Origin of the sequence: Alteromonas ponticola (assembly GCF_012911815.1) — a bacterium.
GTDB classification, from domain to species: domain Bacteria; phylum Pseudomonadota; class Gammaproteobacteria; order Enterobacterales; family Alteromonadaceae; genus Alteromonas; species Alteromonas ponticola.
Map to the genome: position 1 here is coordinate 403701 of NZ_JAATNW010000004.1, position 57671 is coordinate 461371.

The 57671-nt window shown below is 42.5% G+C and carries 56 protein-coding genes (2 of these 56 cut by a window edge); 45 read left to right on the forward strand and 11 right to left on the reverse strand.

Annotated features, from left to right (window positions below):
* The 9 genes from HCJ96_RS08965 to ubiD form a co-directional block, all read right to left on the reverse strand.
* On the reverse strand, positions 1-67 hold the start of the coding sequence (locus HCJ96_RS08965) for an O-acetyl-ADP-ribose deacetylase (protein WP_169210698.1). Its footprint begins 455 nt before the window's first position; 67 of the gene's 522 nt are visible here — the first part of the coding sequence; the start codon lies at positions 65-67; its stop codon lies beyond the left edge, outside the window.
* A gap of 125 nt (positions 68-192) precedes the next feature.
* Complete coding sequence (locus HCJ96_RS08970) at positions 193-612, reverse strand: nuclear transport factor 2 family protein (RefSeq protein ID WP_169210699.1); 420 nt, start codon at positions 610-612, stop codon at positions 193-195.
* Between the two features lie 53 nt (positions 613-665).
* Positions 666-1673 (reverse strand): cytochrome d ubiquinol oxidase subunit II, encoded by a 1008-nt coding sequence (locus HCJ96_RS08975; protein ID WP_169210778.1) that lies wholly within the window; start codon positions 1671-1673, stop codon positions 666-668.
* A gap of 11 nt (positions 1674-1684) precedes the next feature.
* On the reverse strand, positions 1685-3046 hold the full coding sequence (locus tag HCJ96_RS08980) for a cytochrome ubiquinol oxidase subunit I (RefSeq protein ID WP_343034698.1): 1362 nt from the start codon (positions 3044-3046) through the stop codon (positions 1685-1687).
* A gap of 18 nt (positions 3047-3064) precedes the next feature.
* Positions 3065-3607, reverse strand: a complete 543-nt coding sequence (locus HCJ96_RS08985) for a GbsR/MarR family transcriptional regulator (RefSeq protein ID WP_169210700.1) — start codon at positions 3605-3607, stop codon at positions 3065-3067.
* A gap of 176 nt (positions 3608-3783) precedes the next feature.
* Positions 3784-4005 carry a hypothetical protein gene (locus HCJ96_RS08990; protein WP_169210701.1) on the reverse strand — a complete coding sequence of 74 codons (222 nt, stop codon included), beginning with the start codon at positions 4003-4005 and terminating at the stop codon, positions 3784-3786.
* Positions 4006-4066: 61 nt separating this feature from the next.
* Positions 4067-5086 carry a substrate-binding periplasmic protein gene (locus tag HCJ96_RS08995; RefSeq protein WP_169210702.1) on the reverse strand — a complete coding sequence of 340 codons (1020 nt, stop codon included), beginning with the start codon at positions 5084-5086 and terminating at the stop codon, positions 4067-4069.
* A 9-nt stretch (positions 5087-5095) separates the two neighbouring features.
* Complete coding sequence (gene fre, locus HCJ96_RS09000; RefSeq protein WP_169210703.1) at positions 5096-5791, reverse strand: NAD(P)H-flavin reductase; 696 nt, start codon at positions 5789-5791, stop codon at positions 5096-5098.
* A 60-nt stretch (positions 5792-5851) separates the two neighbouring features.
* A complete protein-coding gene (gene ubiD / locus HCJ96_RS09005) occupies positions 5852-7342 on the reverse strand; it encodes a 4-hydroxy-3-polyprenylbenzoate decarboxylase (protein WP_169210704.1) in 1491 nt (496 codons plus the stop codon).
* A gap of 77 nt (positions 7343-7419) precedes the next feature.
* On the opposite strand from ubiD, the gene HCJ96_RS09010 reads away from it, so the two are divergent.
* From HCJ96_RS09010 to HCJ96_RS09170, 33 genes are all read left to right on the forward strand, one after another.
* A complete protein-coding gene (locus tag HCJ96_RS09010) occupies positions 7420-7917 on the forward strand; it encodes a hypothetical protein (RefSeq protein WP_169210705.1) in 498 nt (165 codons plus the stop codon).
* A gap of 118 nt (positions 7918-8035) precedes the next feature.
* Positions 8036-8281, forward strand: a complete 246-nt coding sequence (locus HCJ96_RS09015; RefSeq protein WP_169210706.1) for a TIGR02647 family protein — start codon at positions 8036-8038, stop codon at positions 8279-8281.
* 104 nt (positions 8282-8385) lie between these two features.
* Entirely contained in the window at positions 8386-8991 is a 606-nt protein-coding gene (locus HCJ96_RS09020; protein WP_246261275.1) for a tetratricopeptide repeat protein, read from the forward strand.
* Positions 8992-9171: 180 nt separating this feature from the next.
* On the forward strand, positions 9172-11469 hold the full coding sequence (rnr, locus tag HCJ96_RS09025; protein WP_169210708.1) for a ribonuclease R: 2298 nt from the start codon (positions 9172-9174) through the stop codon (positions 11467-11469).
* The gene (gene rlmB, locus HCJ96_RS09030) at positions 11470-12213 is read left to right on the forward strand and encodes a 23S rRNA (guanosine(2251)-2'-O)-methyltransferase RlmB (protein WP_169210709.1); all 744 of its coding nucleotides are present in this window, start codon (positions 11470-11472) and stop codon (positions 12211-12213) included. It begins immediately after the preceding gene.
* Positions 12214-12758: 545 nt separating this feature from the next.
* Positions 12759-14396, forward strand: coding sequence for a S8 family serine peptidase (locus HCJ96_RS09035; protein WP_169210710.1), 1638 nt, complete (start codon positions 12759-12761; stop codon positions 14394-14396).
* Positions 14397-14538: 142 nt separating this feature from the next.
* A complete protein-coding gene (locus HCJ96_RS09040; protein ID WP_169210711.1) occupies positions 14539-16617 on the forward strand; it encodes a GAF domain-containing hybrid sensor histidine kinase/response regulator in 2079 nt (692 codons plus the stop codon).
* A 191-nt stretch (positions 16618-16808) separates the two neighbouring features.
* Positions 16809-17177, forward strand: a complete 369-nt coding sequence (gene rplN, locus HCJ96_RS09045) for a 50S ribosomal protein L14 (RefSeq protein WP_169210712.1) — start codon at positions 16809-16811, stop codon at positions 17175-17177.
* 12 nt (positions 17178-17189) lie between these two features.
* Positions 17190-17504 (forward strand): 50S ribosomal protein L24, encoded by a 315-nt coding sequence (gene rplX, locus HCJ96_RS09050; RefSeq protein ID WP_169210713.1) that lies wholly within the window; start codon positions 17190-17192, stop codon positions 17502-17504.
* Positions 17505-17520: 16 nt separating this feature from the next.
* Positions 17521-18060, forward strand: a complete 540-nt coding sequence (gene rplE, locus HCJ96_RS09055; RefSeq protein WP_169210714.1) for a 50S ribosomal protein L5 — start codon at positions 17521-17523, stop codon at positions 18058-18060.
* An 11-nt stretch (positions 18061-18071) separates the two neighbouring features.
* Entirely contained in the window at positions 18072-18377 is a 306-nt protein-coding gene (gene rpsN / locus HCJ96_RS09060; RefSeq protein ID WP_169210715.1) for a 30S ribosomal protein S14, read from the forward strand.
* A gap of 12 nt (positions 18378-18389) precedes the next feature.
* Positions 18390-18782: a 30S ribosomal protein S8 gene (gene rpsH / locus HCJ96_RS09065; protein ID WP_169210716.1), complete on the forward strand. Its 393-nt coding sequence runs from the start codon at positions 18390-18392 to the stop codon at positions 18780-18782.
* Positions 18783-18796: 14 nt separating this feature from the next.
* Positions 18797-19330 (forward strand): 50S ribosomal protein L6, encoded by a 534-nt coding sequence (gene rplF, locus HCJ96_RS09070; RefSeq protein WP_169210717.1) that lies wholly within the window; start codon positions 18797-18799, stop codon positions 19328-19330.
* 12 nt (positions 19331-19342) lie between these two features.
* Entirely contained in the window at positions 19343-19696 is a 354-nt protein-coding gene (gene rplR, locus HCJ96_RS09075; RefSeq protein ID WP_169210718.1) for a 50S ribosomal protein L18, read from the forward strand.
* A gap of 9 nt (positions 19697-19705) precedes the next feature.
* Positions 19706-20206, forward strand: coding sequence for a 30S ribosomal protein S5 (gene rpsE, locus HCJ96_RS09080; RefSeq protein ID WP_169210719.1), 501 nt, complete (start codon positions 19706-19708; stop codon positions 20204-20206).
* Between the two features lie 6 nt (positions 20207-20212).
* Positions 20213-20392 (forward strand): 50S ribosomal protein L30, encoded by a 180-nt coding sequence (gene rpmD / locus HCJ96_RS09085; protein WP_130638232.1) that lies wholly within the window; start codon positions 20213-20215, stop codon positions 20390-20392.
* Positions 20393-20395: 3 nt separating this feature from the next.
* A complete protein-coding gene (rplO, locus tag HCJ96_RS09090) occupies positions 20396-20830 on the forward strand; it encodes a 50S ribosomal protein L15 (RefSeq protein WP_169210720.1) in 435 nt (144 codons plus the stop codon).
* Between the two features lie 5 nt (positions 20831-20835).
* Positions 20836-22155 carry a preprotein translocase subunit SecY gene (secY, locus tag HCJ96_RS09095; protein ID WP_169210721.1) on the forward strand — a complete coding sequence of 440 codons (1320 nt, stop codon included), beginning with the start codon at positions 20836-20838 and terminating at the stop codon, positions 22153-22155.
* A 25-nt stretch (positions 22156-22180) separates the two neighbouring features.
* Positions 22181-22294 carry a 50S ribosomal protein L36 gene (gene rpmJ, locus HCJ96_RS09100; protein WP_005417265.1) on the forward strand — a complete coding sequence of 38 codons (114 nt, stop codon included), beginning with the start codon at positions 22181-22183 and terminating at the stop codon, positions 22292-22294.
* Between the two features lie 160 nt (positions 22295-22454).
* A complete protein-coding gene (gene rpsM, locus HCJ96_RS09105) occupies positions 22455-22811 on the forward strand; it encodes a 30S ribosomal protein S13 (protein ID WP_169210722.1) in 357 nt (118 codons plus the stop codon).
* Between the two features lie 15 nt (positions 22812-22826).
* Positions 22827-23219 carry a 30S ribosomal protein S11 gene (gene rpsK / locus HCJ96_RS09110; RefSeq protein ID WP_169210723.1) on the forward strand — a complete coding sequence of 131 codons (393 nt, stop codon included), beginning with the start codon at positions 22827-22829 and terminating at the stop codon, positions 23217-23219.
* Between the two features lie 24 nt (positions 23220-23243).
* A complete protein-coding gene (gene rpsD, locus HCJ96_RS09115) occupies positions 23244-23864 on the forward strand; it encodes a 30S ribosomal protein S4 (protein ID WP_169210724.1) in 621 nt (206 codons plus the stop codon).
* 19 nt (positions 23865-23883) lie between these two features.
* Positions 23884-24873 (forward strand): DNA-directed RNA polymerase subunit alpha, encoded by a 990-nt coding sequence (locus HCJ96_RS09120; RefSeq protein WP_169210780.1) that lies wholly within the window; start codon positions 23884-23886, stop codon positions 24871-24873.
* A 42-nt stretch (positions 24874-24915) separates the two neighbouring features.
* Positions 24916-25314, forward strand: a complete 399-nt coding sequence (gene rplQ, locus HCJ96_RS09125; protein ID WP_169210725.1) for a 50S ribosomal protein L17 — start codon at positions 24916-24918, stop codon at positions 25312-25314.
* A gap of 433 nt (positions 25315-25747) precedes the next feature.
* Positions 25748-26353 carry a hypothetical protein gene (locus tag HCJ96_RS09130; protein WP_169210726.1) on the forward strand — a complete coding sequence of 202 codons (606 nt, stop codon included), beginning with the start codon at positions 25748-25750 and terminating at the stop codon, positions 26351-26353.
* A 27-nt stretch (positions 26354-26380) separates the two neighbouring features.
* Positions 26381-31225 (forward strand): glycosyltransferase, encoded by a 4845-nt coding sequence (locus tag HCJ96_RS09135; protein ID WP_169210727.1) that lies wholly within the window; start codon positions 26381-26383, stop codon positions 31223-31225.
* Positions 31222-32106, forward strand: coding sequence for a GT-D fold domain-containing protein (locus tag HCJ96_RS09140; RefSeq protein ID WP_169210728.1), 885 nt, complete (start codon positions 31222-31224; stop codon positions 32104-32106). The genes HCJ96_RS09135 and HCJ96_RS09140 overlap by 4 nt, the downstream gene beginning before the upstream one ends.
* Before the next feature lie 13 nt (positions 32107-32119).
* Positions 32120-33187, forward strand: coding sequence for a hypothetical protein (locus tag HCJ96_RS09145; RefSeq protein WP_169210729.1), 1068 nt, complete (start codon positions 32120-32122; stop codon positions 33185-33187).
* 5 nt (positions 33188-33192) lie between these two features.
* The gene (gene gmd, locus HCJ96_RS09150) at positions 33193-34311 is read left to right on the forward strand and encodes a GDP-mannose 4,6-dehydratase (protein WP_169210730.1); all 1119 of its coding nucleotides are present in this window, start codon (positions 33193-33195) and stop codon (positions 34309-34311) included.
* Positions 34312-34355: 44 nt separating this feature from the next.
* On the forward strand, positions 34356-35315 hold the full coding sequence (fcl, locus tag HCJ96_RS09155; protein ID WP_169210731.1) for a GDP-L-fucose synthase: 960 nt from the start codon (positions 34356-34358) through the stop codon (positions 35313-35315).
* 6 nt (positions 35316-35321) lie between these two features.
* Complete coding sequence (locus tag HCJ96_RS09160; protein ID WP_169210732.1) at positions 35322-35768, forward strand: GDP-mannose mannosyl hydrolase; 447 nt, start codon at positions 35322-35324, stop codon at positions 35766-35768.
* 62 nt (positions 35769-35830) lie between these two features.
* Positions 35831-36988 (forward strand): hypothetical protein, encoded by a 1158-nt coding sequence (locus HCJ96_RS09165; RefSeq protein ID WP_169210733.1) that lies wholly within the window; start codon positions 35831-35833, stop codon positions 36986-36988.
* A complete protein-coding gene (locus HCJ96_RS09170) occupies positions 36981-38018 on the forward strand; it encodes a glycosyltransferase family 10 domain-containing protein (RefSeq protein ID WP_169210734.1) in 1038 nt (345 codons plus the stop codon). The genes HCJ96_RS09165 and HCJ96_RS09170 overlap by 8 nt, the downstream gene beginning before the upstream one ends.
* Before the next feature lie 59 nt (positions 38019-38077).
* Here HCJ96_RS09170 and HCJ96_RS09175 read toward each other — a convergent pair whose 3' ends face one another.
* Positions 38078-38683: a hypothetical protein gene (locus HCJ96_RS09175; protein ID WP_169210735.1), complete on the reverse strand. Its 606-nt coding sequence runs from the start codon at positions 38681-38683 to the stop codon at positions 38078-38080.
* Positions 38684-38730: 47 nt separating this feature from the next.
* Positions 38731-38985, reverse strand: a complete 255-nt coding sequence (locus tag HCJ96_RS09180; protein ID WP_169210736.1) for a hypothetical protein — start codon at positions 38983-38985, stop codon at positions 38731-38733.
* A gap of 279 nt (positions 38986-39264) precedes the next feature.
* Between HCJ96_RS09180 and HCJ96_RS09185 the strand changes: the two genes are divergently transcribed.
* From HCJ96_RS09185 to HCJ96_RS09240, 12 genes are all read left to right on the forward strand, one after another.
* Positions 39265-39873 (forward strand): hypothetical protein, encoded by a 609-nt coding sequence (locus HCJ96_RS09185; RefSeq protein WP_169210737.1) that lies wholly within the window; start codon positions 39265-39267, stop codon positions 39871-39873.
* Complete coding sequence (locus HCJ96_RS09190) at positions 39866-41956, forward strand: glycosyltransferase family 2 protein (RefSeq protein WP_169210738.1); 2091 nt, start codon at positions 39866-39868, stop codon at positions 41954-41956. Before HCJ96_RS09185 ends, HCJ96_RS09190 begins: the two co-directional genes overlap by 8 nt.
* A complete protein-coding gene (locus HCJ96_RS09195) occupies positions 41949-42806 on the forward strand; it encodes a glycosyltransferase (RefSeq protein WP_169210739.1) in 858 nt (285 codons plus the stop codon). Before HCJ96_RS09190 ends, HCJ96_RS09195 begins: the two co-directional genes overlap by 8 nt.
* Positions 42807-43000: 194 nt before the next feature.
* Positions 43001-44002, forward strand: a complete 1002-nt coding sequence (locus HCJ96_RS09200; RefSeq protein ID WP_169210740.1) for a polysaccharide pyruvyl transferase family protein — start codon at positions 43001-43003, stop codon at positions 44000-44002.
* Positions 44003-44007: 5 nt separating this feature from the next.
* Positions 44008-45003 (forward strand): hypothetical protein, encoded by a 996-nt coding sequence (locus tag HCJ96_RS09205; protein ID WP_169210741.1) that lies wholly within the window; start codon positions 44008-44010, stop codon positions 45001-45003.
* On the forward strand, positions 44966-46864 hold the full coding sequence (locus tag HCJ96_RS09210) for a glycosyltransferase family 2 protein (protein ID WP_169210742.1): 1899 nt from the start codon (positions 44966-44968) through the stop codon (positions 46862-46864). The genes HCJ96_RS09205 and HCJ96_RS09210 overlap by 38 nt, the downstream gene beginning before the upstream one ends.
* A gap of 71 nt (positions 46865-46935) precedes the next feature.
* Positions 46936-49806 carry a glycosyltransferase gene (locus tag HCJ96_RS09215; protein ID WP_169210743.1) on the forward strand — a complete coding sequence of 957 codons (2871 nt, stop codon included), beginning with the start codon at positions 46936-46938 and terminating at the stop codon, positions 49804-49806.
* Entirely contained in the window at positions 49803-50642 is an 840-nt protein-coding gene (locus tag HCJ96_RS09220; protein ID WP_169210744.1) for a heparin lyase I family protein, read from the forward strand. Before HCJ96_RS09215 ends, HCJ96_RS09220 begins: the two co-directional genes overlap by 4 nt.
* Positions 50643-50751: 109 nt before the next feature.
* Complete coding sequence (locus HCJ96_RS09225; RefSeq protein WP_169210745.1) at positions 50752-52665, forward strand: FG-GAP repeat protein; 1914 nt, start codon at positions 50752-50754, stop codon at positions 52663-52665.
* A 71-nt stretch (positions 52666-52736) separates the two neighbouring features.
* A complete protein-coding gene (locus HCJ96_RS09230) occupies positions 52737-54764 on the forward strand; it encodes a hypothetical protein (protein WP_169210746.1) in 2028 nt (675 codons plus the stop codon).
* A gap of 92 nt (positions 54765-54856) precedes the next feature.
* On the forward strand, positions 54857-55954 hold the full coding sequence (locus tag HCJ96_RS09235) for a hypothetical protein (protein WP_169210747.1): 1098 nt from the start codon (positions 54857-54859) through the stop codon (positions 55952-55954).
* A gap of 149 nt (positions 55955-56103) precedes the next feature.
* Positions 56104-57671: the 5' portion of an FG-GAP repeat protein gene (locus HCJ96_RS09240; protein WP_169210748.1), read on the forward strand. The gene runs 439 nt beyond the window's last position; only the first 1568 of its 2007 coding nucleotides appear in the window; the start codon lies at positions 56104-56106; its stop codon lies beyond the right edge, outside the window.

Consider the following 57671-nt stretch of genomic DNA (forward strand, 5'->3'; position numbering starts at 1 on the left):
CGGCATTCACGATAGCGTCGACTTTCAGTGTGGTTATATCACCCAGTACAAGTTCAATTTTTGCCATTTCCTAACCCCTTTGATGCGCCATTATTTGTCCATGAACTCCCCAGTCAGCTTGAGTAAAGTATAGGTTCGGATGTTTCGATAGGTTAGTCAATTGTGCCTCAAATTCAACTCAATAAAGCTTTTTCATTCACTGTAGTGCCGAATAACGGAAACTTTCCCCTCATCCAGCTCCAGTACGTCAACGGTTCGGTAAGTCAGCGCTGTGGCTTGCTGGGAGTCGGGATGAATGCCCGTTACTGTGGTGTGATACTGAATGACAATAACATTATGCCCTACCATCACCTTCTCCAGGTTAGCTGTGTATGACGAGGTGGAGCCTAAATAATATAACAAGCCTTTTTGCAATTCTGCTTTTCCGTCTGCAGTGCGCAGACCGCTGGTAACGTATGGCAGATGCTGGTAACCCACATCATCGGTGAGCAAGTTCAGGTAGGCATCAATGTCGGACTCATCGGCATCAGGAGCTTGGGTAGCCTGCCATGCGGTGAAATATTGCTGCGCAAATGCCATTCCAGCTTCTTCGTTGATTTCAGCCAGTGTCATTTGGGAACAGCATAATCCCATAAGTAATAGAAACACGCGCATGGCAGTTTTTCCTAATAATATGTAAGTGCTTCGGCTTTGCCCGCAAATATGCGATACACCAACAAGGTGTAAGCCAGGATACAGGGTACCACTATCACAATGCCAACTAATAAAAAGCGTAACGAACCCTCAGCACTAATCGCATCCAGAATCGTCATTTCACCTGGAACGACATAAGGGTAGTAGCTTACAGCAAATGCAGCAAAACATAAGGTGAACACTAACAGAGCAATGGCGAAAGGAAGCCAGTCGGCTTTGCCTTTGTAGTCAGGCAGCTTTTTAAGTGACACCGCGCACAAACTTAGCAGTATGAAACAGGATATCGGAATTGCCGCTAAATAATATCCGGTAGGTGCGGTCAGCCACATCTCTCTTACATCATCGTGCAGGGTAAGGTTGGCCAGACTAACTGCGCTGATACCAATTGCCAGGGCTAACAGCCCCCGTCGCGCCCAATGAAAAGCCTTTTCCTGCAGCTCCCCTTCACCCTTTAAGATTAACCAGCACGAACCAATAAAAGCATAGGCAGCTGATACCCCTACGGCTGAAAGCAGCGCAAACCCCTGGGCCCATAAATCGGTGCGCAAACCGGTGACATAAATGCCCAGCATATAACCCTGAGTGAGTGTGACTACCAACGAGCCATATTTAAACGATAAATCCCACTTGCGCTTTTTTACCTGAGCTACTTTGGCTCTGAAGTCGAAGGAAACCCCGCGCATGATCAGGCCCAGCAACATAAATGTGGCCGGCAAATACAGGGTTTGTAAAAACCGGTTGTGGGCATCGGGAAAGGCAAACAGCAAAATCCCCACTGCTAATACTAACCAGGTCTCGTTCGCATCCCAATAGGGGCCAATGGATGAGATCATAGTATCGCGAAACGCTTCGTGCCGGGGGGGCATTAAAATCCCTACGCCTAAGTCGTAGCCATCGAGAATGGCATAAAGAAGAACCGCTAGGCCAAAAACCCCGACGTAAATATCACCTAGTGTTTCTAATGACAAACTTTCAAACAACATAAAACCTCCTAGGTGTTGGCCGGTGACATGCGGCTGGCTTTCGCCATTTCACGTTCTTCTGATGTAATTTCTTCAATTTCTACCGCTCTGCGCGACATCAGGCCAAGCGTCGCAATATAAGAAACCAGCAAAAGCAGATATGTCAGAGCGTAAAGGGTGAAGGATAGACCCACGTTGGAAGCCGGAACGGTTGTTACTGCATCCTCGGTGAGCAGCAGACCATTCACCAGATAAGGTTGACGCCCTACTTCTGTCACATACCAGCCGGCCAGCGTAGCGATCCAGCCACTGAATGTCATACCGGCTAACACCCTATTACCCCAGCGCGGCAGTTTTGTACGTTTAAGTAATACGGCTGAACTGAGCCACGACACCAGTAACATCAGAATGCCGATGCCCACCATCACCCGGAAACTGTAAAATACCGGAGCAACGGGGGGATGCTTGTCAGCAAAATCATTCAATCCTTTTACTTCACCTTCTGTGTCATGGGTTAAAATAAAGCTGGCCAGCTTAGGGATTTCGATTGAAAAACGATTTTCTCTGCGTTCTTCATCAGGGTAAGCGAACAACACCAACGGAGCTCCGGTCTGTGTTTCCCACACTGCTTCCATGGCTGCCACTTTTTGCGGCTGATGCTTGATGGTATTTAAACCATGCAAATCACCGGCAAGTATTTGCAAAGGAATTAACACCGCTGCGGTATACATTCCCGTTCTCAAGGCAATCTTGGGTGCCAGTTTGTTATCTCCCTGTAGCTGGCGGTAGGCCGCTAACCCGGCAATCAGAAAGCTTGCTGTTAATCCTGATGCTAACAACATGTGCGTGAAGCGATAGGGAAATGACGGGGTAAATATAATGTCCCACCAATCTTTGGCGTATACCACTCCATCAATGATCTCATGCCCCTGTGGAGTATGCATCCAGCTGTTTAAGGCAATAATCCAGAACGCCGAGACGGTGGTTCCGAAGGCCACCAGTAGCGTGGAAAGGGTGTGCAGCCAGCCGGGTACTTTACGTATACCAAATAGCATTATGCCTAAAAATGTAGCTTCAAGAAAAAATGCGGTCAGCACCTCGTAGCCCAGTAACGGGCCCGCTACATTGCCGACCTTTTCCATAAATCCGGGCCAGTTGGTGCCAAACTGAAACGACATGGTAACGCCGCTGACCACACCCAGCGCGAACGTTAATGCAAAAACACGTACCCAAAAACGGTAAAGGCGCATCCATACGGGGTGGCGACTGAGGGTAAAACGCATTTTGAAATAGAAAAGAAACCAACCCAGTGCAATGGTGATGGTGGGAAAAAGAATATGAAAACTGATGTTTAAAGCAAATTGCAGACGAGACAGCAACAATGCGTCCACGATATCCTCCTGTTGAGATTACTGGTGACCTGGTTTTAGCTTGTCTTTGAATTCCAATACTTTACCTACGCTTGCGCCCAGCTTCATTAACGTGGCAAGTTTGTCTGGACCGAGACGTTGCAACTCTTCTGACCAACGCGTGACGGACTCGAGCAAATCGTGTATCTCGTTCAACTTTTTCTGCGCTTCCGTATCGGTCTTATTTGAAGGCGTGTCGAGTAAGAGATCACGGAGCAAACTTAAAGTTGGATCAATTTCACGTTTTTTTCTTTCTTCCAACACACGGTTTGCCAGCGTCCATATGTCACCGGCGGCGACAAAAAACTCTTTACGTTCACCCGGTACAATATGCTGCTTCACCAGTTGCCAGGATTGCAGTTCCTTTAACCCCATACTGGTATTTCCTCTCGAAATACTTAACGAATCAGCAATTTCTTGCGCGGAGATGGGTTTATCATTGAGAACGATAAGCGCAAGAATTTGGCCTACAGTGCGGTTAAAGCCCCAGCGGCTTCCCATTTCACCGAAATGTAAAACGGCAGACATGACGATTGATGACATAATTAAATACTGAAGTTTCAGAAGTTACTGAAAGTTTAGATCGCAAGCGCAGGCTTGTCAATGATTGGCCATTAAGGGCGGTTAGCAGGGTCAGCGTTACTATTAGCTTAAATCGGGTTCATTGAATAGCTAATAGTTGAACGCCAAAATTGTACCTTATAATTAGAAAACAACGCTTAAGGTGTTGCTGGTGTCTGCTCAATCATCTGCACAATGGTGGCGTTTCCTTTCGCTTTGGCAAACTCAATTAGGTGCCCTTTTTGCACCTCATCAAGAATCTCGTTGGTTAGCAATAATTTTACTTTTTGGGTATTGTGCCTCGAAATAGCGTCCTGCAATTCCGCTATTTCTTTTGGAATGTTGTCCTGGTATTCAGTTTGGTTGTTCTCGGTAGTCATGCTTCACTCCTGCGAATGGCTCTACCTTTATACTAGGACAATTAACGATAGGTTCGAAATATCACCATCGACGCATCATGCGTTCATAAATGGCTTCATCCAGCAGACTTTTTCGTGGGTCCATTGCATTTGAGGTTACACGCGACATCACCTCGTCCCATGAGGTGATTGGGGCACCATCAATGATGAAACTTGGGGTAGTTGCCGGAGGGGTGTTATCCAGCGAATAAGCGTCTTGTGGCTGCGGAACGACACTGCTGTTGCTCAGCATTGCAGTGGAACCAATATATTCCGCATCACCGTCGTTATCAATATCTTTGAGTAACCAGGTAAGCTGCAAAAGCCTGTTATAGGTGCCGTCACTTTGCATTTGTTGTATAGCGGAGTTGAATTTTCTCAGGATACTGTCTGCATTGGCAACGTTGGCTCTGATTGCTAGCCTGAATTGCGCAGTTACCAAGGGGTTTGGGGACGTGAAAAGCGGGGCTTCACCACTCTCGGTAAGTAAAAGATTAAATTCATTGACTAACAGACTGGATGTAATCAATGCGCGAGAGCGACCATCTGCCAACTGCCTGAAGGCATCGTAGGTGTCGGGATTGCGAGACCACTTGATCATTTTCTCCAAGCGCAATTGGTCGGTATTTACGAAGCGGTTTTCTATCGCTATACGGCTATCCTGAAGATGCGCCAGGGTTCGAACATCCTTCACGAAAGGACGTTTACTCGCGGCGACCAGATAAAGCGGTAAATAGGGGGATGAGTAGACAAAGCTGTCTTTGGTGTTATCAAGGGTAATAAAAGCAAAATCGCCATCCAATGACTCGTTGCTCAAGCCGCTGCCTAAAAAGGCAGGGCGCATGACTGATAAACTTGCTTCAATCTCACTACGCCTGAGGGCTTCTGCGACTAGATGGTTGAGTCGGTTAGCGCCATTCTGTTGATCGACATATGTGGAAAAGGGGACCGACGCGAGCTTCAATTCCGCGTGTGCGGTTAAACTTGCGCATACGCACAAAAAACAACCGAATAGTACGCTAACCCTTCGCATTCCGCTTGATGTTGTCTGTCGATTGTTCATTCATTCTACCTAAATAAATGCAAAAGCATCGCCGAAAAGATCACGCTCGTTTAATTGATGTTGTTTAAAATCATCCCGGGCAGCTTTTGCCATTTCAAATCGCCCGGCAATATATACGTGACACTGACTCATATCTGCAAAGTCTTTCATCACCGCGTGATGCACATATCCGGTATGGCCAGTCCAATTGTTGTCACCATCTTCGATAACAGGAACATAGGTAAAATGAGGATGCAGAGTAGCGAGCTGTTTCATTTTATTCGACATGTACAAGTCGCTTTGCGTTTTTCCACCCCAGTACAAATGGATCTGGTTGTCGTGCTGTTCATGTAGAAACTGTTGCAGGATAGAATGGGTATAGGAAAAGCCCGTTCCGCCCGCAATCAATATAATGTCTTTATGGGTGTTTCGCAAAAATGCATCACCGTGACCACCACTGATCTTGATGATGCCTTCATGGCGCATTTTTTCCAACACTTCAAATGCGTAGGTATTGGCTTTGTCTGCACCAATATGCAGTTCAATCTGCTCATGATCGTATGCGGGGCTGGCAATAGAGAATGGGCGTTTGTCGTCTTTGCCCATATGCACCAGAATATACTGGCCAGCTTTAAACTCGACATGCGCTTTAGGTCGTAACACCACTTTGAAGACGGATTCGGTAAGTGGCGTGATAGCGCTGACCTGACATTCAATTTCTGACATTAAATTCCAACTTTAACTAGCATTGTTCTGATGTTCCCCACATTGCTGGCGATTTATCTATTAATTCGCCGAGGGCTTTATGTCCTGCATGATACCAAGTTCATCCCAGATGTCATCCACCCTGGCTTTGACTTCTGCATCCATGACGATAGGCACGCCCCATTCACGGTCAGTCTCGCCGGGAAACTTGTTGGTGGCATCCATCCCCATTTTAGAACCTAATCCTGAAACAGGCGATGCAAAGTCAAGATAATCGATGGGTGTATTTTCTATCAGCAAGGTATCTCTGGCAGGGTCCATCCGCGTGGTAATTGCCCAGATAACGTCATTCCAGTCTCTGGCATTGACATCATCATCACATACAATAACAAATTTAGTGTACATAAATTGACGCAAAAACGACCATACCCCCATCATTACGCGTTTGGCATGACCCGGATACTGCTTTTTCATGGTGACAACGGCCAGGCGATAGGAGCAGCCCTCCGGGGGCAAGTAAAAATCGATAATCTCGGGAAACTGTTTACGCAAAATAGGAACAAAAACCTCATTCAGCGCTACACCTAATATTGCTGGTTCGTCGGGTGGACGACCTGTGTAGGTTGAATGATAAATCGGTGACTTGCGATGGGTGATATGGGTTACCGTAAAGACAGGAAAACTGTCGACCTCGTTATAGTAACCGGTATGGTCACCGTAAGGGCCTTCCGGCGCCGTTTCATCCTGAGCAATATATCCTTCAAGCACAATTTCGGCGCTCGCTGGTACTTGTAAGTCGTTACTCACTGACTTAACTACTTCAGTCTTTTCGCCACGTAGTAAGCCTGCAAACGCATATTCGGACAAGGTATCCGGAACCGGTGTTACGGCGCCTAAAATGGTTGCCGGGTCAGCTCCCAGCGCGACCGAAACAGGATAAGGTTCACCCGGGTGTGCTTCGCACCACTCACGAAAATCAAGCGCGCCGCCACGATGGGATAGCCAGCGCATGATAAGTTTATTTTTGCCAATCACCTGCTGGCGGTAAATACCCAGGTTCTGCCGTTTTTTATTAGGCCCACGGGTTACCGTTAAGCCCCAGGTTATAAGAGGCGCGACATCCCCTGGCCAGCAACGCTGGACAGGCAGCATTGACAAATCTACCTCATCACCTGATTTCACCACTTCCTGACAGGGTGCCTTTTTCAGTTCTTTCGCAGGCATATTAAGCACCTGCTTGAACACAGGGAGCTTATCCCAAAGATCTTTCATGCCTTTAGGTGGCTCGGGTTCTTTTAAATAGGCCAGCAATTCTCCGACCTCGCGCAATGCAGAGACCGAGTTTTTCCCCATTCCCATGGCCACACGTTCAGGGGTGCCAAATAAGTTGGCCAGAACGGGAATATCGCTCCCCTTCGGGTTTTCAAAAAGTAACGCTGGACCACCCGCTCGTAAGGTGCGATCGGCGATCTCGGTCATTTCCAGATCAGTATCAATTTCCTGTGTTATGCGCTTCAATTCGCCTTGCTTTTCAAGCTGTTGAATGAAATCTCGAAGATCTTTGTACTTCATTTGAACACTGTTGTCCTTACGACTACTCTTTATCAGGAGTATATCATTGAAAAAGCGCTTTATCAGAGACTTAAACTATGAATCACCCAAGCGTACCTACATTACTTACCATCATTTGTTTTTTGCTTACGGCTTTCTGCGCTGGTGCCTGCACCGACAAAGCCTACGCTGACTTTGATTTTTGGCTTGGTGAGTGGAAGGTAACAACGCCTGACGGCACGACCGCAGGCTATAATTCAATTAAGAAGGCGTTCAACAATTGTGTGGTAACGGAGCACTACCAAACAAAAGATGGCCTATATGGAACCAGTCTGAATATTTATGATCAAACCACTGGCAAGTGGCATCAGAGCTGGGTTGATAAAACCGGATTGCGCTTGCAGTTAACTGGGGGGGTGCACGATGGTGCGATGATTTTAACAGGAGAAGCAACAACTAAGAAGGGTGAGCGGGTGGAACACAAAATAAGCTGGACACCGCAGCAAAATGATAGTGTGATACAACATTGGGAGATGCGAAAAGTCGACACCGAGAATTGGCAAACCCTATTCAAAGGTATTTACACATTACACTAAGTTGCATTGGATGAATCACCAATTCACTTCAATGACGATGAGCTTTATATAAGGCAGTCTTAGCGGCGGCGATTTGCCAGATTACACCCACAAATTGCCGGTAAAAGAGGAATAAGCGATGAGCGTGTTTGATGCTGATATGACAGAAGAGTTAAATTTATTGTTAAAATTTCCTGATGATAGCCTGCACCAAGGCTTGAAAATTCATCACGATGCAAGCCAGTCGATGGTGAGTGCGGCATCGCGATTGTATGCCAAAGGGGTAATTACACAACCTGACGGTGGTTATTTAACCGATTTAGGCGTGGATATTGCAGAGCAACTTAGACGGATTCAGTCAGCGCTGTCGACCAAATTCAATTAACACTGCTGACTCGACATAATAAAATCTGGTTCGTTACTGCCAAGCGAACCAGACTCGTTTTAGATAAAGAGAATGGCATGGCATTGAAAACGTTGTTTGTAAGTATGATTACCATGCTCACGCTGGCTTCGTCCGGTGTGGCAGTTGCGCAAGAAATTAAAGCGGTACAGTTATATTCGCAGGACGAGTTACTCAAGATGATAGCGGAAAATTCTCATCTCACTCGCGTAATCGAAGATCGCTGTCAGCTTGTACAGGACATTGAGGCCCGCGCAGAAGTGCTAAGGGTGCCAGCTTACCAATACCTATGGGGCGATATGCTGGCTTGGGGAGTGTGCGTGGATGCCGAACCCACCCGGGGGATCGAGTTTATCGCTGCGGCTGCCAAACAGGGGTTGCCTGAGGCGCTGGAACAACTGGGCCGTTATTATGCTAAAGGAACATTAGTTCAGGAAGATAAAGAGCGCGCAGTGGTTTATCTAAGGGAAGCATCAGCCTTGGGTAATCTTAAGGCGCAAATTCAACTGGCTGAATTATTTATCGACGGGTATGGCAGCCCCTATGATTATGAAGAAGCCTATCATTGGTTGTACAATGCGGTGACGGATGATAAAAAAGTGCATGCCCGTATTGCCAGTTATTTGCAGGCGATGGAAAAACTGATGCACCCCAAAGCTGTCCGCGCTGCCCGGCGACCTGCTGACAGCTAATCCCCGTACAAAAAATGTGCACCCATTTAGCAGGGGGCGCAGCGGGTTCTACACCTCACTAAAACTAGCGGTATAAGATTGTCACTTGACGGATTGCGCGTGAGTGGCGATCATTAGCGCATAATACTTTTCTTTAATAGCTAAATCATCATTGAACAAACAAAAGGTAAACAAATATTCATGAGCGACGATCCGCATTTTGAACGTGAACAGGCAAAATACGAAAACCCGGTCGCCAGCCGTGAATTTTTACTTGAAGTGCTTAATGAAAGCGAACGGCCGTTGTCTTTCCTGGAAATTTGTAATCAGGTAAACGCACAAGACGAAGACAGCCGCATCGGCATTCAGCGTCGACTGCGTGCAATGGAACGTGAAGGGCAGGTTGAATTCACCAAGCATAAAAAGTATGCGCCAGGCGACCAATCTGCGCTGATCCGCGGCAGAATCATCGGTCATCGGGATGGCTTTGCCTTCTTACGCCCGCAAGATAATTCTGGCGATTTGTTTATTAGCAAAGGCCAGATGCAGCTTTTTTTACATGATGATGAAGTTGAAGCGAAACAAAGTGGGACCGATCGTAGAGGGCGCAGAGAAGCGTATATAACGCAGGTGATCACACCTCGACAGGAACCGATTGTTGGGCGTTATTTTACTGAGCAGGGTATTGGCGTAGTCATTCCTGACGACAGCCGAATTAATCATGAAATCATCATTCCACCCGAGCACGTTAATGGGGCGCGCATGGGACAAGTCGTTGTGGTTGAACTGACACAACGCCCCCGTCGGCGGGTTAATCCGGTGGGTAAAATCATTGAGGTCCTCGGCGAACATCTAGCCCCTGGTATGGAAATCGAGATGGCCCTGCGTACCTTCGATATACCACACGTGTGGCCCAAAGCCGTGGAAAAGCAGGTAGAAAACTTAGGCGAGCAGGTACCTGAAAAAGCCAAAGAAGGCCGCATCGACCTACGCCAATTGCCTTTAATTACCATCGACGGCGAAGATGCCCGTGACTTTGACGACGCTGTGTTCTGCGAGCCGCTGGACAATGGAGGCTGGCAACTTTGGGTCGCGATAGCGGATGTCAGTTACTATGTACGCCAGGGTAATGCTCTGGATACTGAAGCATTAAATCGCGGAAATTCTGTGTATTTTCCTGATCAGGTCATTCCAATGTTGCCTGAGGTTTTATCAAACGGCTTATGTTCGTTAAACCCGCAGGTTGACCGCTTGTGTATGGTTTGCGAAATGACCATCAGCAGTCAGGGAACCTTACAGTCTTATCAATTTTACGAAGCCGTAATGAATTCGCATGCCCGGCTGACCTACAATAAAGTTTGGAATATTCTTGAAGGAGATAAAGACCTTCATCAACGATACGCGCCGCATGTACCGCATTTACGCAATTTACATAATTTATATCGTGCGTTGAAAAAGTCCCGAGCTCAACGTGGCGCGATAGAGTTTGAAACGCAGGAAAGTAAGTTTGTTTTCAATGCTGATCGAAAAATTGAAAACATTGTGTCACTTTCGCGAAATGATGCGCATAAAATCATCGAAGAATGCATGATCATGGCAAATGTCAGCGCCGCCAGGTTTTTAGAAAAACATAAGGCGCCTGCACTGTATCGGGTGCATGATAAACCCGATGCCGACCGACTTACCGCGTTTATCGCTTATTTAGGGGAAGTTGGGATCCCGCATCAGATAAGAGAGGATGCCAAGCCTGCCGACTTTACTGATGTGGTGCTTAAAACTCAACAACGCCCCGATCAGGAGTTGATCCAGACGATGTTGTTGCGTTCAATGAAACAGGCTGTTTATGACGGTGATAATATTGGTCATTTCGGTCTTGCCTTAGATGCATACGCGCATTTCACCTCGCCTATACGCCGTTACCCTGACCTGGTGGTACACCGCGCAATTAAAGGCATTCTGGCCAAGCAAAAGCAAAAGGTAGCTGGCGCTAAAGCGTACACCCAAGAGGAAGTCGAGCAACTGGGCGAACAATGCTCTATGACAGAGCGCAGAGCGGATGATGCCACTCGCGACGTTGCAGATTGGCTCAAGTGTGAATTTATGCAGGATCATGTCGGCGCTACATTCGAAGGCGTGGTTAGTTCGGTGACCAATTTTGGGTTATTTGTCAGGTTAACCGAATATCATATAGACGGTCTGGTTCATATCACTTCGTTAGACAGTGAGTACTATCATTATGACGACGTTAAGCAGTGCTTGTTAGGAGAACAATCAGGTACACAATTCCGATTGGGTGACGAGCTGATGGTTAAGGTTGCTTCGGTCAACCTGGATGAGCGAAAAATCGATCTGGTACTGGATACCAAAGTACTTAAAGGTAAAAAAGGGCGCCAGGTCCCCGTCAAATCGACAAAGAAAAAGCCCCGTCGCAGCTCTGCTAAAGCGCAAGATAGAAAATCACCGCACAAACAATCTAAATCGAAAGGAAAAAAACGTTAAATGGCGCAACAAGAATGGTTATACGGTATTCATGCATTATCTGCTGTTGTTGCCAAAGAGCCGGAAAGGCTGATTGAAGTACTGGTGCTCAAAGGGCGCGATGATGAACGATTAAACGAGCTGGTTAATCAAATCCGTCGTTTTGGCGTCAGTGTGCAATTCTGTCACCGCAAAGTGCTGGATGACAAAGTCAGTGGTGAGCAGCACCAGGGCATTGTTGCCCGCGCAAAACCCGCCAAGATGCTCACTGAAAGTGATCTTGATGAAATTTTGCAAAAATATAAACAACCCTTCTTATTGATTCTTGATGGGATCACGGATCCACATAATCTTGGTGCATGTTTAAGAAGTGCTGATGCCGCTGGCGTACATGCGGTGGTCGCACCCAAGGATAAATCTGCAGCACTCACACCAACGGTCAGGAAAGTAGCCTGTGGTGCAGCGGAAAGCATTCCTTTTATTCAGGTTACTAATCTTGCCAGAACGCTGCAGGAAATTCAGTCGAAAGGAATCTGGGTAATTGGAACAGCAGGTGAAACTGACAAATCATTATACGATTGTAAGCTTGATGGCCCCTTAGCCGTTGTCATGGGAGCCGAAGGTAAAGGTATGCGTCGTTTGACCAAAGAACGCTGTGATGAACTCGTCAAGTTGCCAATGGCTGGCAGCGTTTCCAGTCTCAATGTGTCTGTGGCTACAGGTATATGTTTATATGAAGCGGTAAGGCAGCGACAAACCCATTAACAACACTCCCTGCATACTTTTGTACACCCAGCTTTACAAAATCATTTCAAATTTGTAATAAATTGTTAAAAAATGTTACTGCATTTTTAGAATTTATACGTTAGGCTAATTTATCATATTTATTTAATATCTTTTTAGCATACATTTAAACGTATGCATTATGGGCTGTGAAAATTGATGGCATTTATCTTTCGCCATTAATTTATACCCTATGCCATCTAACAAACATGGGTGGACAGACTGATATCTGTCATCCCGCAGTATTCCTGGCAAATCTTGTTGTATCAGGAAATTAATCACTATAACGAATTCGCGTTATACGCTTGATAGCGTGTATGCACCGATCTTCCGTAAAAGGAAGCTGCTGTCAGAATGCAGCAGTTAATTGGTCTGACGTACGTGGTTTTTTGCTTTTGAGACAACCAAGGAGTGGTTGTGGTATTCCCTGAGCTGATAAGTTGCCAGGCCACTCACTCAAGCCCTCAGCATAAGCACCATTTCTAGAGTGCGGGCAAATTACAACAAGTAACAAGTTAGGAACATCAATGAAGGAAATAAACCTTTTATCTAAAAAAGCAGCGTTAGCTGCAACTCTTACCCTGTTAAGTGTGTCAGTCGGCGCAGCCGTCAATGCACCGGTGCAGGTTGAAAATCAACCGCAGGATATGCGTACTCTACTTAAAGATCGTTTCGAAATGTCTCGCCAGGCAATGGCAGAAGAGCGTTACATCATCGAGTTTAAAAAAGATGCCGCAGCTGTATCGATAATGGAAGCAGGTTCGATTCAAAGCAACGGTAAAGGCAAAGGAAAAGGAGTTTTCAATGCCAACGCCGCCAAATCATTTGTTGACAGCATGGGTGCAAAAACCAAAAAAGTGCTGAACGAACAACGTATGGTTGCAGCAACCATGAATAGAAGCGTATTAAACAAGCTTCGTAACAACCCCAATGTTGCTTCAATTTCACTGGATGCGAAAAGAAAGCCATTAGCTCAGACCGTACCTTATGGCTACAACATGGTGCAGGCAAATCAACTATCGCAAAGCAATACCAGTGCACGTAAAGTGTGTGTGATTGACACAGGTTACAACCTGGGCCATCCCGACTTGCCAGATCAAAATAACGGCGTAACTGGCGATGCAAATAGCAGCGCCGTGGGCAACTGGTATAATGATGGGCATGGTCACGGTACCCACGTTGCTGGAACTATCGCTGCATACGATAATACTCAGGGCGTGATTGGTGTTTACCCGGGTGTAGATCTGCATATTGTTAAAATTTTTGACGATAATGGTAACTGGACGTTCTCATCTGATTTAATTGCTGCGATTAACCAGTGTAAGAGCGCTGGCGCGAATGTGGTTAATATGAGCTTAGGCGGTGGTTCATCGTCTACCGCCGAACGTAATGCAATGAACGGGTTTGAGTCAGACGGTATCTTACTGGTTGCTGCTGCAGGTAACGACGGTAACAGCTCGATGTCATATCCAGCATCGTACGATGCGGTAGTGTCAGTAGCGGCAGTAGGTTCTAACGAGAGCCGCGCGAGTTACTCACAGTACAACTCGCAGGTAGAAATTGCCGCACCGGGTAGTTCTGTTTATTCCACCTATCCCACTAATACCTATGCCACGCTTAACGGTACATCGATGGCGACACCTCATGTAGCCGGCGCTTCAGCATTGGTATGGAGCTTCTTCCCACAGTGTACTAATACGCAGATTCGCGCTGCAATCAATGCAACTGCTAAAGATAAAGGCAGTGCGGGTCGCGATAACTTCTATGGCCACGGTATTGTTCAGGTCGCCGATGCGTATGACTACCTGAACACGAATGGCTGTAGCGGAAGCGGCGGCGGCGGTGGTGGCGGCGGTGGTGTGGACCCCGTGTCTGGCCAGCTGACCAACCTGTCGGGCTCGCGTGGAGCATGGGATCGGTATACTTGGGATATTCCGTCAGGTGTAAGTTCAATGACCGTAACCATCTCAGGTGGGTCTGGTGATGCCGATTTATATATGCGCCTGGGTGCACAGCCAACTACCTCTAGCTGGGATTGTCGTCCTTACTTAAATGGTAACAATGAAACCTGTACCTTCAATAATCCTTCATCTGGTACATGGCATATAGGTATCCGTGCTTACTCTACCTATAGTGGCGTAACCATGGATTACTCTTACCAATAAATAGAATGCTAATCTATTTGCAAAGCCCGGTTCGCCGGGCTTTTTTTGTCAGAGGTCAATGTGAAAAAGTAATTTGTGTTAACAGTTTCATTTAAGCTACCCTTAGCTAACTGACACTCATAAGGTTATTGTTTTTCGCTGCATGAAAATACTGCGTACGCTACATACCATATCAGCCGATCCAAACCTTTCATTTGACGACAAGCTGAAGCGCCTGCTAAATGTGGGCTGCAGTGTGCTGGAAATGGAAGTGGGCATTGTCAGTAAAATAGAAAAACAGACATACACGGTGATTGCCGCCAACTCACCAGATGATGCACTGGAGCCAGGTACCACATTTAACCTGGGTGATACTTTCTGTGCAGACACCTTAAGTGAAAATGCGTTGGTCAGTTACTATGACGTAGGCTCGGTGTGTGGTAAGCACCCGGCAGCAGACTGTTTTCAATTGTATTGCTACATCGGCATTCCGCTGATGGTCAATGGCAAACTATTCGGAACGGTAAACTTTTCATCTCCTAATCCTAAGAAAAAGCCTTTCAAAGAAGTAGAGCTTGATTACGTCATTTTGTTGTCTGAATGGATCGCTACGGAATTAAGTCGCAAGCTGGCGTTTAAAAGTGTCAACCATAAGAACGAAGCGTTGTTACGCCAGAATAAAATGCTTAATCAGGTCAGTGAGCTTGCCGGGGTAGGTACCTGGGAAATTGACGTACGACGAAAGATCGTCCGCTGGTCAAAAGTCCTAAAGAAATTGTATGAATTTCCGCCCGACTTTGATGTGTCGCTCGAAGCAGGTCTTCAGGTTGTAAAGCATCAAAAAGATAGAGTCCGATTAGAAAAGCTTATTTATGACTGCATTGAAAATAGTAATCCGATCTCCACAGAACTGGAGGTGCTGACGTTTACCGGCAGGACTTTATGGGTTGCTATCAGGGCCCAAGCCGAGGTCGAGGAAGGCATTTGTACTCGCGTACTGGGAGCGACACAGGATATCACTCGACAAATTCTTACCAGCAGAGACTTAGAACATAAACGCCAGATTGCCGAACAGGCCCTGCAGGCAAGAAGTCAGTTCTTGGCCAACATGAGCCATGAAATTCGTACACCAATTAATGGGGTGCTGGGTATGCTCGAGTCCCTTGCCAAGACTTCGCTAACTGAAAAGCAACAGGAATTTTGTTCTATTGCTAACCAAAGTGCGGAATCACTACTAGGGCTTATTAACGATATTTTAGATTTTTCTAAAATTGACTCGGGTGAGATGACACTGGAGAACGTGCCGCTAAACTTAGGTAGCTTGGTTGAAAGACAGGTTAAAATCTTTGAATATGCCGCAAAGAAAAAGGACGTGAGCCTGATCACGGATGTGGATGCTGTAAAAGACCTTAAGCTACAAGGTGATCCTGTGCGTATCCAGCAAATTTTGACCAACCTCATCAGCAATGCAATCAAATTTACTCATCATGGCACCGTTACAGTAAAAACCCGGGCGCTGGAAAAGGCTGATGATACTTACTTGATACGGTTGGTTATTGAAGATACCGGTGTGGGTATTGCAAACGATCGCTTAAACCGAATTTTCTCGCCATTTCATCAGGGGGACAGTGCCACCACCAGAGAGTTTGGCGGAACCGGGTTAGGGCTCTCGATTGTTTCTCAAATTGCCGAAATGATGGGGGGAGGAATTCATGTTGCCAGCCAGCCTGACGTGGGCTCAACCTTCACCGTTACGCTGCAGCTTGCCAAATCAAGCGAAAGTGTTAGCGCTTCATCCCACGAAGAAGCCGAGCAGCACGGTTCTATTGCGGGAGCGCATATATTAGTAGTGGAAGACAACGCAATTAATCAGATTGTTATTTCAGAACAGTTAAAAGATCTACAGGTTAATATCGATATTGCTGATAATGGCGAAATTGCCGTTAATAAAATCGCTGATGCGCTAAATAATGAAAAACCGTATGATCTAATAATCATGGACTGCCAGATGCCCGTTATGGATGGTTACACCGCAGCAACCCAAATCAGAGCATTGGGTGGGCATGCGGCGTATGTTCCTATCATTGCATTAACGGCTAATGTGCTGGTGGGTGAACGAGAGAAATGTGCTGAAGCAGGTATGAATGATTACCTGACCAAACCCATTAACAGTGCGCGTCTCACGGCTTGCTTACACCGATTCCTGCGACGCAAAAACGCTGACGAAATAAGCGAAAAATGACGTTTTCGGCGCAATCGCCGGCGCTTTAATATCGCCTAAAATTAATTCAAATTTGACCTATCACTCACCTATCTTTTCTGTTATCATTTCGCGCCCTTTTTATGGGGGTATGGTTAAAAAATGGCTAATCTGGCCGTTTTTAGCAGCATGAACGACTCGGGAGAGTCTTAATTTAATAGCGGAGCACTAACATGATCCAAATGCAAACTAACCTGGATGTAGCCGATAACAGCGGCGCTCGCAGGGTTCAGTGTATTAAGGTTCTTGGTGGCTCGCATCGCCGTTATGCAGGTATCGGTGACATCATCAAAGTTACTGTTAAGGAAGCAATTCCTCGCGGTAAAGTTAAAAAAGGTGACGTACTGAACGCAGTGGTGGTGCGTACTAGAAAAGGCGTTCGTCGTGCAGATGGTTCAACCATCCGTTTCGATAATAACGCGGCTGTTTTGTTGAATAGCAACAAGCAACCAATTGGTACGCGTATCTTTGGCCCGGTTACACGTGAGCTTCGAAGTGATAACTTCATGAAGATTATCTCACTGGCCCCAGAGGTACTATAAGGAGTCACGATAATGGCTAGAAAAATTCGTCGTGATGATGAAGTAGTCGTATTAGCGGGTAAAGATAAAGGCAAACAAGGCAAAGTCCTGAAAGTGCTGGTAGCTGACAACCGCGTAGTTGTAGAAGGCGTAAACCTCGTCAAGAAACACCAGAAGCCTAACCCTCACGCGGGTGAAGCGGGCGGTATTATTGAAAAGGAAGCTTCTATTCACGTTTCTAATGTAGCGATTGTTAACCCGGCAACGGGCAAAGCGGATCGCGTTGGTTTCCGTATGGAAGACGAGAAGAAAGTTCGTTTCTTCAAGTCCAACGGTGAACTTGTTTAATTAATTGGAGAGTACGATGGCGAAACTGCATGATTTCTATAAAGAAACAGTAGTAGCTGAACTTGCTAAGCAGTTCGGGTACCAAAGCGTCATGCAAGTCCCTCGGATTGAAAAAATCACTCTAAACATGGGTTTAGGTGAAGCAGTTGCTGATAAGAAGGTGCTTGAGAATGCTCAAGCTGACATGGCGGCTATCGCTGGTCAAAAGCCAATTGTCACAGTTGCAAGAAAATCTGTAGCGGGTTTTAAAATCCGTGAAGGTTATCCGATTGGCTGTAAAGTAACCCTACGCGGTGAGCGTATGTGGGAATTCCTTGAGCGTTTGATTTCAATCGCTATTCCACGTATCCGTGACTTCCGCGGTTTAAACCCGAAGTCGTTTGACGGTCGTGGTAACTACAGCATGGGCGTGCGTGAGCAAATCATTTTCCCTGAAATCGATTTCGATAAAGTGGATAAAGTTCGTGGTATGGATATTACTATCACTACCAGCGCGAACTCGAATGAAGAAGCACGTGCTCTGTTGACTGCGTTCAACTTCCCATTCAAAAAATAAGGTGTAGGGTTATGGCAAAAGAATCAATGAAGGCTCGTGAAGCTAAGCGTGCAAAGCTAGTTGCTAAGTACGCTGAAAAGCGCGCCGAACTCAAAGCGATTATCAGCGATGTTAACGCCTCTGAAGAAGAGCGTTGGGATGCTGTGCTTAAGCTACAACAACTACCACGTGATTCAGCTAAGTCACGTCAGCAAAACCGCTGCCGTATTACTGGTCGTCCACATGGTTACCTACGCAAATTTGGTCTAAGCCGTATTAAGCTGCGCGAAGCGGCAATGCGCGGTGAAGTCCCTGGCCTTAAAAAAGCCAGCTGGTAAGGAGTAGCTGATATGAGCATGCAAGATCCTATCGCGGATATGTTTACCCGCATACGTAACGGCCAAATGGCACAGAAAGTGTCTGTTATTATGCCTTCTTCTAAACTTCGCAGCGCAATTTGCGAAGTGCTAAAAGCTGAAGGTTACATTACAGATTACGCCGTGTCTGGTGACGTTAAGCCTGCACTTGAAGTAACGTTAAAGTACTTCGAAGGCAAGCAAGTAATTGACACAATCGAACGTGTAAGCCGTCCTGGTCTGCGCATCTATAAGAAAAAAGATGAGCTTCCAAAAGTACTAGGTGGTTTAGGTGTGGCTATCGTGTCGACTTCTAAAGGTGTGATGACTGACCGTGCCGCGCGTAAAGCGGGTATGGGTGGTGAGATCATCGGTTATGTAGCGTAATCGGAGGAGTTGAAATGTCACGAGTAGCAAAAGCCCCGGTCGACTTGAAATCAGGTGTAGATGTAACCATCTCTGGTCAACAAGTCACTGTTAAAGGTTCGAAAGGTACACTGAGCCGCGTATTTAACGACGCAGTAGAAGTAGTTCAGGAAGAAAACCAGCTTAAAGCACTACCTCGCGAAGGTTATGCTGACGCTTGGGCACAGGCAGGTACTGCACGTGCGCTTCTGAATTCTATGGTTCAGGGTACGACAGAAGGTTTTGAGAAAAAGCTGCAGTTAAATGGTGTTGGTTACCGTGCGCAAGCACAGGGTGCCAAACTTAACCTGACGCTTGGTTTCTCTCATCCTGTTGTATACGAAATGCCTGAAGGCATTACAGTTGAAACTCCTAGCCAAACTGAAATCGTCGTTAAAGGCGCCGATAAGCAGGTGGTAGGACAGGTTGCGGCGAACATTCGCGCATATCGTCCACCAGAGCCTTACAAAGGTAAAGGTGTTCGTTACGCTGATGAACAAGTACGTCGTAAAGAAGCTAAGAAAAAGTAGGTGGGTGATACGATGGATAAGAAAACAGCTCGCATTCGTCGCGCGACTCGCGCACGAGCAAAAATACGTGAACTGGCCGCGCATCGCCTGGTAGTGAACCGCACACCTCGCCACATCTATGCTCAGTTAATCGCACCAAACGGTTCTGAGGTGTTGGCGGCAGCTTCTACCGTTGAAGCCGATCTTAAGAAAGATCTTAAATCAACTGGTAACGCTGAAGCAGCGGCGGCAGTCGGTAAGGCAATCGCAGAACGTGCAATCGAAAAAGGCGTGAAAGACGTCGCTTTTGATCGCAGTGGTTTTAAATACCACGGTCGTGTGAAAGCATTGGCTGATGCAGCTCGCGAAGCTGGTCTTCAGTTCTAGGAGTTTAAAATGGCTAAACAAGAAGTTCAAACAGGTGAACTGTTAGAGAAATTGATTGCTGTTAACCGCGTATCTAAAGTGGTTAAAGGTGGTCGAATCTTCAGTTTTACCGCATTGACAGTAGTGGGTGACGGCAGTGGCCGCGTTGGTTTTGGTTACGGTAAAGCACGTGAAGTGCCTGCTGCAATCCAAAAAGCAATGGAAAAGGCGCGCCGTAACATGGTGAACGTTGATTTAAACGGTCATACATTACAGCACCCAATCAAAGGTCGTCACTCTGGCTCTAAAGTTTACATGCAGCCTGCATCAGAAGGTACTGGTATTATCGCCGGTGGTGCAATGCGTGCGGTACTCGAAGTAGCTGGTGTGCAGAACGTACTTTCAAAATGTTACGGTTCTACTAACCCAATCAACGTTGTACGTGCAACAATCAACGCGCTGACAGAGATGAACTCTCCAGCCGGTGTTGCGGCTAAGCGTGGGTTGTCTGTAGAAGAAATTTTGGGGTAAGCAGACATGGCAACGATTAAAGTAAAGCAAACGAAAAGTGCAATTGGCCGCTTGCCAAAGCACAAAGCGACGCTGAAGGGCTTAGGCCTGCGTAAAATCAACCATGTCCGTGAACTGGAAGATACTCCAAGTGTCCGTGGCATGATCAACCGTGTAAATTACATGGTTGAAATTGTGGAGGAGTAAGACATGCGTTTAAATACGATTTCTCCTGCACCAGGAGCAAAACAATCTGGTAAGCGTGTTGGCCGTGGTATCGGTTCAGGGCTTGGCAAGACTGGTGGCCGTGGTCACAAAGGTCAAAAAAGTCGTTCTGGTGGAACGGTTAAGCCAGGCTTTGAAGGCGGTCAAATGCCAATTCAACGCCGTCTACCTAAGTTTGGTTTCACTTCGCGCGTAAGCAGAGTAACTGACCAAGTTACTTTGACTGAAATTGCGCAAGTTGAAGGCGATGTAGTTTCTCTGGAAACTTTAAAAGCTGCTGGTCTTGTAAAGAAAGAAATGCAGTTCGTTAAAGTTGTTAAGAGTGGCGAATTGTCACGCAAGGTAACGGTTAACGGGTTGAAGGTTACTAAAGGCGCGCGTGAAGCGATTGAAGCTGCCGGCGGTAAAGTAGAGGAATAAGCTAGATGGCTAAACCAGGATTGGATTCAGGCGCGAAAAGCGGCTTAAGTGAGCTTAAGGCAAGATTGTTGTTCGTCTTTGGCGCAATCGTAGTATTCCGGTTAGGTTCTTATGTACCTATTCCTGGTATTGACCCTGCGGTTTTAGCTGACTTGTTCGAACAGCAAAAAGGCACCATCGTAGAGATGTTCAACATGTTCTCCGGTGGCGCCCTTGAGCGTGCATCCGTTCTGGCTTTGGGCATTATGCCATACATTACTGCATCCATTATTATGCAGTTGCTCTCGGTGGTTCACCCGCCGATGATGGAGCTTAAAAAAGAAGGCGAAGCAGGTCGCCGTAAAATCAATCAGTACACGCGTTATTTAACGTTAGTGCTAGCGACGTTCCAGTCAATTGGTATTGCGACCGGTCTGCCCAACCTGATTAATGGATTGGTGATAAGTCCGGGCTTCGGATTCTACTTTACAGCGGTAGTGAGCTTAGTCACAGGAACTATGTTCCTTATGTGGTTAGGTGAGCAAATTACCGAAAGAGGTATTGGAAACGGTATCTCGATATTAATATTTGCTGGTATTGTTGCCGGTCTGCCAACAGCGATAGGTCAGACTGCGGAGCAAGCAAGGCAAGGTGATATCAACATGTTGTTCCTATTGTTAATTGGAGCAATTGTACTTGGCCTGACTTACCTGGTTGTGTTTGTAGAACGAGCACAACGTCGTATCGTGGTAAATTATGCAAAGCGTCAGCAAGGCCGTAAGGTGTTTGCCGCGCAAAGCACGCATTTACCATTGAAGGTGAACATGGCGGGTGTGATACCACCAATCTTTGCATCAAGTATCATTCTATTCCCTGGCACGATTGCGGGCTGGTTTGGAACGAATGAATCTACAGCATGGTTGCAGGATGTAGCATTAATGCTTTCGCCTGGTCAGCCGTTATATGTGATGTTGTATGCAGCTGCGATTATTTTCTTCTGCTTCTTCTACACGGCGTTGGTATTCAACCCGCGTGAAACAGCAGATAACCTGAAAAAATCCGGTGCGTTTATTCCGGGCATCCGCCCTGGAGAACAAACATCGCGTTATATTGATAAAGTAATGACTCGTCTGACTCTGGCTGGCGCACTGTACATAACCTTTATTTGTTTAGTGCCTGAATTTATGTTGATTGCCTGGAATGTACCGTTTTACTTCGGTGGAACGTCGCTTCTAATCATTGTGGTAGTCATCATGGACTTTATGGCACAGGTGCAGACACATTTGATGTCTACTCAATATGAGTCTGTTCTGAAGAAAGCTAATCTTAAAGGCTACGGCCGCTAAGATTGGTTCACTACGGAGTGATGTAATGAAAGTTCGTGCATCAGTTAAGAAAATTTGCCGTAACTGTAAAGTCATTAAGCGCAACGGTGTTGTGCGAGTGATTTGCGTTGAGCCTAAGCATAAGCAAAGGCAAGGCTAATTTACGCGGTGAGTAATCACTGAATAGTGTAAGCAGAACCTGACAAGGTTCTGCTTTGCCTGTTCCAGTATTACGAACCTAAATTTGCATTTTGTTCGACGGGTAAGTATCCTATCGGGCTTTTTAGGTCGTCGACAATTAAATTAGAGGAGTGCTGTTAATGGCCCGTATCGCTGGCATTAACATTCCTGAGCACAAGCATGCCGTTATCGCTATTCAAGCGATCTACGGTATCGGTCCTACACGTGCGAAAAGCATATGTGCAGGCGCTGGTGTTGCAGAATCTACAAAAATCAAAGAGCTTGACGAAGCAACTGTAGAGAAGCTTCGTGAAGAAGTAGCAAAATTCATGGTCGAAGGTGATCTTCGCCGTGAAGTATCGATGAGCATCAAACGTTTGATGGACCTGGGTTGCTTCCGTGGTATTCGCCACCGTCGTAGCTTGCCTCTACGTGGTCAGCGTACTAAAACTAATGCGCGTACCCGTAAAGGTCCTCGTAAGCCAATCAAGAAGTAAGCGGGGGATTTAGTTATGGCAAAAGCACCAGCTCGTACAACGCGTAAGCGCGCTAAACGTCAGGTTGCAGACGGTATGGCTCATATCCATGCGTCTTTCAATAACACAATTGTGACTATCACAGATCGTCAAGGCAATGCATTAGCATGGGCGACATCAGGTGGTTCAGGTTTCCGTGGTTCACGTAAATCTACCCCTTTTGCTGCACAGGTTGCTGCTGAGCGTGCAGGTGTTGCTGCACAAGATTACGGTCTGAAGAACCTAGAAGTGTTCGTTAAAGGTCCAGGTCCAGGCCGTGAGTCTGCGATCCGTGCGCTTAACGCCACTGGGTATAAGATCACAAACATTACCGATGTGACGCCTATCCCTCACAACGGTTGTCGTCCACCGAAAAAACGTCGCGTTTAATCGACGGACAGTTGGAGAAAGATCATGGCAAGATATTTGGGTCCAAAACTCAAACTAAGCCGTCGCGAAGGGACAGACCTGTTCCTTAAGAGCGGCGTTCGCGCAATCGATTCTAAGTGTAAGATCGATACAGCGCCTGGTCAGCACGGTGCCCGTCGTGGCCGTTTGTCTGACTACGGTGTACAGTTGCGTGAAAAGCAAAAAGTACGTCGTATGTATGGCGTATTAGAAAAGCAATTCCGTAACTACTATAAAGAAGCTGCTCGTTTGAAGGGCAACACGGGTGAAAACCTGTTGCAACTTCTTGAACAGCGTCTTGATAACGTAGTTTATCGTATGGGATTCGCCAGCACACGTGCTGAAGCACGTCAGTTGGTAAGCCACAAAGCAATCATGGTAAATGGTCGCGTTGTGAACATTCCATCGTTTAACGTTTCTGCCGAAGACGTGGTTTCTGTTCGTGAGAAAGCTAAAAAGCAATCGCGTATCAACGCGGCTTTAGAATTGGCTGACCAACGTGAGAAGCCAACCTGGATTGAAGTAGACAGCAGCAAACTTGAAGGCACGTTCAAACGTGTTCCTGAAAGAGAAGACTTGTCTGCGGATATTAACGAACAGTTGATCGTCGAACTTTACTCTAAGTAAAGCTAACTAAAGAGGAAGCATTGTGGGTTCTGTGACTGAATTCCTAAAACCGAGATTAGTTGAGATCGAAAACGTTTCTCCTACTCGTGCCAAAGTAACTTTGGAACCACTAGAGCGCGGTTTCGGCCATACTCTAGGTAACGCACTTCGTCGTATTTTATTGTCATCCATGCCTGGTTGCGCGGTGACAGAAGTTGAAATTGACGGCGTATTACACGAGTACAGCACCAAAGAAGGTGTGCAGGAAGATGTAATTGAAATTCTGCTTAATCTGAAAGGTTTAGCGGTTCGCCTTGAAGGTAAAAATGAGGCAACCCTGACACTAGTGAAGTCTGGCGCTGGCCCTGTTGTTGCTGGTGATATTCAGCACGACGGTGATGTAGAAATTGTAAACCCTGATCATCTAATTTGTACGCTTACTGGTGACACTGAAATCAGCATGCGTATTAAAATTGAGATGGGTCGCGGCTATGTGCCTGCGTCTACGCGCCGTTCCTCTGAAGAAGATGATCGTCCAATTGGTCGTTTATTAGTTGACGCATCTTACAGCCCAGTAGAACGTATTGCATACACTGTTGAGTCTGCGCGTGTTGAACAACGCACGGACTTAGACAAGTTAATCATCGATATGGAAACAAACGGTACCTTGGATCCTGAAGAAGCGATCCGCCGTTCAGCAACAATTCTTGCTGAACAGCTTGATGCCTTTGTTGATTTACGTGACGTTTCTGAACCTGTTCAGAAGGAAGAGAAGCCGGAATTCGATCCGATTCTTCTGCGTCCGGTTGATGATTTAGAGCTGACTGTACGTTCTGCTAACTGTCTGAAAGCTGAAGCTATCCAGTACATTGGTGACCTGGTACAGCGCACTGAGGTTGAGTTACTTAAAACGCCTAACCTTGGTAAGAAATCGCTAACTGAAATCAAAGACGTGTTAGCTTCACGTGGACTGTCTCTAGGCATGCGCCTGGAAAACTGGCCACCTGAAAGCATCGCTGAGAAAGATTAATCAGGTTTTTCACAAAACTGATTTGTAAAGAAGGATAAAACTATGCGCCATCGTAAGAGTGGTCGTCAGTTGAATCGCAACAGCAGCCATCGTCAAGCTATGTTCAAAAACATGGCCGGCTCTTTGGTCAAGCACGAAGTGATCAAAACGACGTTACCCAAAGCAAAAGAATTACGTCGCGTAATTGAGCCTCTAATCACATTGGCTAAACAAGACAGCGTTGCAAACCGCCGTCTGGTTATGGCTCGCACTGGTGATAAAGAGGTTGTAGGTAAACTGTTTAACGACTTAGGTCCTCGCTACGAGGCCCGCCCAGGCGGTTACACTCGCATTCTTAAATGCGGTTTCCGTGCAGGCGACAATGCCCCAATGGCATTCGTTGAACTAGTAGACCGCCCTGAAGTTGAAGCTGCTGAAGAAGTTGCAGAGACTGAAGAGTAATTTTAGCTTCATTGATTCGGTTTACACCGAATTTAAAATAAAAAAACCCAGCTTAAGCTGGGTTTTTTCATGTGAGGGAATTAATTTAATATAAAATATTCTGCTAGCTAAAACTTAAAATTTTTAAATTAACTAACAGTCATTTATGCGCTCTTACTTAAGAAAATCTCCAAACTTTGATAATGCTGGGGGGCAAAGACTCAATATAAAACTTGTTCCTCTCTATAAATTACAGCGTGTTTAGCCCAGTAAATGTTACCCAATGCTTAATAAAATTGCTAAAATAAAATATTCCCATTTTTGAATTTCTTAGTGTAGAAAGCTGAATAATGATTATTTTATCTGAACATCAGTATGTAAGCACTACATCACAAGTTAACTGTATTTGATTTGAACAAATATTTATTTTTTAAAAAGTTTACAGGTAAGGGCTATGTCGAGACGTTTTATGGGCAGTGCTAAAAATGAATTAAACATTAATAATCGTGATTTGTTAGTGCATCAGTTAGAGCAAACCCAGGATCAACTTGAATATTATTTTATCAAGTGTAACGAGGTTACTAAATCTTACGAACTAGCTTCTGACACAATTACAGCATTTAGAAAGAAAAATAAGGGATTGGAAGCACGTTATTCAGAATTAGTTATTGACTTTAACTGGACTCAATACTGGAAAGCCGTGTATTTTAATAACACTAAAAAAAGCTTAACTAAGCTTATCTATCATAGGATTAAATATCTTCTTAAAAAAGATGAAACTTGTCAATCGCCTGATGAAGACCTTTTAGCACTTCTAAATTCAGATCTTTTCAATTCACATTGGTATTTAAAAGAGTATCCGGATTTAGCCGAGCAAAAGGTCGAGCCAGCTTCTCACTTCTTAAATTTTGGTTTCAAAGAACTGCGGAATCCAAGTAAAAAATTTTGCACACACAAATACCTAGAGAAATATCCAGATGTTAAAGAATCAAACTTAAATCCTTTAGTTCATTATATTAATTATGGAAGAGAAGAAGGTAGAAGAAGATTTTCGGTCTAGGTAATTAAACTATATTATTGGTTTTGTATGACATATTTAAAAAGTATTAGAAAAAGCCATGAGGCAAACCGACATGAGGAAACAGTTCTTCTCTCTCAAGAAGCAATCAATAAACATCCAGGATTCATACTATATTATGAATTTTTATCGACCGCGCTAATCAAACTGAATAGATTTGAAGACGCTCTTGATTGTATATCTCGCGGATTATTAATTGATTCCAGTAATTCGACATTAAAAGCACTAAAGACAGCCTCAGCAAAATATAGTTCTAAAAACCTAAATGTATGTGGTCAGGTAGAACGATTACCAATAACTAAGTTACCTAGAACATTAGAACTTGGAAATAGAATTTCAAATTACCGGAGTGAAACTGAGTGTACCTGTCAAGACACGCCGCTAGTTACCGTTGTCACAGCTGTCTTTAATAATGATAAAACGCTAGAACGTTGTATACAATCTATCAGTTTGCAATCCTATCCCAATATTGAACATATAGTTATTGATGGCGGAAGCAATGATAAGACGACTGACATCCTCTTAAAAAATAAAGATTATCTTGAATATGTTGTGTCTGAACCTGACGCAGGGATATATGATGCCATGAACAAAGGTATCTCGGTCGCTAAAGGTTCGTTTGTTTGTTTACTGAACTCAGATGATACGTACGAACATGACTTTATAAGTAATTTAGTTCAGACAAGTAAGTCTTGTGATGCAGACGTAATATATAGCGACTTTAAAATTGATGGGAAACTAACACGATCAGTTGAAGAGTTTGGTGCTGGAATTTATTTCGGAAATCTTAACGCAAATCACGCTACCTTTTTGGTTAAAAAAGAGGTTTACAATAAAGTAGGGCTATATAAAACATCTTACAATATTATCTCAGACATTGTTTGGATAAAAGACGCACTGGAGCTAGGCATAAAATTTAAGAAAGCGAATTGTGAAGGTTTTAATTTTTATACTGGAGGAGCATCTAGTGGTAACGATTCCCACCGGAAAGAAAGAATATTTAGCGAAATAGCAAGGCTTTATCAATCAACATTCAGATTTCTTTCACCTAAAGAGTGTATTTCAATCTATACATTTAGATTCGCTCCAAAAAATGCAGAGACCCTACTTACGTTAATTCAGAAGCATGGTGAGAATCAGAGTTTTATAAACTGTTTAGCTTCATATGTAAGTGATTGTCTAACTTATCGAGATAATTTCAAACTTGCATCAGCAGCCTCCTCTTCCGATTTCGTATCATTAGTAAAACTAACGAAAACATTAGACTTGGATGTAAGCCTTATTCGCATTGATACCGCTATCGGATGTTTTTCTGAAATACTTAAACAAATTAAAAAGGTTTGTCATCTACTGTTGGAAACAAAGAATGATGCTGACGCAAAGGTTATTCTTCATTATGCATTTCAGTTTTCTACACCTTCAGAAACGTTCATATATGACTTTATTAATCGATTTAACGATGGCAATAAATATAAGTCGGTATTTTTATGCGATAAACGAGTGTTAGTCGATGAACGACCTTTCGAAAACCTTGTTCAAATAGATTGGGGTGTACTGAATGATAATATTAGAAATGAACTTTATGTGTATTTTTTTAAATTATTAAATCCAGATTTGATTGTGTCGCATTTCGCTCTTAATGATTGGAAACTATCCCAAAGGCTCACGAACCTTAACTTAAAATTTCCAACGATTGCGATGACACATGGTATAGATGTTTTTACGTTATCTGAGAAACCCGAATATAAATCTTATCTTCTCGAAAAATTTTCGGAGAAGACCAAACATAGACTGACAACAGTTTCTAAATTCCTAAGACAAAAGTTACTTTGGCATGGAATTCCGTTAAATAAGGTCGACTTAATCCATAATTGTCCGAATCCTAATTTTTACGAAAATAGAAAAATCAAAGTTGACGCATTCACTAATAAAACTGTTAGGATCCTATCAATAGGTCGCTGTATTGATTGGAAAGGCCACGATGACTTAATAAAGGCTGTTTCTAAGCTTAAGAAAACCACTGATTACAATTTTTCAATTACTATTGTCTATGGTGGCCAGACAAAAAACCTTAACGATTTAAATGATTTAAGAGAGAAGTTGGATGTAACGAAAAATTTTAATTTTATTGAATTCGTCGATTTCGCTCAACAGCCAGAATTTCACCATAAATTCGATATTTACGTGCAAGCTAGTAAAGAAAGTAACGATCGTGAGCCTAGAACTGAAACGTTTGGGGTGGCTGCGCTGGAAGCTATTTATTCCGGATTGCCAACGGTCCTCACTAAAGTAGGAGGTCTCGCTGAATTTGACCAAATCTTCCATCCATTGTTACAGTTCGCGGAGCCAAACAATCCTTCTGACCTGGCGGCCAAGCTTCTCAAACTTATAGAAAACATGTCAGGAAGTTGTGACAATTCGCGATTGGCTCAATTCCTATTTGATAAATACTCATCTGAAAAGCAAAGAGCTTTATTTGACAACACGGTGAGTAAAGTTCTAGCTAAAAACTTACGCGTAGCCTTGCTGACTTCCAATACTACTCAGGGAGCGGGTTATGCAGCTTATAGAGTGCATAAAAGCTTAAGGAAACATAGCTTGATTAACTCGACGTTGTTAACACCAGAAAAGACACATGCCGGGGCAATCGGTGTTCGCTGGATAAAACATCCCAAAAATAAGCGTGGTGATTGGCGCTTTTTCCAACAGCCAGATAACAGCCTACCTGGTATGACAATTTTTACATACAATGAGCAACAATTAGATAATCATACTCTATATAGTATGGTTGCTTCATCCGACGTGATTAATCTTCACTGGACCGCGCGTTTTCTAAGTGTTGAAAATATCGCATTTCTTTCATGGTTGGATAAACCTCTTGTAATCACTATTCGAGACATGTATCACTTGAGTGGGGGGTGTCACTTTTTTCACGGATGCGAAAAGTGGCAATCAAATTGCTCGAATTGTCCTCAATTAATAGATGATATCGGCGATTTATCAGCTTCAACCTTAAGTTACAAAAAAGAGAACTACAATTTTTCTAATATAACTATTGTTGTATTGAGTGACCATACTAGAGAAATCATCAAACAATCCATTTTTAAAGATTGTAATGTCGTTAAAATTCCCAATTCAATTGAAACCGACATTTTCTCTATTGATAATACAAACTCGGTACGTAATACCTATAATATTGACAAAAAAATAAAGGTAATTGGCTATGTCCCATCCTTTCGAAGCGATGTTAAAGGATTCAAAGAAGCAGTTGAGGTTTTAAATCGTCTATATGAGGATACTAGTTATAATTATGAAACTAAAGTTTTGCTATTAGGAAATTCAGAAACTGCGACTGATTTGATAAAATTTGATTGCATCCAAGGTGGGTATGTCTCTGATAATAGCCAATTGGCCGAATTTTATGGGGCGATGGACGTACTGCTTCTTCCATCATTGGAAGAAACATTTTCAAATACCACAGCGGAAGCCATAAGCTGTGGCATCCCGGTAGTAGGGTTCTCGACAGGCGCAATACCTGAGTTAGCTATAGATGGTGTTAGTGGCTATTCAGTTCCTGTTGGTGACACCAACGAATTATTCCTTAAATTAAGGCAATCTCTCATTACTGAAAAAGCTTCTCAGGATACGATAAGGGAATTTGCTCTACAACGCCTCACCATGGAGAAACAAGCGTTCGCCTATCAGGAATTATTTCATCAGCTCATTCACAAAGCCAAAAGCAATTTGCCTACTAGTCCACCCGTTTATTCAAAATACCCCTATGGTCCTATAAATGAATATATTCAAAAAAAGAAGCGTCATGAAAGTAAGGGGTTGAAATATGTTTTTTTTGGTGCGTCAGTATGTGAGCAAACTGAAAAGCACGACACTAAAGAAATTACTGGGTTTATTAACATATTAGAGGAAGTGGTTCGAACAGAAAATCTTAAATGTGAGATCGAGCGTGTTACTGCAGGTTCATGTACTCTAGGTGACGCTGGTCTGGCGTTGATAGATGATGTGCTTAAGCTTAAACCCGATGTTTGTTTTCTTGAATGGTGTACTCCAATAAGTGGTGATTGTAGGGGAGCTGATTGTCGCGCTATATTCGATAAGTTAGTTAAAAACAAAATTCTTCCAGTAGCATTAATATTGCCCCGCAAGGATAGACTGCAAGCGGATACCACAGTTTTTCAAGAAAGTTTAAAGTTATGCGAAGAATATGGTTTCCCTTTTATCGATCTAAGCAGCAAATTTAGTAAAAATTTACTTGACGAAATTCTCAGAGATGTTGTTCATACGACTCCGTTTGGTGCAAAGGTTTATGCTTATGAATTGCTTAATTTCATTAAAGGATTTAGTAGCAAGCCAAGTCTACGGGTTTCTACTCTTGCTGAAGATAAAAGTTATTGCAACTTTGAATTTCCCTGGAAAGAAGCAAAAAACAGGGTGAAAGAACTTAGTTTTGATTTGCTAGTTGAGGCACGTGACAGTGAACAAAAATTTTTACTTTTATTAGAGCAGAGAGTGGGTCCTTGGAGCAGAAAATGCCGAGTGAGAATTACATTCGACAATTATTGCACTGAAGAAGTTCTAGAACTTGCCGACAGCTGGTCGTGGCGTGAACGTCAATGTATCAAACCACTATCCAGTTGGGTAACAGTCCCACCAAATACAAAAATAGTAAAAGTGCATATAGAAAGCATCAACATGAGATTAACGGGTTACACAGAAGACCAAAAACAGCAAGCGAAATTTAATACTCATGGACACCAGATTAGACCAAAAGGCAGACTTTTCTGCATCACAACTGAAAGCCAAGCTTTAATAAAGAATATGAGCGTAATCAAATGATGAATAAGAAACCAGAGTTTGTTATCCCGCCAAATATACAGAGAAAAATGTTAAGTCCAAATAAAGTGGTAGAGTTAATTTCTGACTCATTGAAATCATCAGCCCCCTTTATGTTTTCTCGTTTTGGAAGTATTGAAGGTGAGGTAATCAACAGTGTCTTATTGCGAAACAGAAGTGAAGTAGGGCAAGAATTAAGAGCGAAAGCGAGAAATAATGCCGGAATTGCAAAACCTGATAATGCAACACTAAATAAATTTTCTGTCGAGTATATGGCTAGCATTTGCAACGCTGACCTTTTAGGTATATGGAATTTTCCAGATCAAATAAAGTTAGCGCAATTCACGCAAAACTCATTTTTCTGTCATTTAAATCATCTTGATCCAGTGTTTTTAGGCTCTAAGCATGGCATGAGCTGGACGCAAGCACTGCGTGGGAGCAAAGTATTAGTAATACATCCATTTGCAGAATCAATACGCAACCAAGTTCAGAACAAAGATAAAATTAATTTAATAAGAGATATTTTACCAACCTTTGAGCTTATCACACATGTTCCTCCGCAGACGACCCAAAGAACTGATGAGGTAGCCAGATCGTGGTATGAGGAACTGAAAAAGTTAAAGCTCGAAATTTTGCAGTATGACTTTGATGTAGCCATAATCGGAGCTGGGGCTTATGGTGCTCCAATCGCCTCTTTTATAAAATCACTCGGAGGAAAAGCTCTCCATCTTGGTGGTGTAACGCAATTAATGTTTGGAATAATAGGTAAGCGCTGGGAATCTAGACCCCATATGAAAGACGTGATGAAAGAGGGGTGGAATAGACCTTTAGAGAGCGAAAAACATGAGAATGCCGGTAAAATAGAGGGTGGGTGCTACTGGTGAAGGAAGCGCAACAATGAAGACTATTTTGCATATAGGAATGGGAAAAGCTGGAAGCTCTACGATTCAAAATGTTTTATTAAGAAATCGTGAAAAGCTAATAAGTTCAGGTTGCCTTTATCCTTTGGACTTACTACCAAACAAGAATCTAGGTGGTGACAACCAGAAGACACTAGCATTTGCTGCGAAAAATAACGCATTAAGCAGAGGCTATATGAGCCGCTATAAAGTAAGCAACCCGAATCAATTTGCTCAATTTAAAAAGGATGTTGTTTGCGCTTATCAAAAACAACTTAAAGCATGTAAACAAGGAAGTTACGCTATTTTATCTGCTGAGCAACTTTGGTCAGAGTTAGTAAACGTTAACGAAATTAGCAATCTTAAAGGCTTACTAGAGAAAATAGGGTTTAGTGTTGAAAAGATTGTCTTTTACGTTAGAGAGCAATCTGCTTGGGTAAATAGCTACTTACATCAAAAAATTAAGGAAGGTAGTCTCAAAAATTTTGAGCTCCCATTTAGCTTTAATTTTTTATTCGATAGGCTTAATTATTTGCACACATCGTCAATGTGGCAGTCAGTTTTTACTGAAGCTGAAATTGACTTGAGAGTTTTTGATAAAAACCTTTTTTTTAAATCAGACTTAATTTTTGATTTTTTACATGCGACGGGAAAACCCGATCTAATCCATTTGTTAAGTGATTATAAAATCTTACTTTCAAATAATGTAAATGAGTCGAATTACAATGAAAATATATGCAAGTCGATAGTTTACTTTAATCAGGTTTCTCAGAAAAGTGACTACTTGAAGAAGCAGAATTTGGCGGGAAGAAAGCTTGCTGAGCATCTTGTTGAATTAGACGAGGATAAATCGCAAAGAGGTTCTGTAAAATTAATTACTCAGGAAGAAGTAAGGAATATCAGGGTAATGTTTGAATCCAGTAACAAATTACTGTTTGAGCAATATAATCTGAATGCACAAGACTTTAACTTTGAAGGTCTAGAGTGTTTTCCAGAACAAAAAATAGTTCCGTTTAATCAGGAAACCTTTTTTGAATATTATTATAAATCAATAGTGAAGGCCTAAAGATAATGAGAAAAGTTGCTTTAATTTCAGGCGTTACTGGGCAGGATGGTTCGTATCTTGCTGAATTCCTTTTGGAAAAAGGGTATGAAGTTCATGGGATAAAACGCAGGGCATCTTCGTTTAACACTGAAAGGGTCGATCACATTTACGAAGACCCCCATAATGAAGACCCTCATTTCTTTTTACATTACGGTGACTTGACTGATACTTCTAATTTAACTCGAATTCTTCAAGAAGTTCAGCCGGACGAAGTGTACAACCTTGGCGCACAGTCACATGTGGCAGTTTCCTTTGAGTCTCCTGAGTATACCGCAGATGTTGATGCGATAGGCACGCTCAGACTGCTTGAGGCTATTCGGTTTCTAGGATTAGAAAAGAAGACTAAATTTTATCAGGCATCAACGTCAGAGCTTTATGGATTGGTCCAGGAAATACCTCAGAGTGAGTCAACGCCATTTCACCCACGCTCTCCATATGCAGTAGCAAAGATGTATGCTTATTGGATAACAGTCAATTATCGCGAATCTTACGGTATGTATGCTTGTAACGGGATATTATTTAACCACGAGTCTCCTAGAAGGGGAGAAACATTCGTAACAAGAAAGATTACTAGAGGAATAGCAAACATTGCATGCGGTTTAGAAACCTGCTTGTTTCTTGGAAATATGGATGCGTTGAGAGACTGGGGACATGCTAAAGACTACGTACGTATGCAGTGGATGATGTTACAACAAGATGTGCCCAGAGACTTCGTTATTGCGACAGGAAAACAAATCTCTGTTCGTGAATTCGTGAAATTGGCAGCCAACGAAGCAGGACTATCAATTGAATTTACCGGCGAAGGCATAGATGAAGTTGCAAAAATAACCAAGGTCAACAACAGCGAGATTACCAATGTCAATGTGGGAGATGTTATTGTTCGAGTGGATCCACGCTATTTCAGGCCAGCGGAAGTTGAAACATTGTTAGGTGACCCGTCGTTAGCCAAAGAGATGCTTGGGTGGGAGCCCGAAATTACAGTGGAGGAAATGTGTTCAGAAATGGTGAAAAGTGATCTGGATAGAGCGAAAAGGCATGCATTGTTGAAAAAACATGGGTTTTCCGTCTCTGTTGCAAAGGAATAATTAGGTAACATCAAACCATTTGTTAGCGCTTTATAGAGGTCATTATGAAAACAGTCTATGTAGCAGGCCATAAAGGAATGGTCGGATCCGCTATTGTCCGTCAACTTGCGAGAAGAGATGATATAAATTTGATTGTTCGAACTCGCAAAGAGTTAGATTTAACAAGTCAATCTGATGTGATGTGCTTTTTCTCAGAAAATAAAATAGATGAGGTTTATTTGGCTGCTGCTAAAGTAGGTGGTATTCACGCTAATGACACATATCCTGCAGACTTCATTTATGAAAACTTGATAATAGAAACAAATATAATTCACTCTGCTCATCAGCATGACGTGAAAAAACTTTTATTTCTAGGCTCCAGTTGTATTTATCCTAAACATGCCGAACAGCCGCTTTGTGAAGATTCACTACTTACTGGAAAGTTAGAGGAAACAAACGAAGCATATGCGATCGCTAAAATCGCTGGTATTAAACTCTGTGAAAGCTTCAATAAACAATATGGCAGAGACTACCGGTCCATTATGCCCACAAACCTATATGGGCCCAATGATAATTTCCACCCTAATAATTCACACGTCATTCCTGCTTTGCTGCGAAGGTTTCATGAGGCTGTAGTTAACCATCAGTCTCAAGTAATAGCTTGGGGGAGCGGGAAACCAATGCGTGAGTTTCTTCACGTGGAAGATATGGCCAACGCCTCAATATTCGTCATGGAATTAGAGAAAGCGAGATACGATGATGTTGTTGAGCCAATGTTGAGTCACATTAACGTTGGCACGGGCGAAGACTGCAGCGTTAAAGAACTAGTTCACACAATAGCCAAAGTGACTGGCTTTGATGGCGAAATTATATGGGACACTTCAAAGCCAGATGGTACACCAAGAAAATTGATGGATGTGAGCCGTCTCTCAAAACTCGGATGGCAATATGGTATTAAGCTAGAAGATGGGCTGCGCTCAACATACGATTGGTTTCTAAACAATCAACAAAATTTTAGAAAGTAGTTTGCAATGTATTTAGATATTGATACGTTTTCGACTATTTTAAAAAGTACACCGTTAATCTCAATTGATTTGCTTGTAGAGAACCAACAAAATAAATTTCTATTAGGAATGAGATCTAATCAGCCAGCAAGAAATTATTGGTTTGTTCCTGGTGGGAGAATCTACAAAAATGAATCAATAGGAAAGTCTTTTGATCGAATAGCGAGGGAAGAATTTGGCAAGAGTTTTAGCATTGAGAATGCAAAATTACTTGGACTCTTTGAACATTTCTACGATAACAGCGCAGTAAGTGAATCTATATCTACTCATTACGTAGTAATTGCATACAAGTTAAAAGTTGACAAGTTAGTTGATCTTCCTGATCATCAGCATAGTGCATACAAGTGGTTTAGCAAAAATGAATTACTTAGCTGTAATGATGTTCATCACTATACAAAAGCATATCTTGTATAGCGCTTTGGATTTACATTTCGACTTTTCATCTTTTCTGAAATTAACTTTTATTGGTAAATAAGATGGTAATCTTTGCGGAAAAGTTTGGAGAACTTCATAACTTAGAAAATTTGGCTTATAAATTGGTTTCGCAATTTCCAAGTTTTTTTTCCGCATCAGGTTTTCTTGCTATTAATTGGAAAAGCTTCGTTGAGATAAGCGGCAATGATTTGAAATGCGTCAATCAATTTGCTGATTATCTGCGCAGTGTAGGCGGAGATAAAAGCTACACTACGGTCTGCGAGTTTCCAGAGATAATAAATTATCCAGAAACACTCCAACGTATCGGTGTTACAGAGCTTTATTGTCCATTTTGGGTAGATGATGAGGCTGCTTTCTCGTTATTAGAGTTCGGTATAACGATTCGCCCTTTTCCCTCAGACATCGAACACCAGATTGATTCAAGAGAATTGGATAAAAAGTGTTTGTTGCAGATTAGGTCATTGGGAAAACAAATCGAACTTACCTTGATTGATGTCGCAGGGTTGCAAGAGCTAAATCCTAAAAAGGGGTCGTTGCTTTTTGGAGAAAGTGCTGTCATTGAACAACAGACGATTGCTAGTGCCAGTTTACTTGAGAACCCAATTTATAGAAGAGCTCTTTGCAAAGGTAATATTATAGTTGGTAGAGTGCCAAATAAGTTAAAAGGACGTATATTCTGGGATGCGCTTAAAGTAGATGCTGTTCCCATTCTTCCTGGTGCACCCATATATTTAAAATCTGATAACTTAGTTTTCAATTCGTTGATCGTCCACAGTTCAAGAAAATTAACATCTCACAATGAAGATGATTTAACGATAAGCTCATTTATAGAAAAATTTTTGTCTCATATTCAACAATTAAAATTTTGTTACTCAGGAAAGATGGGAATTGCGTTTGATGTTATTCAGCACGCATTTAAAATAAAAAATGCTTCAACCAACTATTTAAATGGCTGTATGAATAGCTCTATACAGGAAAAGTTGGAATGCTTTCCCTTTCAGACTGATACAGCTCTCTTGATGCTAGTAAATAAAATTATTTTGCGGAGCGAAGATATTTATCCGCTGATTTTGGACTCAGATACTTTAGGGAAAATTGCTAAAGTATATGAAAATTCTGAATTGGAGGTTAAAAATTTAGTCAAGCACATCCTGCAAGAACATAAAGTCGAATGGCTATTTTGGGGAATGAATGACTAAAGTTAATGTATTTTTAACGGGTAAGCATGCGAATCGTACTCCAATGGCATACTCAGAATATAAGCAATTATTTGGAAATTTTTGTAACTTCGTTTCTCGAATTGAGGATGCAGATATTGTTGTTCTTGGATTTTCCGTTGACCTAAACGGCCTTAGTTCTTCACTTCAAGAGCTAAAAAGAAATCGGAAGATTCCCAAAGTTTTAATTATTTCCGAAGAGCCGCTTTGGGATACTCTTTCAGATAATGATTTCAGACTGAAGTCTGACACAATTAATATAAGCGGCGAGCCCTTAAAAATTTGGAATTTTAACCATTTCACATCAGACATTTTTAAATTTCGAAAAATTCCCTACTTTTTGACGACGGAAAGTTGTTATTTTTCAAGATATGCTAGTTTACTCTCGTCGAGAAGCAGTTCGTTTGATAGAGCGTCTTTAAAATTAAGGCTGCAAGCAAGTCAAAATAGAATAGTTTTTCTGGCACAATATCGGAATGAAAAAAAATACGAGTATGAGGATGAGTTAAACCATATCTATGGTCTTTCAATCTATCGAACTCAACTAGCACTGTTAAGCAAAGGGCAAGATGTTTCCATCAGCGGAGAAGGATGGAACGAAGTCGGTAGGAGGCAGTTATTGACAGATTGGCATATTGACAAATTATCCACGTTATCTGATAAAGTGCAGTTATTGTCAGCTATAGAAAACGTTCATGATAAAAATTATATTACGGAAAAGTTTTTTGATGCATTCATTGTTGGAGCGATTCCAATTTATTTAGCAAATCCGTCGCATCGTATCTTCGAATTCTCTTCATCTTCTGCCTTTATAAATCTTTGGGGTAAGTCTCCTTCAGAGAGTTGCGATCTTCTTAACAATTTTAATATAAATAATTTTGATTTTTTGGAATATGAACACACGCTAAACAAGCTGAAAAGATTATTCTCCAATCAAGAAAACCTGCACGAAGAGCGTGCCAGGGTGGTATGGGAAAGCATGAAGGCGATTTATGACGTCGTTAACATGTAACTTTAGTTCGGCTCGCCTTCAATAATTGCGTCGAGAGCAGCATCCGCCCAATGTGGGCATTACCAATAAGAAGACGCATCTATCCGTTGATGAAGTTTAGGTTTCTCCTTTGCGCGAGGCCGTATCCATCCATCTAGTTTGTTCAAATCATAATACCCTTGATTTTCCCAACGACTCCCTGTGATGCCGAATAGAAGTTGAAGTGAGCCACCTAAATGAATTGATATTTTTCCGAGATCTTTCACAAATCCAGCAATTGGCAGGCCATAAGCGCCCGCAGCTATAAAGCAAACGTCAAAATCCGTCTTGTAAATCTTTTCTTTAAGCTTGGTTAATTCATCGATCCAGTTGGAGTCTGTATTTTCTCCTGCGAAAGTAACGGGCGGAGATAAGAGAGTAAATGCAATATCATCTGGCCAGATTTCATTTATTGTTGGAATGTTCCTAATATTCTTAATTTGCTGATTAAGAAATTCAGTAAATGGGTGAACGACTAACACTTTTATTCCTGAAAGTTGACTAGTCCAAGGGGCGATTTGGAACGCATGTCTAACAATAAAAGGATTAAGATAATCTAAGTCGGTTAGTGATTCGGGTGCAGCTAAACTTAATAGGCTAATTTGCCGCTTATTACTCTCATCGTCACTGAATTTCCATAAACCCATTAAATCGCTTTTAAGCGCTGCTGAGATTGACTCGTATGAGAAATATTTCAGCACTCTACCAAAATAGGTGGAGTAACACCGGATTTAATCTTAATTTCATCTCTATACTCTTTTGGTACTTCTTTTTCCCGTTTAACCGCTAAAGAATGAATAACTTTAGACTCACTTCCGCCAAATCGCGCTGCCATAAACGGTTTTCCCGACGAAATACGGCCTGAAATAAAGTCGTCTGTTTCCTGCGCCGAGAGCATTTTCTCTGCAAGGTTCTTGGGTAAATCCATGTTATCTTTATTGCTACGCATTTTTCTCCGTGAACTTGAGCAAATTACGTTAAATATTGTCACATGTTACAGCGGTGACTTTTAGTAGACTCAATAGTTTTCTTCAATTTGACCATAACTGAAAGAGAATACCATAATACGTACACGATTTGGCACTAAGGTTTCAATTGACGGGTTTATTGTAGGCTCATCATTTAAAACGTTTAAAAATTGCCCCCACTTTAAAAAAATTATTCTGTTAGAATACCCCTGAATAAAAATGATAATGAATGGTCAAAAAATTTAACTGGTTTCCCCACGATGCAAAACGATAACAGCTTATACAATCTGGCATTCCCGCAGGAAGATGCTTCCGAGCTGGCAAATCTATCGCAAGACAACCTAAAAAAGGTTTATCCGGAGCTTTATTTAAAAGCTGCTTCGACAATTAGACGCAAACGGCGAGCGCGCAGCAAAGCCAATGAACAAAGTAAAATGAGTGATACGGCTTTAGTCGCGTTAACCCATTCTACAAAGTCATTTGTTGAGGAAAGCTACTTTCGTTCACGCTGGTATCGGTATTTAAAATCAATATTGGTTAAGTTTGCGCGCAAGGCATTTTTTCATAAGCCTTCTTTTGAACAGGACATTCATCTTATTCTGACAAGTGATTTTTTCGATGCGCAGTGGTACTCGGACAGTAGTGGTGTACAAGGGAGTGACAAGGCCCTGGCACGCCATTATTTGCTGCATGGCTATGCCAATTTATTAGATCCATCGTCTTCGTTTTCTACGAAAGCCTATTTACAATTTAATCCCGATATTATCTCTTCTGCACTCAATCCGCTTGTTCACTATCTGCGTCATGGCGTATTAGAGAAGCGTAAAATTGCCGAAAGTTCTTACAAAAAAACTGAAAATAATGAATAAGCACCATAACCATACTTCTTTTAAGACGTTTGCTCAGAACGTGTTAGGTTTCAGTGATGAGGCTGATTTTGAGCTCGAAAACATCAAGGGCGAATTAAATTATTCCTACTCTGTAAATAAGGTAGACGAGAAGATTGAATTATCGAGCGTTTTATCCAGTAAAAAGGGTAATGTCGAACGTTCATGTATTATCAAGGGCGATGACGAAAAGCTCGTTTCCTTAGTTCCAGCCTTGTTAAACAAAAACGTCGTTCAGCTTGATCATGCGGTGAATGTGCTGCAATCAGCTCAAAACCATAGTGAGATAAATAGCGCTTTATTTGACGCAACCGAAACGCTTCGAAAAAATTATGGTCTGGCTGTTTATTATGCTGAAACGCTGGCGAAAAGCGCGTTAACAGCAGACCTAATAACCTTCTCGCTTCCTCAGTTGACCGAACTGGCAATTGTTTTGGGAAAGGAAAAAGAGCTTGCACGTCTAATTGCTGATGAACTGCAATCGCTTCTTACTGACATGGATTTCTTAAAGTCTGTTGAAAATTTACGACTCATTCAACAAATTCTCGCCGCATCATCAGAAGTATCATACATCAATGAGCAGCTACTTGCGCTTTCTTACCCTGTAGACGAGTCCTCATTTGATGCAATGTTGAGTATCTTTCTGTCTGTATCGAAAAATGTCGACGACTTTAAAGCTTTCACCGGACGAGCTGAGTGGCAAGAACGTTTACAATCCCAGCAGGTCTTTTCGCGTACCATAGAGACGCTTAGCCGTTCCCCAGTGAAAATAAATTTCATAACGGACCCTAAGCGTTTTACCCCAATCTGGCGCTGCTTTGATGAAACAATACACGTACGGATGTTGTTCCGAGCCTGTTATTTTATCGCTGACACTGACCAGGAGTTACTAAATTCTATTGATACGGTGAAGCTGTTGATTACTGCATTTTCAATGGATGATGCCGACTTCAACGTGGTCTATCGGGATATCAGGCGCTCATACCGAACGATTTGCTCAAGGCAGCAACTTGAACATATTTTAGAACAAGTTGACGTTGATGAACTTAGCTTAAACAAATGGATTTATTTGTTTAGCCTGTTACAACCTCATGTTGAGGAGAATGAGAAGCTGGGTTTCTTTACACAAGTGATGTTAATGAATGGCATTCCTGTCGTCAGTAGCGAGGTGCCGCTCACGTTCGCGGCAGCTTTAGGGTTGAAAAAGTTGTCCAACGAGATTATTAACGACAGCTTATTGGCATCAAACTGCACTCCCTGTTTGCCAATTGATGTCGATTACTCGCTAAAGGATATATTTTCCTCGGTCATTGAGGCTGGACAAACAATGACTCGTTCTGGCACTGATAAAGGGTTGGTGAGCATTATCATAACCACCTTTAATCCTGACTTGGATTTCTTCAAGTTGTCATTGCATTCACTTGCACTACAAAGTTACCAAAATATTGAAGTAATAATTGTAGATGACTGTTCAGAACAAACCACTAGTCAAAAAATTGCTGAAATATGTGATAGCTTTGAGAATATGCAGATCACCTTCATTCGTAATCAGCAAAATGTGGGTCAATATGTCAGCAGAAATATCGCCATTCAGCAATCGAAAGGGCAGTTTATAGCAATTCAGGATGATGACGATGTCAGTCACCCCCAGCGCATCGAGCGGCAGGTGAATGCTTTAGAAAGTGAATCCTATTCAGCTTGTTTTACGAAGCATGTGCGCTATTCAGATGAGGGAATGTTATCCGTTGATGATCCACGCAATTTGTTAGTGTTGGGTGATGGCCCTGCTTCGTTGATATTCAAACGCGATGTCTTAAATACTGTCGGCGGCTTTCGCGCTTTTCGGTCTCGTGGAGATATCGATTTTCGTACACGCATCCAGCGCATGTTAGGTGAACAAGCGATTTATCACCTGAACATTCCACTCTATTACATGAGATCTTCGCTGAAGACTATTTCCTCACTATATGAATATTTACACGGAGACCAATTAGTGTATTTCCGCAAACGTATAGCGATTCTTAGTGGCCGCAAAGCTAGTCAAGAGGAGTGTGGTGTTGAGTAGCTTAATAATTAGCTTAACGACTATCCATTCGAGGGTTGATAAAATTCACTTGGTGATCGAATCATTACTCAATCAACAGACGTCGATTGATTTTGAAGTACGTTTGTATATTTCCGACGAAGCGTATTTATTAGATAAGGGAATAAATAACATCCCAGATACGTTGCAACGCGTGGCGAAGAATAGTGATGGGCGATTTAACGTTTTCTATACCCAAAACATTGGGCCCTATCGTAAGTTTTTACCGCTGTTAAAAGAGTACTTTGCGGACAAAATAGATTTTACCTATTTAGTGACGGTTGACGATGACACTGTATACCCTGATAACTGGCTACAGGGGCTTATTGAGGCAAACCAAAAGCACAACTGTGTTGTGGCCTATCGTGGAAGACAGTTAGTTTGTGATGAAGAGTCGGTAATGCCTTACAACACTTGGATTCATTCAGATTCAACGGTACTTCAACCCAGTTTGAAAACTGTAGGTACAGGTAAAGATGGTATCCTCTACCGGCCGGAATATTTTCACCCTGATATAGTAGATATAGAACAAGCATTGGCCGCCTGCAACCATGCCGATGACCTGTGGCTAAAAGTTCATACCGCTATTAATGGGGTCCCTTCGGTATTATTAGCGGAAAGCCTGGAAGAAGCGTTTCAGGATTTAGGGGAAGAAGACGATAACACGCTTTATCGAAAAATTAATAAGTTCGGCGGAAACGATGTGGCTATGAGTAACTTACACAGGTACTTTTTAAATCGTTACAGACTAAATTTATTGGATGTTTTTAATCTAAACCTGTCAAAAAGCAGCACTTGGTTAAATCCGCACTTTTTAAATAGTTACTATTAGCTTTTCAAGGTCATTTGTATAAACATCAATCGCAAATGTCCTTACCAATGGCTGAGCTATCATATACAAAAATTACTAGATAGCTAAATGCCGGATAAATGTTTGATTAGGTATTCAACGTAGCAGTCTAAATAACAAATTAAGCCTACGAAAAGTAAACGTGAAAACTGTTGCACTAAAATTTGCAACTTAAAATGAATACCACGCAATTTTCAGAGATGAGATATTTGATGTCCAAAATAAAGACAAAGCTCCATAAAATTTTTCGCAGCTTAATGCAGTCCAAAGGTACGCGAACTGATCGCACACCAGCTCACGTTCTCGAAGCAAGAAAGGTCCTCGGCGGCGTCAACCTAGTAGGTTTTTCTGAAGTTTTTTCCGGCAACTTTGGTGATTTAGTTGGCCCTTACATCTACCAAAAATTGACAGGAAAAACCGCCGATACTTTTCCTGTTAACAAACAAAAAGTGCCTGAGGAGAGAAAGCACTTTCTAATTATCGGCAGTATTTTACATTTTTCGACAAACCAATCGCATTTATGGGGTATAGGTTTGATGAAAGCAAGAGACGCAGAAAAACATAAAGAGGTTTTCAGTGCATCCCGTATCTTCGCGGTGCGCGGGCCAATTACAAGAAAACATCTTATATCAAGCGGAATAATTAGTGAGCGCCATCCTCTTGCCTATGGTGACCCTGCGATATTATTGCCTCTTTTTCATAACCCAGAGTGTGAAAAGAAATATGAAATTGGTCTGATTCCTCATGTAAAAGATTACGAGAAGGTCAAAGAAAAATATAAGGATCAACCACACGTGCGGGTCATTCAGTTGGGTGATTTAGGATATGAATTTTCAAATATCGAGCCTGTTATAGACGAAATTAAAGAGTGTCAACGAGTGATTTCTTCTTCATTGCACGGAGTAATAGTTTGCCACTCTTATGATGTACCTGTTTGTTGGGCTAACTTCACTGAGGTAACGAAGAGAGGTAAGTCCGGTACCAGCCATACTAAATTTAAAGATTATTATCTTTCAGTAGCGCTCGAGTGCCCGAATCCTGTAGATCTCACTACACAATTATTCAGTGAAGCCGACTTAACGTTTACGTTACCAGAGAAAGGCAAAATCGAAGAGTTGCAAAAAGGTTTGATAAATTTTGCGCCCTTTAATATTTCACACAACCCATTAGCCTCATAATATTTATGCAATTAATCTTACATATTGGTACGCACAAAACAGGTACAACGACAATTCAACAGCAATTGTCAGCTCAAAGACAATGGTTAAAAGAGCAGGGATGCTGGTATCCCAGTTATAAGGAACTATTTCCAGATGTCGATAATCACTATTCCCATTTAGATCTCGCAAAAGGTCTAATGGGGCAAAGCAAAAAATTTACTGTAGAGCAGGTAGAAGAATACTTTTCCCGATTGCATCAGATTGCGCTTCAAAATGGTTATCAGAAAGTATTGATCTCAGCTGAAGCTTTTTATAGAGCAGCGTTGGGTAATAATGAAGGTTCTATTTGGGATAGAAAAGAAAACTATATAAAGAAACTACGCTCTTTTATCAAATTCGATGATGTTCGTGTAGTCTTAGTACTGAGACCCTATGCCAGTTATTTGGAGTCTTTATATTCAGAACATGTGAAGGTCACCGCTTATAAAGGCGATATTCAGCGCTTCCTGAGAGAGTATCCAGATCGTTTTTGTCATGATAAGCAGTGCGAACTTTGGTCAAAACATATTGGCAAAGTTGACGTTTTATACTTCGAAGATTTGATCGAAAGCGGTAATATCACAGCTAATTTTCTTCACGCTCTTGGCATTTCAGCATTCCCTGTAAACGAAGAAAAGAAAAGAGCCAATGTCGCACTGCCACCCCCGTTAATCGAGATGAAAAGGTTATTTAATCAGGTTGAGCAAGATAGAGGGGTTTTAAATAAATATGCTAAGATGCTCGCTCAAGTTGCCAAGCTGGATAAATTTACCGCGCGATTTGAAGGCGCTAAAAGTTTCTTCGATGTTGCTGAGCAGGAAAAAGTCATTCAGAAAATTCTTAGTGAAGACTCAATATCCTCGGGAAGTGGATTTGTAGACAAAGAACGTTTGACCAAGGTCAATAATAAGAAGCTGAAATTTGAAGGATTGAGTCAAAGAGATGTGGCACTTATATCGTCATTACTATTATCGCTTTAAACTATTACCCATTCTTATTAGTTCGAAGCGGGATATCTGTACTCTACTCAATAAGCTCCGCCATCTAGACTTCGGTAAGGATAGCTCGAATTTTATTCCTTCTTTTTATCAGGCGCTTAGAACGTTTCCATCACTACTTCCTCGCACACTTGCCGTGCGAGATGAGCTCTATGAAGATAAATGGAATAATCAGCAGATTTGCTTAGTAGCTGCAGCGTTGGCTGGTAGGGATAACGTTGAAAGCGATTTAATATCTAAATCATTGTTGCTTAATTTGTTGCAAGGAGTAAAAAATGGCCTGCCTGAGCCTATAGCAAGCAGAATAATTCAGATTGCATTAAATCAACTTGCATTAAATACAGTGTTTCAAGAAGTGGAAGCCCCTAAGCTTCCATTATCAGATAATGTGCTGACGATTCTTTTCAATCACATTCCAGATCATTCTATCAATCAATATGGTGAGAGATTTTCTCGTCTGTTTGAGCAATGTGGTGGTATTTCCCACTATCAGGAAAGCGCCAACCTTTTTGCAAACAAGTTTCCAGCTTTGATAAAGCACGATGATTTTTTAAAATTAATAGATATACGGATAAATTCTCATACACATGTGAATCCAGCTTGGTTTGTTCATTTACTTAATACAAGTACGCAAAGCGAATATTGGGAAGTCAAAAAGACAGTCGAACGGTTCATACTGTACCTCTCCGAAAAAAAGGTCAAAAGAGATAGAATCAAAGGTATCATTGAAGCGACTTTAAAACGGTCAATCGATGATGCACTCGCTTTGTCACATTTATATTTTGATAAGGTGCCAGCAAGTAAAACAAAGCACGTTGAACTTTATTGTTGGTATCTATCAACCCTCGGTCGGTTTACTGAAGCGAAATCTCACTACTTTTCGCATATTGATAAATCCAACTTTTTGTCCGCCCAACTACAAAAAATAAAACTGGTGGAAGCAACGAATCATCATGCCAAGATTTTCTGTTCATTTAACAATGAAATTGACATTTTACCTAGCTTTTTGGCGTATTACAGGTCATTAGGAAATGTTTTATTCTACTTAGTTGACAATGGTTCTACGGATGGAACACTTGAATATCTGAAGTCTCAAGCTGATGTAAATCTTTTTTATACTGAAGAGAGCTTCAATGATTCTAAGTTCAATGCAACTTGGATTAACGCTTTAATCAGTCAGTATTCTTCCAAAGATGAACTAATCATAAAAGTGGATGCCGATGAATTTTTAATGTATCCAGACATGTTAGAAAAACCTATTGAGACATATTTGGCTGAAAGAGGCATTGAACCGATCGACAGTATTTTTGGCGCGTTAATAGACTTATATCCTAAATATTTATCTGATATGGATAATAAATCTGTACCAGAATACATTACGAACACACCAAAATTCTTTGACAAAGTTGATTTCATATTTCCAATCGTTTCACCTCCCTATGCGAGATTAAGTGGGGGAATAAGAAAGCGTGTATTAGGTGCAGCGCTCACTAATTTGACGAAGTCACCCATCGTTAGAGGTGGAGGGGAAGTTATACATTTTAACGCTAATCATTATACCAGTCCCGTTAGAATGGCCCCAGAAGTAGTTGGCTTAGCACATTATAAAATAATGCCAAAATACAAGGAAAAGTTAAAAACCCAATTGTCGCGGGGAGAACATTACGGAGGCGGCAGACGTGAACGTGCTATGTTGAAGTTATCAAATGTTGAAAGCTCCCTGGTAGATGAAGCTGCTCTGGCTTTTTCCCATAAGCTCAATTTGTCTGAAGTTGTAAGTAATAATGAAGAGCTACTTAGCCTTCTAAAGCATTTTCAGGATAAATCATTGGCAAGCAAATGATTCGCGGCAAGTTCAAATCATTAAAGCAGTTCTATTTGCGCCGAAAAAACCGCGTGGCGATTAGGGAACTAATGACATCTCCACATGGTTTCGATCCTAACTGGTACCTAACCGCCTACCCGGATGTCGCTGAGTCCGGGCAAGACCCTTATCTTCACTATATCTTACACGGGGCGCAAGAAGGTCGATTACCTATTGAAAATCCTGCCCAAGCATTTGAAAAGTCATTGTGGGCAGGCGCTTATGATATCGCGCTATGTCGCCTTCAGAAAATAGCTTTTTCAACGGAGCATGCCCCAATCGTTTGTAGTTATGCAAACTGGGCCTGTGCTCGATGGTTCTCTCATAAAGGGGATTTCGAAGCAGCGTATACACATCTTCAAGCGATAATTGCTTCAGAAGTTTATTTCCCTGCGCATGCAGGTGTGCACATTGGCTGGGTTGATTCACTTATCCGCACTTCACGATGTGAAGAAGCGATGAATGCATTAACGGAGTGGTCAAATAAGATTCCACCGGTAGACTGGAATTTACTGCGTTGTAATCTTGCCATGCAAACTGGTGAATCTGATAGCGTAAAATTGAAATGGTTAAATCAGATTTTTGGAAATGCTAATTTAGCTGCGCTTTCCACTGCCTCAAACAACGCGCTTTCGATAGATAACTTATCGGTAGATATGCCGTTAGCTTCAACAGAATGTCCATTGGTAAGTGTCATCGTACCGGTATTTAATGCGGAAAAATGTGTGACCACTGCATTAAGAGCATTAAATAACCAGGACTGGGGTAATCTCGAAATCATTATTGTTGACGATTGTAGTACAGATGCCTCAATTGAAGTGATCGAAGCGTTTATGTTGTCCACAGAAGCTTCTGCACGCGCTCGAGTATTTAGACTGGTTAAGCAGGCTGAAAACTGCGGCGCATATGCAAGCAGGAACCTTGGTGCGTCTTTAGCCACTGGCGATTTTTTAACAGTACACGACGCCGATGATTGGTCTCATCCACAAAAGATTTCGAAACAGGTAAAGGACATACAGCGTACTGGCGGAAAAGCAAGTATATCCCATTGGGTGCGCTGTTCGACCGACTTGGAGTTTTCCAGATGGCGATATGAAGAATCCCTTGTTCATTTAAATATTTCGTCGTTAATGATAACGCGACAAGCGCTAGAAATTGTGGGTTATTGGGATCAGATTAAAGCCGGAGCTGACACTGAATTTTACTACCGATTGCAGGCCGTCTTCGGCGCTAACGCCGTAGTAGAGACGATGCCTGATGTGCCGCTGTCATTCGGAAGAAATCAAGCTGGCTCGTTAACACAAACAGAATCAACGCATTTTCGCTCGCAATTTTATGGTATCCGTAAAGACTATATTGATAGCTTTACACTTTGGCATGACAAGATACGTTCTGGCGCCTCGGCTTACATACCACTTAACCTTAATGTGAGACGCTTTCCTGCGCCCACAGAACTGGTGCGCGGTCAATTGCACAGCGAAGAATCATCGAGTATAGAAGACTTTATTCGCTATTCCGGACTGTGGGATGCAGGGTGGTATTTAAGTCGATACCCTGAGCTGCAAGGAGTATTGATTGAGCCAATCAAGCACTTCTTAGCTGTGGGCATTTTTGAAGGGCGTGATCCTTCACCAAATTTGAGCCTCTCACTAGCTGCCTTTAAAGCAGGGTTAAAGTGCGCTCATATTGACGATACGTTTCTTTTTGAAGTTTTCGGTGAGCAGTACGATAGGTCATTCAATCTGTTAGGCGATCAGCCATTAAAATCGTCCTGTAATACTGTTTTACTGATTGGACATGCAGTAGGTGAGAAACTCTACGGTGCCGAGCGAAGTCTGCTCGATTTAATCCATGCTTATAAGATGCTGGATATCAATGTAGTTGTGGCATTACCCTCAGCGATCAATCATCCCTACATTGAGGAGATAAAAACACTGGTTAGTGTGATAGCTGTTATCCCTGATGGATGGTGGCAAATGGGAAAGCTCGCATCAACGGAAACGCTTTCTCATTATTCAATATTAATAAAAGAATACAAAATTGATTTCGTTCATTGCAATAGTACGGTAGTAGAAGGTGGCGCATTAGTAGCAAACCAATTAGACGTGCCGCTAATATTACATTGCCGCGAGCTGCTGGGATTGGATACGCAATTACAGGAAACGTTGAACGCCACAGAAATGGAATGGATTGCACGTTGTTTAAGTATGGCTGACGTCATCATCACTAACTCACAATTCGTATTCAATAAATGGCTTAACCACTATTTGTGTCAAATGGGTGATCACAGAGATGCACCACATTTAATTGAAGTGACGAACCGGGTTGAGATTAGTAAGTTAATAAAATTGCCTTTGCCTGACTTCGATCCTGAACATAGAAATCTTCGCGTGGGTATGATCAGCAGCAACACGGAAAAGAAAGGGATTAGAGATTTTTTTGCATTAAGCGAGTTGTGCGGTCGTGCAAAATTGAATGTGGATTTTGTATGTTATGGCCCTGAAAGTGGTGCGCTAAAAAGCTTGATGAGCACCCCGTCTTTGGTTACATTCGGTGGTTATGTGGCCGAACCTCAATTGGCATTAAAAGAACTCGATATTGTTCTAAGTCTTTCAAAAGTAGAAGAAACCTTTGGACGAACTGTTGCAGAGGCGCTGGCTTCAGGGCGCGTACCTATCAGCTATAAGCTGGGTGGCATAACTGAATTAATAGAGCAAAGTGATTCCGGCTTTTTAGTTGAAGAAGGTAGTTTGAATCAAATAGTTACTATTCTGAAAACAATCATTGACGATCCAGCGCTGCTTGTTGAACACGGTAACAAAGGTCGTTTATTTGCACAGGAAAATTTTTCTTTGCGCAAGATGGTTAATCAATTGGAAATTGCCCTGGGGCGATTGAATTTAAATGGAAGTAAAATATGAATCATTTTTCTACAATCATCTTGATATTATTCAGCTTAACTTGCATATCATGTGTGTCTGCGCAAACAACGCCTCTTTATTCAATTACGTTAGATAAACAAGCCAAAACTAAAATTAGAAAACGTGAGCAATGCAACGGTAACATTTCTAACGGCGGCGGAGACCTTGTTGAAGGCAAATTGCAGCTAAGAGGAAAATGCGACGGGGCTGGAGTTTCTCCTGATATACGAGTTGATCAACAGGGCGAGCAATTCATTTATTTCGAAACTAATCCTGACTACAACAAAAAAGGCAGAACCAGGACTGAATTAGCGCTAACGCGTGAATGGTTTGAATTTAAAAAGCCCGTTTATATGGGATTTAAAATTAAAGTACCGGAAGACAGTGATGTCACCAATGAATTTTATTATCTAATGCAATGGTGGCAATGTGCACCTAACTCTCCCATTGCTGGTATTAGAATGGACAGAGGAACGAGTCATAATATCAATTTTATGACTCGAGGTGACACTCGCTCGGCAAGCACGGCAAAGTTCGAGCTTAAGCCAGGTGAATGGCATTCATTTGTCGTCAAAGGCATCGTGGATCCCTCAGGAAAAGAAAGTGAGTTCTCCGTTTGGCATTCTCCAGATACCGCTCCTATTGTGTCAAAAGCAGCGTATGGCTTTCAGACAAAAGCGTGTAAAGGAACCAATGACATACCGCAAAGGTTTCGTCTCAAGTTTGGTGTTTACAAAGCAACGGAACCGGGGAAAAGTCACTCTGTAGGATACGACGATATCCGTATAGGAAACACGTTTGAAGCGGTTAGCCCATGGCAGCAAAATATCAAATAGTTCGGTTAAATTTTTTTTAGTTTGTAAACGTCTAAATTCATCCTGGCTAGTGAAAAAAACGGTAGTATAAGTCTTCTGATGTAAGTTTTTTATTAAGGAATTTATTTAAATGGAATTGAATCACATCTCTTCGTTTCGTTGTCCAACCATCACTGTTTCAGCAATAGCTTTGCTGATGTTTGGGTGTGGAGGCTCAGATGAACCAAACCCTACGTATATGGTTAGTGGAACCGTAGAAGGCTTAACTGGACAAGGTTTAGTTATCCAAAACAATGGTCGTGATAATTTGCAGGTTAATCAGGCTGGCAAATTTACATTTACAGATCCATTAGAGTCTAAACAAAATTACGAAGTAACCGTACTCACTCAGCCTTCAAATCCAAAACAAAAATGCATAGTTTCTGATGGTAAAGGGGCTATAGCATCTACCCATGTGTCTTCTGTCATGGTTACTTGTACCAGCGAGCCGGATACTCCTACTATTGCGTTAAATTATGACATTAAAACATTTGATTTATCCTGGCAGGAAGATCAATTAGCACAAACGTATAAGGTCTGGATTGACCAGGATGGTGAAGGAAATGCATTCGAATATAAAATGTGGGGCGATGAAATAACGGAGAATTCAATAAGTATTGAGGTTCCGCTTTACAATTACATTGGCGCAAGTTTTAAAGTAGATGCTTGCAACCAGTTTGGTTGCTCTCAGTCACAGGAACAGTTTGTTAGCGAAGATCTCAAGGAAGCAATTGGCTATTTTAAAGCTTCTCAACATGACGAAACATATCTGTTTGGTTCTGATGTAGCGATTTCCGGAGACGGGGAAACGTTAGTGGTGAGCAGTTGGAATCTCGTCACCATTTTTTCAAAAAGCCCTGACTCCAATTGGGAGCATCAACAAGAGATAAGTTACGATGCAGCAGGCGGTGCAGGGAAAGTTGCGATATCGTCTGATGGTTTGACTCTTGCGGCTACAGCTATCAGTAATGGAGGGGTTGATCTTTATATTCGTAATGATAGTGGCTGGGTAAAGCAGACAAATATTCAGCCTACTAACTCAGATATCGATAAAAACTTCGGTTCTGACTTATCATTTTCTTCAGATGGAAACATTCTCGCAATAGGTGCTGATGGGGGCGACCCGATCCTGGATTCCAGATCCAATGAATTTGTTTACCCAGGAACTGGAGCGGTTTATATCATGTCCCGAAATAATAGTGAGTGGCAGCAAACTGCTTACTTAACTGCTTCTGAATCGTCAGGTTATGACAATTTTGGGTCATCCATAGCATTATCTCATCAAGGCGATGTATTGATAGTTGGTGCACCAAAAGAAAATATGAAAAGTGAAGAATATGACGATGGATATGAGATAACGGAGCATGACTATTACTTGGGTCGTGTTTATATTTTCACCTTTGCAAATGACCATTGGACAGAAGAGTTTATCTTCGAACGAGATAGCGATCCGTTACTTTATGATGCGGCATCTTTGCACCTAGGGCATTCAGTCGCCATTTCTGGTGATGGCGATGTGATAGCCATCGGAGAACCTGGTGATTACGGTTATATGTTTCATAATCAGGAAGGAACCATTTTCATCCTGGAAAAGATAGCGGATAAGTGGCAGGCAACTCATTCGCTGACAGAAGACAGGAACAGTGATCTGGGCCAATCACTTTCTCTTTCAAAAGACGGTAAAACATTAGTTGCAACAAATCCAAATGACGATACTTTGCAGTCGGGTGTTTACAAAGAGCGGTCGGGAAAGAGTGGTGGAGCGGAAGCAGATGTCGGCGCTGCCTATGTATATAAAATAAATTCCAACGATGAATGGTATAAATATGCCACCCTTCAGGCCAAGGCCGTAAATAAATACGATTCATTTGGAAGTGTGGTTGCGATTGCAGAAGATGGCTCGGTAGTGATTGGCTCTCACGATGAGTCAAGCGGTGCGACGGGGATCAATGGAGACGCTACGGATAACAGTGAAGAATATGCAGGGGCTGTATATTTGTATTAGGCAACTATTAACTTCTCCCAATTAAACTCAAAGTGCTAAGAACTAAATTTATCATGCAGGTATTTTTTAAAATGGTTAATCAATGCTGTTTGTCATTGACCCTTGCGCTAACTTTACTTTTATGTGGTTGTGGAGGCAGCAGCGAAAGTCTTGAATCGTCACAGCAGCCAATCTCTGCGCCGCCACCTGACATGTATTCTATTGGTGGAACAGTATCTGGTTATACGGGCGGTTCGCTCACCATCTTTCTGAAAGTGGGAGGGGTTCATCACGAGTCAAATGTCATTTCTGACACCGGTGCATTTTCATTTGAGACGGTCGCTAACGCTAATGAAAAATATGAAGTCTACCCTGCTGATGCAGACGACTTCTATTCTGAGTACGAGTGTTCTGTTAAAAATGGAAGCGGCACTGTAAAAACGTCTGATGTAACTGATATTTTGTTGAGTTGTGCCCGTTACCCAGAAGCAACCAATATTAAAAATTTTAGCTACGGAATTAAAACCGTGACAATAGACTGGTACGAAGCCGAGCGAGCTACACACTATAATGTTGTTGCAGATAAATATGTTACTTCTGATTGGAGAAGCAAGGAATCGGAGCAACCCCAATATTTGGCGACAATTCTCACCCAAACTGCTTTTTCACTAACGTTACCCCTATATAAGTATGAGTGGATGGATGTCCGGATTGAATCCTGCGACGAAGAGCGTTGTGCCGACTGGGGACAAAATGACCATCTCTATTTCACAAGCGAAGCAATTGGTTACTTTAAAGCATCCAATCCAAACGCACTGGATTACTTCGGCAGTTCCGTGGCAATCTCAGCTGATGGTAAAACCATGGTCGTGGGCGCATCCGGAGAAGATGAAGGCAGCCATGCAGGTGAACCGAATTTAAACAATACAGAGAACGCAGGTGCCGTTTATGTGTTCGTAAATGATAGCTTGCGAGGATGGAAGCAGGTTGCTTACCTGAAACCTGCCAACGCGGGAGCTAACGACAATTTCGGTGCGTCTGTCGCAGTTTCAGAAGACGGTAGTTTGATAGTTGTGGGTGCGCCGGGTGAAGATGGTGATGCCAATAGTGAACTGCACCTTCATAATGATTTAGCTGAAGATTCGGGCGCAATCTACGTTTTCGAAAAAAATGAAAAGGGCGAGTGGAACGAAGCTCACTATGTGAAAGCTGATGATGCTTCAATTTTAGATAAATTCGGAAGCTCTCTTGCGTTACTCCCTGACGGTAGTGCATTTGTAGTTGGCGCACCGTTTAAAGATAAGTCAGCAGAGCTCGTCGATACTGGCGTAGTCTATAATTTTAAAAAGGTAGGGGAAAGCTGGAACCAAACTACCAGAATTGAGGCGTCAGATGCTCATGCAGAGAATCGATTTGGTAATGCTCTTGCGCTTGCTGATGGTGGCAACACTTTTGTAGTAGGCGCAAAGCATGCCGGACAAGTTCAGCCTGAAGCCGGCGGGGAAACTTATTATCATGGTGCGGCATATGTGTTTTCATATTCCGATGGGAACTGGAATGAAGCTGCAATTCTTAAAGATAGTTCTCCAAATATGAATGACTTTTTCGGCTCATCAGTAGCCATCACCACAACGGGTGAACGGGTTGCCGTTGGCGCACAGGGAGGGGTTGACAAAGAAGGTCGGGTTCACGTTTATGAGAGAAACTCCACAGGATGGGTTAAGGCTGACGAACTGGAGGCCCTTGATAACGCAGGAGATGAGGACTTGTTTGGGGCCTCTGTTGTTTTCAGTAAAGACGGCAATATGCTGTTTGTCAGGGCGACAGCAGAATCTGGGGTACAAAAAGGCCTGGCGTTTAAAGATGTTGATTTAATTAAAGGTGATAAGACCGGTGCGGTGTACGTATACTCCCTTGATGAAGGTAATGACTGGCAGCATTACCGTTACATAAAGGCGAAACTGAACAAGCCTGACATGAAATTTGGTTCCTCAATTGCCGTGGCGGACGACGGCACGCTGGCTGTTTCTGCTGAAGCTGAAAGTAATGGTGCTTTGGGTATTAATGGCGATGGGGATTTTGCAGAAATGGAAGAGGCTGGGGCAGTGTATCTGTACTAAGCAGGGAGGAGTGTTAGTTGACTCAGCCATCTGATGCACCTATATTCTCTCGCTGACAAGTTCATAGCGACTAACCTCCTTTAAAAAGTTCAATGCGTACTATTATTCACATCGGCCCTCACAAGACAGGCTCATCAGCTATTCAAAAATGGCTGTTGGAAAATAGGCAACATTTAATCGAAGAGGGGGTTTTTTATCCTCCTCACGAGATAGACGAAAACGGTGTTAGTTCAGGTAATTTCTGGAATATCGCCAAACTCAATTCAGCAAGTGAATTAATCGTTGATAACGATAAAGTGGAAGCGCTCTACCTGAAAGCGCGAAATGCCAAGTGTCACACGGTTTTGCTGTCGTCTGAATTTTTCACTAAGTATTTGAGTAAAATACACCCGTATTTTTCAGACGCATTATATATCGGATATATCCGCTTTGGCCTGGAAGTGATCGAGTCTGGCTACAATCAAGGAGTAAAACGTCATGGACGCGCAGAAAAGTTTTCGCTACCAAAACGTTCCTTTTCAAGAACGTTGAGATTACTGGAGCAGGGAATCAAAAAAGTCGGGGTGAGTCAGTTTATTTTCCGACCCTACGATCAGAGTTTATTCGAAGGAAAATCGATTATCGCAGACTTTCTAGCAGCGATTGATGTTACCGTTTCAGCAGACAATCTTATCGTTGAGTCAGAATGGGTGAATACGTCTTATTCCCCGGAAGGCTTAGAATTCAAACGTTGGTTTAACCATTATCCACTCAACGATTTACAAATACGACTAGACTCTTTTTTGCAGCACGAAGGCAGCTTAAAAAAGCAAAAATATTCTTTACTTTCTCAGCAGGAATTCGCCAGATGTAAGGCAAATATGCTAAAGCATCTAAATAGCTTCTGTGCCAAATACCCAGTTAAAGATGCCGATAAGCTTTTAGCGCTCTGCTCAACATACACGCAGCCTAGAAGAGTCGTGCAGGAATTGCCAGAAGAGGATTTTATAAAGCTACTTAATGAGTTTATACGTTACGAAAATAATAATGCAGAGCAGCTTTATTTATGGGTGAAAAATCAGAGCAAAAAAGTTATTGAGGAGAGTCATAGTAAAAAGTTTAATACGATAAATAAATCAATTCCACTTTCAATCAAAATTCGTTATGAAGCCAGCTACTATAAAAGCAAACTGCTGGCGTTGTTGCGGTAAATAGGTACAAAGTGTGACTGTTTGAATTGGTCTCGAGAAATGATACAGGACGAAATCTGTTTCGTCTGGCTGCCCACCTTAATTGAAAAATACCTGTTTGATCATGGCATCTCTTAGTGGGCAGATAAAATATTGGAGAATTTATTAAAATGGATATTTACTTAATGCGTGAATCTCTTCCTCTTAAAAAAGTTTCAGTTAATTTACTAATCCTGCTCATTGGTGGCCTGTTGACAGGTTGCGGAAGTGGCAGTGATAGCGCTGAACCTGAACCAACATATTCGATTTCTGTGAATGTCGAGGGCTTTGTTGGAACTGGGTTGGTACTTCAGAATAATGGTCAAGATAATTTAGAAGTTTCAGACAATGGTGTGTTTTTGTTTGCCACTAGGCTTGAGTCCCAAACTGACTACAATGTTACTATTTTTTCCCTTCCATCTAATCCCGAACATGATTGTCAAATACAGAATGGAACAGGGACAGTTCAGAGTTCCAACGTATCCGACGTTCAGGTAGTTTGTACTGCCACACCAGATGCACCGCAAGTTTCCCTATCTTATAGTATAAAGTCATTAGAGGTTAGTTGGACATCCGCTGAAATTGTTACCAGCTACAACGTTTTGGTTGACAAAGATGGGGAAGAAATCAATGAAACTGATTATACAGCTGTTGCTAATGGAGTAGCCACTTCTACTTTCTCTTTGGAAGTGCCTTTATACGACTATGTTGGTGCAAGCTTCGTGGTTGAAGCCTGTAATAAATTGGGTTGCACGTCATCTTCTTCGGCAACTGTTGAAAACGGCCTTAAACAAGCTGTGGGGTATTTTAAGGCGTCTAATCCCGATGAGTTCGACCAGTTTGGCCGTGCGATCGCGCTTTCTGAGGATGGGACGACGCTTGTTGTTGGGGCTCCAGGTGAAGACGAAAGTGTGCACGACGAAGCGAAAGATAACAATGATTTGGAAAACTCAGGCGCGGTTTACGTTTTTACAAAAAATCAAAATGATAGCTGGCAGCAAACTGCTTACGTTAAAGCTTTTAGTTCCGGAGTTGACGACAACTTTGGTTCCGCTGTGGCGATTACAGAGGACGGTACGGTTCTTGTTGTTGGAACTCCGCGGGAAGATGGCAGTTCGAATAGTGGCTTGGAAGCGGAAAATGATTTACTGCAAGACGCTGGAGCGGTTTACGTCTACATAAAAGATGAAGAAGGCATTTATCAATTACAGCACTATCTAAAGTCTACTGAATCAGTAGAAAATGGCCAGTTTGGAAGTCAAGTGGCAATTTCCGAAGACGGTGCATCTCTATTCGTGACTTCAGCGCACAACATTGAAGGTGTGGGTCTTCGTAATACTGTCTACGTTTATGAAATGACTGACAATAATTGGAGTCGTAAAACGGTATTGATTAGCTCCAATAATGAAGTCAATGATCTGTTTGGGGACGCAATGGACCTCTCTGACGACGGTGAAACCCTAGTTGTAGGGGCGCCTAAAAACGGCGCTGTCGTATTTGATGATGGAGAAATGAGTGAAACTTTTTACGAAGGGGCTGCTTATGTGTTTTCAAAAATCAATAACGAGTGGAGTGAAACAGCATTACTAAAAAGTGCTAACCCTGCCCTTGATAGTTACTTTGGCGATGCGGTAGCAATCGCTGGAGGTGCGTCCAAAATAGTGGTGGGCGAAAATGGTGGACTCGAGCGAGCTGGTAA

Excerpts from the sequence above, each read along its gene's own strand:
- HCJ96_RS09200 (WP_169210740.1), top strand. The coding sequence starts at position 43,001 with ATGAATACCACGCAATTTTCAGAGATGAGATATTTGATGTCCAAAATA.
- HCJ96_RS09205 (WP_169210741.1), top strand. The coding sequence starts at position 44,008 with ATGCAATTAATCTTACATATTGGTACGCACAAAACAGGTACAACGACA.
- HCJ96_RS09035 (WP_169210710.1), top strand. The coding sequence starts at position 12,759 with ATGAAGGAAATAAACCTTTTATCTAAAAAAGCAGCGTTAGCTGCAACT.
- HCJ96_RS09175 (WP_169210735.1), bottom strand. The coding sequence starts at position 38,683 with ATGGGTTTATGGAAATTCAGTGACGATGAGAGTAATAAGCGGCAAATT.
- HCJ96_RS09140 (WP_169210728.1), top strand. The coding sequence starts at position 31,222 with ATGATGAATAAGAAACCAGAGTTTGTTATCCCGCCAAATATACAGAGA.
- HCJ96_RS08990 (WP_169210701.1), bottom strand. The coding sequence starts at position 4,005 with ATGACTACCGAGAACAACCAAACTGAATACCAGGACAACATTCCAAAA.
- rpsN (WP_169210715.1), top strand. The coding sequence starts at position 18,072 with ATGGCAAAAGAATCAATGAAGGCTCGTGAAGCTAAGCGTGCAAAGCTA.
- HCJ96_RS09215 (WP_169210743.1), top strand. The coding sequence starts at position 46,936 with ATGACATCTCCACATGGTTTCGATCCTAACTGGTACCTAACCGCCTAC.
- rpsM (WP_169210722.1), top strand. The coding sequence starts at position 22,455 with ATGGCCCGTATCGCTGGCATTAACATTCCTGAGCACAAGCATGCCGTT.
- HCJ96_RS09040 (WP_169210711.1), top strand. The coding sequence starts at position 14,539 with ATGAAAATACTGCGTACGCTACATACCATATCAGCCGATCCAAACCTT.
- HCJ96_RS09225 (WP_169210745.1), top strand. The coding sequence starts at position 50,752 with ATGGAATTGAATCACATCTCTTCGTTTCGTTGTCCAACCATCACTGTT.
- HCJ96_RS09010 (WP_169210705.1), top strand. The coding sequence starts at position 7,420 with ATGAATCACCCAAGCGTACCTACATTACTTACCATCATTTGTTTTTTG.
- HCJ96_RS09190 (WP_169210738.1), top strand. The coding sequence starts at position 39,866 with ATGAATAAGCACCATAACCATACTTCTTTTAAGACGTTTGCTCAGAAC.
- HCJ96_RS09185 (WP_169210737.1), top strand. The coding sequence starts at position 39,265 with ATGCAAAACGATAACAGCTTATACAATCTGGCATTCCCGCAGGAAGAT.
- rplQ (WP_169210725.1), top strand. The coding sequence starts at position 24,916 with ATGCGCCATCGTAAGAGTGGTCGTCAGTTGAATCGCAACAGCAGCCAT.
- HCJ96_RS09220 (WP_169210744.1), top strand. The coding sequence starts at position 49,803 with ATGAATCATTTTTCTACAATCATCTTGATATTATTCAGCTTAACTTGC.
- ubiD (WP_169210704.1), bottom strand. The coding sequence starts at position 7,342 with ATGAAGTACAAAGATCTTCGAGATTTCATTCAACAGCTTGAAAAGCAA.
- HCJ96_RS09235 (WP_169210747.1), top strand. The coding sequence starts at position 54,857 with ATGCGTACTATTATTCACATCGGCCCTCACAAGACAGGCTCATCAGCT.
- rplR (WP_169210718.1), top strand. The coding sequence starts at position 19,343 with ATGGATAAGAAAACAGCTCGCATTCGTCGCGCGACTCGCGCACGAGCA.
- rlmB (WP_169210709.1), top strand. The coding sequence starts at position 11,470 with ATGGCGCAACAAGAATGGTTATACGGTATTCATGCATTATCTGCTGTT.
- rplF (WP_169210717.1), top strand. The coding sequence starts at position 18,797 with ATGTCACGAGTAGCAAAAGCCCCGGTCGACTTGAAATCAGGTGTAGAT.
- rpsE (WP_169210719.1), top strand. The coding sequence starts at position 19,706 with ATGGCTAAACAAGAAGTTCAAACAGGTGAACTGTTAGAGAAATTGATT.
- rplE (WP_169210714.1), top strand. The coding sequence starts at position 17,521 with ATGGCGAAACTGCATGATTTCTATAAAGAAACAGTAGTAGCTGAACTT.
- HCJ96_RS09165 (WP_169210733.1), top strand. The coding sequence starts at position 35,831 with ATGGTAATCTTTGCGGAAAAGTTTGGAGAACTTCATAACTTAGAAAAT.
- HCJ96_RS09160 (WP_169210732.1), top strand. The coding sequence starts at position 35,322 with ATGTATTTAGATATTGATACGTTTTCGACTATTTTAAAAAGTACACCG.
- gmd (WP_169210730.1), top strand. The coding sequence starts at position 33,193 with ATGAGAAAAGTTGCTTTAATTTCAGGCGTTACTGGGCAGGATGGTTCG.
- fcl (WP_169210731.1), top strand. The coding sequence starts at position 34,356 with ATGAAAACAGTCTATGTAGCAGGCCATAAAGGAATGGTCGGATCCGCT.
- HCJ96_RS08985 (WP_169210700.1), bottom strand. The coding sequence starts at position 3,607 with ATGTCATCAATCGTCATGTCTGCCGTTTTACATTTCGGTGAAATGGGA.
- rplX (WP_169210713.1), top strand. The coding sequence starts at position 17,190 with ATGGCTAGAAAAATTCGTCGTGATGATGAAGTAGTCGTATTAGCGGGT.
- HCJ96_RS09210 (WP_169210742.1), top strand. The coding sequence starts at position 44,966 with ATGTGGCACTTATATCGTCATTACTATTATCGCTTTAAACTATTACCC.
- HCJ96_RS09170 (WP_169210734.1), top strand. The coding sequence starts at position 36,981 with ATGACTAAAGTTAATGTATTTTTAACGGGTAAGCATGCGAATCGTACT.
- rpsK (WP_169210723.1), top strand. The coding sequence starts at position 22,827 with ATGGCAAAAGCACCAGCTCGTACAACGCGTAAGCGCGCTAAACGTCAG.
- HCJ96_RS09230 (WP_169210746.1), top strand. The coding sequence starts at position 52,737 with ATGGTTAATCAATGCTGTTTGTCATTGACCCTTGCGCTAACTTTACTT.
- rpsD (WP_169210724.1), top strand. The coding sequence starts at position 23,244 with ATGGCAAGATATTTGGGTCCAAAACTCAAACTAAGCCGTCGCGAAGGG.
- HCJ96_RS09020 (WP_246261275.1), top strand. The coding sequence starts at position 8,386 with ATGATTACCATGCTCACGCTGGCTTCGTCCGGTGTGGCAGTTGCGCAA.
- rpmJ (WP_005417265.1), top strand. The coding sequence starts at position 22,181 with ATGAAAGTTCGTGCATCAGTTAAGAAAATTTGCCGTAACTGTAAAGTC.
- rpmD (WP_130638232.1), top strand. The coding sequence starts at position 20,213 with ATGGCAACGATTAAAGTAAAGCAAACGAAAAGTGCAATTGGCCGCTTG.
- rplN (WP_169210712.1), top strand. The coding sequence starts at position 16,809 with ATGATCCAAATGCAAACTAACCTGGATGTAGCCGATAACAGCGGCGCT.
- HCJ96_RS09135 (WP_169210727.1), top strand. The coding sequence starts at position 26,381 with ATGACATATTTAAAAAGTATTAGAAAAAGCCATGAGGCAAACCGACAT.
- rnr (WP_169210708.1), top strand. The coding sequence starts at position 9,172 with ATGAGCGACGATCCGCATTTTGAACGTGAACAGGCAAAATACGAAAAC.
- HCJ96_RS08995 (WP_169210702.1), bottom strand. The coding sequence starts at position 5,086 with ATGAACAATCGACAGACAACATCAAGCGGAATGCGAAGGGTTAGCGTA.
- HCJ96_RS09130 (WP_169210726.1), top strand. The coding sequence starts at position 25,748 with ATGTCGAGACGTTTTATGGGCAGTGCTAAAAATGAATTAAACATTAAT.
- HCJ96_RS09015 (WP_169210706.1), top strand. The coding sequence starts at position 8,036 with ATGAGCGTGTTTGATGCTGATATGACAGAAGAGTTAAATTTATTGTTA.
- HCJ96_RS08970 (WP_169210699.1), bottom strand. The coding sequence starts at position 612 with ATGACACTGGCTGAAATCAACGAAGAAGCTGGAATGGCATTTGCGCAG.
- rplO (WP_169210720.1), top strand. The coding sequence starts at position 20,396 with ATGCGTTTAAATACGATTTCTCCTGCACCAGGAGCAAAACAATCTGGT.
- HCJ96_RS09180 (WP_169210736.1), bottom strand. The coding sequence starts at position 38,985 with ATGCGTAGCAATAAAGATAACATGGATTTACCCAAGAACCTTGCAGAG.
- rpsH (WP_169210716.1), top strand. The coding sequence starts at position 18,390 with ATGAGCATGCAAGATCCTATCGCGGATATGTTTACCCGCATACGTAAC.
- fre (WP_169210703.1), bottom strand. The coding sequence starts at position 5,791 with ATGTCAGAAATTGAATGTCAGGTCAGCGCTATCACGCCACTTACCGAA.
- secY (WP_169210721.1), top strand. The coding sequence starts at position 20,836 with ATGGCTAAACCAGGATTGGATTCAGGCGCGAAAAGCGGCTTAAGTGAG.
- HCJ96_RS09145 (WP_169210729.1), top strand. The coding sequence starts at position 32,120 with ATGAAGACTATTTTGCATATAGGAATGGGAAAAGCTGGAAGCTCTACG.